The sequence below is a fragment of the Wolbachia endosymbiont of Wiebesia pumilae genome (genome assembly GCF_017869285.1).
Lineage (GTDB): Bacteria > Pseudomonadota > Alphaproteobacteria > Rickettsiales > Anaplasmataceae > Wolbachia > Wolbachia pipientis.
The window spans coordinates 57,672-115,342 of record NZ_CP054557.1 but is presented as its reverse complement, the minus strand read 5'-3'; the positions used below and the strand labels follow the sequence as shown (position 1 = coordinate 115,342).

Here is a 57,671-nt window from a genome sequence, read left to right as displayed (position 1 = left end):
CCGTATAACCTTCTCTAGCAGCCCAATGCAAAAGAGTATGTCCATATGAATCTACTGCATCAGCATTTGCTCCCTTGTTTAATAAAGCTTTAACTATATCTTTATGGCTACTATTGTAATTATATTCCATCATACTCTGAAGAAGTGATTCCATTACTGTATCAACCTTTGCTCCATTATTTAATAAAACTTCAGTTGCATCTTTATGACCATAGAAAGCAGCTTCAAATAAAGGAACCCTTCCATCTTTATCTGCTATATTAACATCTGCCCCTGTTTGTATTAGAGCTCTTACTATTTCTACATTGCCCTTTCTAGCAGCAAAATGTAAAAGAGTTTTTCCATCGTTGTCTATTGAATTAACGTTTACTTTTTTACTTAATAGACTTTGAACTTCCTCATAATTATCACTTTTAACGGCTGAATACAAAACTTCGATGTCCTTTTGCGTTTCTTCTAGAATTTTTACTATATGTTGCCTGCCTTGTTGAGAGGCAAGATTTAAAGGAGTGCTGCGAGTATTATCTAGTGGAGTAACATAAATTCCTTTTGCTTCTAATAGAACTGTTACTATTTGCTGATTGTAACTTTTAGCAGCTTCATGTAAAGGAGTCTTTCCATCTTTATCTACTGCATTAACGTTGATTCCTTCTACTTTTAATAGAGCTTCTATTATGCTTGTATCGAGTGGTTGCGTTTTGTTGGCTTCGTCAACAGCAACATGTAAAAGAGCGCGTCCAGTTTCAGACTGTGCATTAACATCTGCTTTGCTATCAATTAAAAGCGAGACCATATCTTTGTTTCCTTTGGCAATAGCATGCCGTAAAGGAGTAAATCTGTTTCCATCTAAAGCATTAACATCTGCTCCTTCACTTATTAGACGCTTTAATCCATCAATATCACCTCTTTCAACAGCCTCAAATAAAGCAGCATTTTGTGGAACTTGGCTTTCTTCTTCATCATCTTGCAATACTGGACTAGCATCATCAGATTCTTCTGCGGATTGCAATAGAGTTTTTATTTCTTCATCAGCGGCTAAACCTAAAGGAGTATTTCCATTATCATCCTCTGCATTAACATTTGCCCCTTTATCCAATAGAGCTTGCACCACCTGCTGATAACCACTTTCAGCAGCAAAGTGTAAAGGAGTCTTTCCATCTTTATCTTGTGCATCAACATCGATCCCTTTTACTTGCAGTAGGGCTTCTGCTACTTCTTTATGGCCATTTTCAGCAACCCAATGTAAAGAAGTCTTTCCACCTTTATCTACTGCATTAACATTTGCCCCATTACTTAGTAAAATTTCTACTTCCTCTTTATGGCCATTTTCAACAGCCCAATGTAAAGAAGTCTTTCCACCTTTATCTACTGCATTAACATTTGCCCCATTACTTAGTAAAATTTCTACTTCCTCTTTATGGCCATTTTCAACAGCCCAATGTAAAGGAGTCTTTCCATCTTTATCTTGTGCATCAACATCGATCCCTTTTACTTGCAGTAGGGCTTCTGCTACTTCTTTATGGCCATTTTCAGCAACCCAATGTAAAGAAGTCTTTCCACCTTTATCTACTGCATTAACATTTGCCCCATTACTTAGTAAAATTTCTACTTCCTCTTTATGGCCATTTTCAACAGCCCAATGTAAAGGAGTCTTTCCATCTTTATCTTGTGCATTAACATCGATCCCTTTTACTTTCAGTAGGGCATCTACTGCATCTTTACGGCCATGTGCAATAGCCCAATGTAAAGGAGTCTTTTTATCTTGACCTACTGCATTAACATCTGCCCCATTATCCAATAGATCTTTTACTATCTCTGCATCGCCATTCGTAGCAGCATAATGTAAAGGAGTCCTGTTATATTCATCTACTGCATTAACCTCAGCTCCTTCACTTATTAGACGCTTTACTTTATTAGTATTACCTTTTATAACAGCAGAAAACCAATCATTATTTATACTTTGTAAATTACTCATCCCATACCTCCTGTAAAACTATATTGTTATGATAAAGTCGTTAATAATCTATGAGCTCTCACCCCCTGTAAAATTATATTATCATGATAAAGTCATTAATAACCCATGAGCTCTGGATCACGCAAATAATGGTTATTCCCTGTGTTTTTCAGTACATTTGAGCTGGCTGTACATAAGAATTGCAATTGTAGAGCATGCTATTGTTAATAGTAAATTTGGTAAAATACCATAGCGAAAAAATTTTCCTACTATATATATTCCAATAGCCCCAAACATCATATTGCAGAATGAGAGAACTGCACTACCAAGCCCTATACCTTTGATCGTTTCTAAAGCAGAAGTTACGTTATTGCTTATTATTAATGCAAGTCCGATATTAGCTGGAATCCAAGCAGTTTGAAGAATGAATATATTCAACTTGTCCGCGAAATAAAAATATACCAATAAACTATCGGATATTATCGGTAACACCAAACCTATTATTAGCATTTTGCTAACCCCTACTTTTGGTACATACCTTCTATTAATTAAAGTTCCAATTATGTAAAATATGACTATGATCGATATGAGGTAGCCAAAATACTGTACTTCAATGCCCATCGATTCAAATATGAACGGGTAGTTAGCAATGTATGCCCAAAGCCACATGAAAGTTAATCCATGAATGGCTGAAAACCCAAGGAAACGATAATTTCTAAATATTGATATATATTGCTTGAAGATATTAGTAGTTATGTTAGTTATACTGGTTTCATTTTTATTTACAGTGAGTGTTTCTTGTAACTTAAAGTAGATAAAAATAAGTATAGCAATTGCCGCGAGTGACATAATAAAAAACAAAAATTTCCAATGATACCCATGTGAAATTATATAACTGCCCACCACTGGAGCTATTCCAGGTGAGAGTGCCACAACCATATTTAATTTTGAAATTACTCTCGAGTATTCACTACCCGAGTACATATCCCTTATTGCTGCATACCCAACAACACCTGCAACACCAGCTCCTGCCCCTTGTATGAAGCGAATTAGTATCAAGAGCATAATACTGTCGGCTATATAACACATGACACTTGCCAAAGTAAAAATTGTCATACCAATCAGCATCATTGGACGCCTACCATAATGGTCCGATAATGGACCATAAATTAAGCCAGATACCGCAAATCCAACTAGATTTAAGCTAATTGTAAGCTGCACTACACTGCCTTCTACTTTAAAATAATTGGCAATGCTTGGTAGTGCAACTGAGTATAGGTCAGTTGCCATATCGACAATTGCTACAGACAATATCATAATAAGAGAGATGATATTTTGCGAAAGAGCTGTTTTCACTTAATGATTTACTGGATTAAATATACTTAATTATAATGTATTTTTTTCATTAGTATATTAAATTAACTACTGAAATTAAGAGTAGCTATTCAAGAAAAAGCCTGTGAAGGCTCTATCCAGTAGGGCAGTGCCATGACTACTTGGATCTAGTTTCCATTATACAATTTCATCAAAGCAGTTTACTTACTTGCAATTAAGTTTCTGGATCCAAGTAGTCATGGCACTGGGATGACAGGAGAAGGAGGCTACTTAGATGACACCCTCCTAGTGGATTCAAATCACAATGTTCGTACAGTTATGTGCTTTGACACTGAAATCTTAAGCTAAAATCATGAAAAGCACGAATTTCAATATCTTACCTTTGATTATTCACTTTAAGCTTTAAGTCTTCAACAGAAGATGCATTTGCCTCACTTACTACCTTTAGTGGTTCACCAAGGCTATGTTCCACTTTTGTCTCAAATTTAAAGCCCAATTTTTCGCAAAGCTTCTGAAAATATTCAACAATAACATCAAACAAATTCTTACCACTTACTTTGTAGTTTTTTAGCTCTTTAGGAATGGTAAGAAGTACTTTACCATCTTCATATGTTACATTTTTATCTTCACATTTCAGTTTAAACTCCGCTGAACTGCAAAAACCTGGTGTTTCGATATATGTACAATCATCATAGTTAAGCATTTTTGTATATTTCATGCTAAAACTAAGCTTTATACAATTGGGTTCACGACAATCCATAATATACTCTCTTGTCATACAGTTGCTTTGCGTTGACAAATGAAAAGATCCAAGAGCTTGACTCATATCATTAGGAAGAAAATGAGTATATCCGCCCTGATAATAGTTATTTATTAACTCCTCAATAATAGAGTTATTGGGAATTGTTGCACCAACGTGTTTAAACATTTCTGTAAAAATTTGTCTGAGAAATGGACGATAATTCCCTTTTCCGTTTTCATCCCGTAGAATTAGATTTTTATGTTTTGAATACAGATTGTTAATAAATTCGTTAGTTATTTTTTGTCCGTTAATAGCAAGGCCGTGTGTTCTATTAAGATCCTTATATGTTCCCTCACCAGAAATTACTTCGTCCCAAGTGTTAGCTTTGAAATCAGCATATTTGAGCTTCTTCACTTCAGCTTTCAACGCATTGACCATTTCCTTTGACATGTTATATCTCTACCATTAATACCTGTATATTAATTCTAGCACTTACTTTATTAAATTTCAATTACTAAATGAATTTATCACTTTCACTTCCGTATTTTCCAGCGAGTCACCGTAAGTCACTGCTTTTAGGTAAAACTTTTTTCCCCTTTGCACTTCGAAAGATATTACTGAATCATCAAGCAGAGTAAATTTTTCACCTGCGGTGTGCTGATACTCTTTGGTGCCCTCTTGCCCTCTAATTAGGTTGCTAAGCTTATATTTATTTTTATCTATAAGTTCGGCACTCTGAAATTTTACTATCTCTTTTCCAACCAGTGCTAAATTGCTTACATTTATAGTACTAACATTAGTGCTTGTAAAACCCTCTTCTGTCATCCCAGTGCCCAGACACTGGGATCCAGGAGAAATATGGTCAAGCGCTGGAATGACACCATCACTTAAATAATGGTTATATGAAGAACTCAATACACCAAAACGTAACACTACTATAAGCCCCTCGTCGGTAGATTCCATTACATATCCGTAAGTAGACTGCTTGTTTGTGCTTGCGATAGGCTTATAATCCTTATCGTTGTACGAAATAAAGAGTGTTGCTCCTTTCCAATTCTTTTCCTCGCTAATTAAAGTAAAGCTTGTGGTATTATCTTTAACATGCGGTAAATCTATCATTTCTATGATGGTTTTGCTAACGTGAGAGGGAGGGTATTCCTTCAGCATAAGTGACCTTGTTGAAGGAAAAGAGAGCTTATATATAGAGCGATCATAACCAACGCCAATTACTTGAATGGACATGCTTTCAAATTTCGTTTTTATAATTCTCACCGTATGCTTTTTCTCACCGTCTAAAATCGTTATTACATCACTTGGCACAAGCCACGCATATTTTATCGACAGCTTGAAATTGTATATATTTCTCTCTTGCCACGAAGAATAAAGTAAAACCTCAGCTATATTTTGCGCCTCTCCCTCCTCCATAATGAGTGGTATTTCAACTGTTATAGCAGTGCCTTGCTTTGGCAACTCAGCATATTTAACATCAATTGGATAGCCAAAATTGCGGTTAAAGTAAACGATGTTAACTTTATTGTTTAAATCCAGTTGACTAATATTAACAAGTTGCATCGACTTTGAACTGTTATTGAAAACCATTTCACCAATTGGCATTACAGTTGTAACTCCCCTGCCCTTTTGGACAAATTTCAGTTTAGAGTCCTGTTCAACCACATCAAAAAAATAGCAACTTTGCAGCATTTTAATAATTGAACGTACCGATTGCTGGTCATTTATTACATATCCAGACAATAATCCTTTAACATCACTCGTATCGAACTGATCGCTTTTTAAACCTGCTTTTTGTAATAGATCCGATAAAACATCGGAAATATTAAGCTGTGAAAGCTTTCCCTGAATCCAATGTCCTGTCTGCCAATTATGGCAGTCAGTCCACATATCACACAAATTGGGGAAATAAGGAAATGGCCTTGCATCCCATGCCCAGAGAAACATTTTTTCTACCATTTCCGAGCTTTGCCACTTCTTTAGCGTTCCTTCAATTGCAATTTTTTGCGAAAGAAAGCTCACCTCTCCGTTTGAATATCGTGGATATTTGCTCTCTATGCTGCCTTTATCAACAAACACATTTGGCTCATTAGTGCAGCCGTTCATACTGGGAAATCCATACTCAGTAAACCATATTTTTTTCATTTTTGGTTGCCATTTCGTTTTACTACCACCTGGATTTATGTGAGTTTCACTCCACCATTTCTCTATATTTTTCCACGCATACCTGCTGTCGTTATACTTTACTTTTTCAGGTTCACTCTTTGAGTAATCATAGAAATAATCATACCCCACTCCACTGCTCCAACCACCCATTACATCTTCCGCGGAATAACCAAAAGGAGGCTCTGGACCATCAGTCAGTGGAAAATAAGCATCTATGCCAACAACGTCGATATACTCTGAAGACCACAGTTCATCCATATTATACCAACCATCATATGAATGGTATTCGCTCCAATCTGCAGCGTAGGTAACTGTTACTTCTTTTCCAAGATTAAGTTTTATCTGTTTTGCAAGTTTGACCAGCTCTATCACCACAGGATAATTACCTTGAGCATCTTTTACTCTGGTAAGCTGGACAAACTCAGACCCGATGATAAACCCTTCCACTTTAGTTTGTTTGGCAATGCTTGCATAATGCTCTATAAATTTGTTATATTGATTCTCAAAAAAATCACTTATATCCCCAGGGGTCCCGCTCAATTTTCCTCGCCACTCTTTGTTCTTTGTGTCAAGTAAGGGCATTGGATAGAGCATCACCTTGTAGCCTCTGCTGTGTAGCTCTTCTATATATCTTATCAACGCTGCATCACTAACTGTGCCACCATACCTTGGGTTTCCACTCGCATCTTTTGAAATTAGCTGAGCATTATCTCTGGTTACACCCCCTACTTGCCAATCATCAGGTAATATTGCGGAATCATCTTGAAATTCAACTGCAGGATATATTTTACAATCTTTAATGTTCAGATCATTCACAAACCAATTGACTACCACCGACACCAACTCAACATTTGGCAAATCTTCTTTTAATTGATCCAAAGAAAGCATTGCATCGCTCTTTTTAGTGTGGTTGTTGTGATTTACCCTTTGCGCCAGCCCATATGTGATATATTGGTTGCTGCTTATTTTCTCTTGCGCGATTTTCTTCTGTATTTTTGTATCATATACAAACTCACCTGAACCTGGTATGATATTGATATTCCGAATATTTTCCGCTATTGAAAACCCAACGGGCTTTAATGCAGTTCGCACTTCAAATGTAAATATCGGGACGCGATTGTTATAGTCTGCTAAAGGAAAATTCTTGATGACTATGTAAGATATTCCCCTATAAGCCGGCACATTCCCCTCTCCTTCAATTGATGACATAAATGGATCAGGATTTTGGTCTTCTCTGCCGCTGTAAAAAGTATAATCTATTTCATCAAAGCTAAGAGCCTGTCTTGAAAAGAAATGAGAAAGAGAATATGATGAGATAAGTAAAAAATAGTAGGTAAAAATGTATCCAAGTGATATAAGTGACAAAGAATGGGAAATTTTGGAGCCAAGTGTTGCACAAGGTGCAGTAGGACGGCCAAGAAAGTACAATATTAGAACAATTATTAATGCAATAAGATACATAATGAAAGGTGTGCCAGTGGAGAATGCTGCCAAAAGATTTTCCGCCTGAAAACGGTGTATATTATTTTCTCAGGTGGGTAATAGTGGCAAATGGAAGAAATACACGATATGTTGTAAAAAAGGTAAGAAAAATGGTTGGCAAAAATGAAATACCTTCGGTAGGAATAATTGACAGTCAATCAGTGAAAACCACTCAAAAAGGGGATCCAGAGGATATGATGCTGGCAAGAAAATAAAGGGTAGAAAACGTCACATCATTGTGGATACAATAGGCCTAATTATTACAGCTGATGTTCATAGTGCAGGCATTCAAGATCGTGATGGTGCTCTAAATCTTTTTACTCAAGCTAAACGAAAAGCTTCAACGCTACAAAGGTTTCTCGCTGATCAGGGATATATTGGTAAATTGCAAAATTACTGTTTATTGAAAACAGGATGTTTATTGACGATTACTAAAAAAGCAGCTGATGCTGTAGGATTTCAAGTTATTCCTAAACGGTGGATTGTTGAAAGAACTTTTGCTTGGCTTTCCAATTTTAGACGTATGAGCAAGGATTATGAGCATTCTCCTCTTACTTCAAAAACTAATATCTCCTTTAATATGATTACTATTATGCTTGCTAAATTAGCTGCTTAGTTCCTTTCAAGACAGGTTCTAAGTGATGTTGTATCTGCCCAGATTCTGTTTAATTTTTCTACTTTCCCCTTGCAGATCGCAATTGCAAGCGTTGCGTAGTAATTATATGTAACGTTCATACCTCTTCCAATTTTGCTTTTGGTGGTTATCGCCTCTTCTTTTATTGGCTGTGACCAAATAATGTTCCCTGCAACACGAGCAGTGCCATAGATAATTGGAATCGTTCTGCCGTAGGTTGAGGTTTGAACTTGCAGATTTTTTAGTCTCGCACCATGCGTTACTTTTTGCTCGGCATCAAGGCCGAACATTGCCCCATCTAGCTGTGCACCAAGAAGAGCACCGAGTTCTGAGCCGATAATCCGGCCAATTGGACCAAAAATGCTGCCTGCTTGACCAAAAATTGATGATAAAATTATTGTAGACATGGTAATCCTCCTTTTGATAGATTTTTTTGAAATTGTTGAGAGAAGATCCAAGTGTCACGCTACTTGGATGACAAGAAAGTGGTACTGGGATGACAGATACTATGATAAGAAATTCAGCAGCTTACAATGGATAGTTGAAGTTTTTAATTAAGAAAAGCACACAAGTAAATCGTGTAGCTATAGTTATTGTAAGCAACAATGAAAAAGTGCGGAAGTGAAAAATTTATGTTGATTTTATATTAATTTTTAGTACAATTTAGCATTATAATCTGGGGGTACCAATGAAATTTGAAATGTCGGAAGAAAATAGTAAAAGAGTCTTGTCTGGTACAAAATGGATTACTAATGTTGGTCAAAACTATCTTACATCACTGAATAATAGCACTAAACCAACTAGTTCTGGAAAAAAATTAATCAATGCTTTTTTACTTGTTCCAATCATCGTGCCTACTGCTATAACAGCATTATCTCTTAGCTTAACTATGCTTTTTTTGAATGCTGTTAATGTTCAAAAAGATGATTCTAAATTATCTAAAGTAATAAAGTTTATAGTTAGCTCTCTAATCTATATAGCTGCTACCGTGGTTTTAATTCCGTGCATTGTATTAAATCTAATAATTTCACTGATACCTGGTCTTATTTTTTATTACATTAATAAAGACATGTTTAGTCAAAAAGACATAGAAAACAGTCAAGGTCAACCAGTAAATAAAGTTGAGATAAGTAATGATAAAGAATACAATGAGCGTGTTGAAAAAGAAGCTAGCATATTAGGAACTGACCAACATCAAAATAATGAAGAGCACGAGCAAAATGAACTAAGGAGTAATAGTCAAAGTAATTCAGAACAACACCATTCAGCATATAATCAAGCATTAGTAAGTAATGGTCAACTACATAATCAACCGACTGTAGAAGTAATATCTCGAGAAGTGGGTAATACGCGATTTGTAGACCAGACTGTTATAGCAAAGGATATAAATAATGATGGTATACGAGATGGTGGAATGATGATGCGAACAGTTGGAAATGATCGTAACTTCACTGCTTGTGGTATTGTTACCGGAAATGCTACTAATAAACAAGAAGGTTTCGCTACTGCTATGGGGTTTTCATGTAACATTGTTGAAAATGGAATAGATTTCCAACTTGGCTGCAGTATGCGCACTGGAACTGACAAAAAGCAAGCAATTAAACATCTTAAGCAAAGTGAATCAGCGCGAACTTTGCTATCTGGTGATAGTGGAATATTGTCTATAGAGCAGTTTGGTAGCTCACAACGAAAGCAGTAATTATTTCACCAGCGGCAAAGTAATACCATGCTGATTCATATATTTTCCTTTCATATCATCATATGATTTCTCGCATTCACTTTCGCCGCTTAAAAATACGAATTGGCATGCGCCTTCATTAGCGTAAATTTTCGCAGGAAGTGGAGTGGTGTTTGAGAATTCGAGTGTGACATGACCTTCCCATCCAGGTTCTAAGGGAGTAACGTTTACTATAATTCCACATCTTGCGTAAGTTGATTTACCAACACAAATGACCAGTACATTCCTTGGTATACGAAAATATTCCACTGTACTTGCAAGCACAAAGCTATTTGGTGGAATTATACATACGTCTGTTTCCTTATCTATGAAACTATTCTCAGAAAAATTTTTAGGGTCCACGATAGCTGAATTAACATTAGTAAAAATTTTAAATTTATTATCCACTCTTGCATCGTAACCATAAGATGATAGTCCGAAAGATATAACACCTTTGCTGCTTTTGTGGTTCACAAAAGGTTCTATCATTCCAAAATTTTCAGCTTTTTCTCTTATCCATTTATCTGGCATAACTGCCATAATTGCCCCTTAAAGTTGTGTAATACTTACAATAATATAAAATAAAATTTAAATGTAAACTGTAGCTTTTGTCATGCAATTAAAGCTTTTCAGTTTGATTTTTTATTACAATAATTAGATTTATGTTCTTAACTAAAAATAATGCTTAGAAACTTTCTCCTGATTTTTGTATTCGTATTATTCACGCCGCTATCAAATGCTGATGCCAGGAAATACATCAGAATTGTTGGATCTTCAACTGTTTTTCCTTTTATCTCGTTTATAGCCGAAGAGTTCAACCGTGTATTCTCCTTTAAGACTCCAGTTGTGGAATCGATAGGAAGTGGATCAGGATTCAAAATGTTTTGCTCAGGAATAGGGGAAGACACGCCAGACATCACCACTTCATCTCGCCCTATGAAGGAAGTAGAAAGAGAACTATGTAAAAGGAATAAAATTAATGAAGTGATAGAAATCATCATTGGCTATGATGGAGTTGTCATTGCAAATTCAAATCAAAGCCATAGATTTGATTTCACAAAGAAGGACTTATTTGAAACTTTATCTGCATATTCTCAAGAAAATGATAAATTAGTAAAAAATAATAAGAAGTTTTGGTCTAATGTCAATCAAGCCTTACCAAAAACAGAAATTGAAATTTATGGTCCACATCAAAATACAGGTACATACGAAACTTTGGTTAATTCTATTATGCTTGATCAATATTCATGCATGAACTCGAGAATTTTCAAAGAGAATTATAAAGATCAGGAAGAAAGAAAGAAAGCATGTGGTAATATAAGGGATGACGGAAGGTATATAGAAGTTGGAATTAATGAAAATATAATAATACAAAAATTGAAAAGTAACAAGAACACCTTAGGGATATTTAGTTTCAGCTTTTTAATGAGGAATCAAGATAAAATACAAGGGAGCACAATTGCAGGAATTGAGCCAACTTACGAAAATATATCATCGGGAAAATATATATTAGCAAGACCTCTATACCTTTACATAAAGAGGGAACACTTGGATACTGTTGATGGATTAAGAGAATTCGTAAAAGAAATTATAGATTCAATCGGTATTGAAGGTGGGTACCTATCTGGGCTTGGTCTAATCCCACTTTCAAGTGAAGACATGAAAAAAGCTTCAGCAAAAGTTTATGATATAACGTGACGGTCTTTTATATTCTTTGTCCCAGCGCGGCGCGCTGGGATGACATTATTAACGTTGTACTTCTGTAAACGTTCTTTCTACACTTGGATCTTCTAAAACCTTAGCAATACCAGCACCCATTAATATAACTGCTGCCAAAACTGTTAAAGCCAGTGCAACTACAGGATACGCTAGCACATAGGCTGCAACAGTACCAACTGCGCACAGTCCAACAACGCCCAGAGCAATTTTCCCTTTGTGTTCACTCCAGAAGGTTGTTTCGTTCTTTTCTGGGGTTTTGTTGTCTGCAGTTGGTGCAGAGTTTACGGTGTTTTGATCTAGATCAGTGTCATCTATAAAGTTAAGATCATCATTCTCAGACGGATCCTGATTGATTTCTTGTGAAAATCGAGTCGCATACTCTTTATCCCATGCTATCTGATCATTAATCTTGGCATTATCTAGTTCATTTTTACTAAGTTTTTCCTCAAATTCTTGAATCAAATCTTGAAAGCATTGCTCACCTACTCCAGGTATTTTAGCAAAACGTTTTTGTGCACATGTAAGTTTATCCATTACATAGTTATTTCCATTGGGCTCGAACCCAAGGAGCCCTGGAGAAGCAGCATCAAACATTAATTTAAAGCTTTCTTTTATCTTTTCCACATCTTCTTGGTTCAATTCTTCACTATATTCAACTTTCAGAGGATAAACTAAAAGGGCATCTACTCTTCCACTACTCCAATATACCTCTCGCTCTAAAACCCTTTCTACATCTTCACCACAATTCTCTAATGCTGCTTTAACTTGATCAATATCAAGGTTTTCTATTGCTTCTTGTAAGTTGGAATCAAGATCCTTTACCCTCTCGTGCTTTTCTATTTCTTGAATAACTCGTGCAAGAGCAAAATATTCTGTGCTATTATAGTCAATTTTTCCTTGAAAGCGTTTAAGATCATCTATTGTATCCGCAAAATATGGTTGACCTTCAAAAAATTCTATTACCTTGTAATCACACAAAAAATCATGAGTTTTTTGATCAGCTTTCTGCCAAATTAGTTCAATGATCTTTACTTGAGCTTTAATTGTAATGCTACAACACATAACAAAATCTAAAATGGTACCTTTGTCACTAGTCAAAGTCCCCTCGTGGCTCAAAACTGCTTGTATATCATTATGTTCATTATCGTCGAGTACGTTCTGGACTTCTTGAACACTGCCATTCCAGACTGCCTGTCTTAATGAACCTAGAATTTCTTCTTGTGCATCAGTTAATTCAACCATATCTTACCTCTAATAAAAATTTAATTATCACACATATTTACAAGTAAATCAAGTATATTGTTAATAACTGTTAATAAAGGCCAACAAAGTGCTTGACGTTAGAGTAGCTTTTATGGCTTTGTATAGCGAGGAAGTAACTCTATGAAAAATCATCAACGTTTACAAAATTTGCGTTCAATTGTATTTATTGTGGGAATATTCCTATTGCTGTTTAGCTTAGCAATGCTTATTCCTGCTATTACCAATAAGTATCTCAGCTACGAATGGAAAAATTTTCTCGCTGGATTCATAATTACCTGCACATCTGGCGCAATTTTTATTTTACTCGGTAAATTAAGTAGATTGCATGGAATGCCAGCAATTTTTGCGATTACTAGTTGCACCTGGATTGCCTTGTCTCTGTTTGCAGCTATTCCTTTCTATTTTGATAATCTGAGCTATGTTGATGCATTGTTTGAAACGATATCTGGCATCACAACCACAGGAGCAACTATATTTAATGATATTGAAAAGCAATCTCCGGGAATACTGCTGTGGAGAGCAATGCTACATGGCATGGGGGGTTTTGGTGTAATCACTTTAGGAATTGCAGTTTTTCCTATGTTTAAGGTTCTCAGCCTAAATAATTTACTTTATTCTGAATATTCAGATGCTACCAAAAGGAAGTTGCCGAACACGCGAAGCGTAGTAATTCATGTTACGGCAATATATTATGGCTTAATTTTGTTATGTATATTTTCCTATTATCTAGCTGGTATGCCACTATTTGATGCAATATGTCACGGAATGTCTGCTGTATCAACTGGTGGATTTGCTAACTATAATGATTCTATAGGGCACTATAATAATCCCATACTAGAAGCCATAACGATCGTTTTTATGATTTTGGGTTCTCTGCCTTTTCTTAGCTATTTAAAAATCATAAGACGGTTAGACATTTGCTATGATGAGCAGGTCTCTTACTTTTTTAAGATAGCTATTGTTTCATCTTTATTTGCTTGTTTTTGGTTGTATAAAAATGTTGATTTAGGAGTGTCATTATCATTTAGATGCAGCACATTTACCATCACTTCCTTGATTACGTCAACTGGTTATGCAATCTGTAATCATATAGATTGGAGTTTCATTTCAGTCTTAGCTTTTTTTCTCACCTTTGTTGGTGGATGTAGTGGTTCTTCAAGTGGTGGTGTCAAAATCTTCCGCTTGATTGTTCTTTTAAGGTCTATAAGAAATTACTTTTACCTTTTATTAAACCCTGATGCAGACAATGGAGTAAAATTCAATGGAAAAACCCTGGAGAATGATGAAGTTCACTCTGTCTTTATATTTTTTGCAATTTTCATGTTAACGTTTACCATTTCATCAATAGTGATGTCTTACTTAAGCAATGCAGACTTTATAACTAGCATCAGTTCAGTCTCTGCAACGCTTACAAACTCTGGCCCGGGATTTAGTAATTTAATAGGTCCTTCGGGTAATTATTCCTCTTTCAGTAATGAAGTAAAATTATTTCTATCGTTTTTAATGCTGCTTGGCAGACTTGAAATATTGCCAATCTATTTTTGTATAGGCAATTTATTCTTATTTAATAGAAAGAAATAGTTGGTGAAGTTGTGAAATTTGATATTATAGCTAAACTGACTTACGACAATTTGAAAAACCGTCATTCCGCTACTCGTTAGCGGAATCTATACCGCGAATAAATCCACAGATGTACGAACATTGTGATTTGGGCACACCAGGAAGAATGTCATCCAAGTAGCCCCTTTCTCGTCATCCCGCTACTTGTTAGCGGGATCTATGCTAAGAGATACCGCGAATGAATCGCGGCATGACGGTTCGCGGCGGTATAGCTATAGATAGTATTAGCTATTTAATAAAAAGATCGTAGCTAAACCAAGAAATATAAAAGCTGAGAGAATATCAGTTGTTGCCGATGTTAGGATTGAAGAAGAAACGGCAGGGTCAGACTTTAAGCGATGAAGCATTATAGGAATGAAAGTTCCGATGAACGTTGCAATAATTGACATCATAATCATGGAGACCATAAAAATCATCTCCACTTTGAAGTTGTGAAACCTTATTGCTAACACTACTAATGAAATAGTAGATAAGATCACCCCGTTTATAAGACCTATTAAAAATTCTTTCATCAGTATTCTTTTTGCATTTTGCTCAGTTAGATATTTTGTTGCGATTGCCCGGATGGTTAGCGTTACTGTTTGGGATCCTGCATTTCCGCTCATTGATGCAATTATCGGCATGATTATTGGCAGCACTATAAAACTTTTTATTACATCATCGAAAAAGCCAACTACTATGGAACACATTGTTGCAGCTAAGAGGTTAAACAGTAACCAAGGTAGCCTTTTAATTATAGTTTTATGTATAGGGGCATTTATATCGGCTTTAGAAGATACACCGCTTATTTTGAGTACATCCTCTTCTGTTTCTTGTTGAACAACTTTTATCACATCTTCAATTAAGATCACACCAATAATTTTACCATTCTTATTTACTACCGGAGCCGATAATAGAGAGTAATCTTTAAATATTCTTGCTACTTCCTCTTGGTCTATTCCAGTTTTAATGATTTTTATGTCATGATCCATTATCTCTTTTATTATTGTGTCTCCTGAGTGAGATATTACCTTATTTAAATTAACACTGCCTATAGGCTCTAATTTTGAGTTGATAATGAATATCTGGTGAAATTTTTCTGGTATTTTTTTATAGTTGCACACAAATTCTGTCAGTTGATTTATTGTCCAATAATATGGAGCTATAACCATATCTTTATGTATTAACCTTCCTGCACTTTCTTCTGGATATGATAGCAACTCCTCTACCGATTTCTGAGTTTTGCTGGGCAAATAGTAAAGTATATTTTCTACAGACTTTCTATCTAAATCTTTCACTATGGTTACTATATCTTCTACATCAAGGAGCATTAGTAACTTTGCTGTATTTTCTATTCCCAATGTTTCTATGATCTCTATTTGTAAATCTGGCACTACATGCACTAGGGCATCACTTAACAAATGTTGATCGAGGATATTAACTAATTTCTCCCTGTGATCACTGATCGAAGTAGATAAAAAATAAGCTAACTGAACACTGTCTATCGTTTTTACAATATTACGAACATTCTCTAGCTCCTCGTTATCAAGTGACTCTATTAAGTCATCAATAGCCTTTTTGTCTAAACCATAATGGGAACTTATTTCAATATTCATTACTTTACCTTGTTTTTTAATAAATATACGCGCTTGATTTCCTTAAACATTAAAGTATAATGAAATTATTTAAATTAACTATCATATGGTTAAATTTCTATTTTGTTTACTGTTATTGTTATTGATAGTAAATATATTAAAATCTAAAGTATAATGAAAACTTATCCAGAAATTCTTGAACACTTTCAAAGCTTAAATAAAAGTATTTCTCTTATCAGGAGGTGTCTTTGACATAGAAAAATTAAAGTTGCGTCTTGAAGAGCTTGACTCCCAAGCGTCGAATGATGACCTATGGCAAGATAACCAAAAAGCACAAGAAGTTTTAAAAGAACGTTCTAAAATTAAAAATGACGTAGAGTCGTTTTTAAAGCTGGAAAGCGATTACAACGATGCCATCAGCTTAATGAAGTCTGCTATTGATGAAAATGATGAAGAATTTTTCTCTGAAGTTGAAAATGAATTAGCTAAGCTAGAGAAATTAATCAAGTATAAAGAAACAGAGTCCTTATTTACTGGTGAAGCAGATAATAATAACTGCTTTTTAGAAATCCACTCAGGAGCTGGTGGAACAGAGAGCAATGATTGGGCTGAAATGCTGATGCGCATGTATGTAAGGTGGGCAGAAATTTATCATAACTTTAAAGTTGAAGTTGTAGAAAAATTAGAAGGAGAGTCAGTTGGTATAAAGTCTGCAATGATAAAAATCGTTGGAGAAAAAGCTTATGGGTGGGCAAAAAGTGAAAGTGGAATTCACAGGCTGGTTAGAATATCGCCATTTGATGCAAATGGTAAACGTCATACCAGTTTTGCAAGTGTAGGAGTAACTCCAGTGATAGAAGATTCAATTGATATTGCTGTGGATGAAAAGGATCTAAAGATCGACACCTATCGTGCTTCCGGAGCAGGCGGTCAGCATGTGAACAAGACTGAAAGTGCGGTACGCATTACGCATATTCCAACTGGTGTTGTAGTTCAATGCCAAAATGGTCGTTCTCAACACAGAAATAAAGATGAGGCGTTAAAATTACTTAAAGGACGTTTATACCAAATTGAACTGGAAAAAAAAGAACAGAAAATGGCTGAAGAATATGGTAAAAAATGCGATATAGGCTGGGGCAATCAGATCAGATCGTACGTTATGCATCCATATAAAATGGTGAAGGATTTAAGAACCGGACATGAAGTGGGCAATATAAATTCTGTTTTTGATGGTAATATAGATTGTTTCATAGTTAGTGTGCTTACTAAGCAAAATTAGGTAGGGTTGACTTTCTTGCCATAATATATGATAATTAAAATATTGTTAAAGTAGGAGTAAAGTTATGGCGATTAAATATGATCAGTGGAAAAGTGACCTTACCCAGAAAAAGTGGAGAGAAAGTGTGGAATGTTTTTTACAAAAAGAATGATGCATCAAATTGTTCTGGAATGCAATAGTTAATAGTGACGTTGTTTGTTATAAAAAATTTCTATGTATTCAAATATTGCAGTTCTAGTGTGTTGAGCAGAGTGTTGTGAAGTATCAATAAGTATTTCTCTTTTCAATGAGCTAAAGAAGCTTTCTGCAACAGAATTGTCGTAACAACAGCCTTTATTACTCATCTATATTCTTTACAGCTAAGAGATATTGATACCCTTGCGCAGTATATTGTGAACCTTGGTCACTGTGCAGCAGTAGATTTTTAACAGGTTTACGCCTATTAATGGCCATTAATAAAGAGTTCATAACCAATTGTTTATTTATTGCACTACTCATTAACTACCATACGTGAGAATTATTGCTGCCAAATATAGCCATCCCTCCTTGGTTTTGATGTAAGTAATCCCATACTTTATTTGGTTGATCAACAATAAAGTTTTGGTCTAATATATTGGGAGCTACAGCTCTATTATCTGTTTGTTGTTTTTTAATTTTAAACTTTCTTTTCAGTATAGCCCTGATGTCATTTTTCTGCATAATACTTTGCACCGTTTTCAAATTGCAACTTTTACCCAAAGCCTTCAATTCAGCATGAATTTTAGGAGTTCCATATCTACATTTAGAAACTTGATATATTTTTTGAATAGCTTCGAGTAGCTCTTTATTTGCTGATTCTCTACTGCTTATTTTTCTTGTGGTCCACTTATAGTAGCCACTAGCAGAAAATCCTACATAATTCCTGTACTTTATAACAGTTACTATATAAAAAAATATTTTACTCTTTTTGACTGGCCAGGGCTTTTTTTTAAATGTCTCTTTCCCTTGTTACTCTTGCTTTGTAAATCAAACCTCTCTTTGTCATAAGGTGCTACATCTGGAAATGCATTTGCCGCTGACTTTTTTTCGTTATATTTCTTCATCCATTTTCCTAATACACTATCCCTTATTCCTAGATCTCTTGCTACTTTTGCAACTGGTTGACCTACCTTTCTTTGTTCATTTGCCAGCTTAACAGCTTCCAATTTGAATTCTGCCGTATATTCTCTTACCATTTCTAATCCTCCAAAATTTTATTTTACCCGAAAAAACTCTTTTCTTTCTCTCCACTTTTTCTGGGTAAGGTCAGAAATTTAATGATCCAGGATATACTCCTTTGTTAAGGGAGATTGAGCATTTTCGAATATTTCTTGAGTGCTTCCAGACTCAACAATTCTGCCATTATGAAAGAAAATTACACTATCAGATAACTTTTTAGCTTGCTTCATTGAATGAGTCACCATAATTATAGTAAATCTTAATTTCAGCTCTTGTATAAGATTTTCGATTGCATTGGTTGCCATTGGATCAAGAGCAGAGCACGGTTCATCCATTAATAAAATAGTTGGCTTCACTGCAATTGCGCGAGCGATGCATAGCCTCTGTTGTTGGCCACCGGATAAATTGAGTGCGCTATCTTGCAATCTGTCCTTCAATTCTTCCCATAAACCAACCTTGGTTAAACTATTTTCCACCATCTCATTCAATTTTTGCTTATCCTTCGCCATACCATGCAATTTTGGCCCACAAGCAACATTATCATATATTGATTTTGGAAAAGGATTTGGCTTTTGAAATACCATACCAACTTTTGCTCTAAGTAGTACAACATCCATATCGCGTGAATATATATCACCCAGCCCATCGATATCTAATTCACCAACAGTTTTGCAACCTGGTACATAGTCATTCATACGATTAAAACAACGCAAAAATGTTGATTTACCGCACCCGGATGGTCCGATAAAAGTAGTAACTTTTCTTTTATAAATATTCAAATTTATATCGAATAAAACTTGCTTAGAGCCGTACCAGAGATTTAAATCTTTAACAGAGGCACGTGTATTGCTCATATCACATCCTGCATTGAATAGAGCCCCGGAATTTCTCTTTTATTTTCGTATAGCCATACTGCTGCTTGAACAGCTCCTCTAGCAAATGTTGTGCGATCAATTGCTTTGTGGTTTAGTTCTATCCGTTCATCAGAATTAACAAACATCACGCTGTGATCTCCTATTACTCCACCTCCACGAGATACTGCAAAACCTATTCCCCCCTTTTTCCTTATGTTTGAACCACTATGTAAATATTGATTGGACTGAAAATCCACTTTTGAAGCGTTAGCAATTGTTTTGCCAAGTTCTATAGCTGTTCCAGATGGTGAATCCTTTTTTAAGTTATGATGCATTTCCCAAATCTCAACGTCATATTCATTACCTAAAAGCTCAGCAGCTTTTTTTACCAATTTCAGCAACACATTACCCCCAACACTCATATTTGCTGACCATAATATTGGAACTTCAGCAGCATATTCTTTCAAATCGACACCTTCTATTCCAGTTGTGCCACTAACCAGCGGTGTTTTAAATTTTACAGCTGCTTTAAGGCAGTCTAACATACATTCTTTAGTTGTAAAATCTATTACAACGTCAGATGACTCAAATATGCCACTAATAGAACTTGTAACTTTAATTCCTAGATTGGCTATAATTGGTCCAATATCTGAATCTATGTACTTACTACCTGAACGGGCAACAGCACCTGCTATTTCCACTTTGGTATTTGTAATTAATTCATTGAGTATTTTTTTGCCCATTCTGCCTAAGCAGCCTATTACTCCAACTCTGATTTTCATAAAGCTTTTTACGTTTATTAAGAATGTTAGGCCTTTTTTTAAGCTCTGTCACTTCTGATCTATATTCTATAGCTGTACGAACACTGCAATTTCAGATCCCAGTGCCTTGACCACAACTATTGCAATATGGTACATAGTGAACGATGTCATTCCAGTCTGGAATCTAGCCCTTCTGCAATCTCATCAAAAACGTTTTTCTATGCTAGTTTGCTTGCTTACAAGCAAACTTTTCTGGATCCCAGTGGGCTTTGTTGCATCGCTACTTATGAAAGGCTAACTATAGTTAGGATTATAAGCAACCTATTGAAAATCTTGTTTTTTTGCAATCAATCTGATCAAATTTAAGAATAGTAATTTGTTATTTATATTAATAAATTTAATTCTATTGAAAATAGCTAAAGCATTGAAATTCTTGAATTTTAGCCGGATTGGTAAATGGTAGTGAAATTTCTTTTACTCAAATTTAGGTATTCATTGACCGTTCTTGTTATAAATACCAGAATAATAAGCTACTGATATTCGCTATCTTTTTTATCTTTAATCCATCATAGCTAGCGATGCAACAAAGCCATCCCAGTGTCTGGGCACTGGGATGACAAGAATAGGGCACTGGGATCTAGTGGGCTCAAACTACAATGTTTGTACAGCTGTGATCTATATTCTATAGCTGAATAATTTAACAATTCAAAATGAATACATATCCTATTGAGCTCTATATTACATACCAGGTTGCTTTGCCTTTTCCATGCTGAGTGATGTGATTACTCTTTACGAGATTAGATACGTGCTTCTTTAAGGTATTGCAGTTTGCTTTAGTAATATTTTCCAAATCCTTAATTGTAAGACGTCCATGTTTGCTGAGTAGTGCTAATACTTTAGCAGAAAGTGGTGGTAAATAGAGATTTAACACTTTTTCATGTGACACCTTTTGTTCAAGATGAAATTTTTGCTTTTGTAGTGACCTTAAAAAGAATATAAGCCATGGATTAAAATCATAGCTGCTCGTCTTCAAGGATTGTTGAGTACGACGCAAAGCTAAGTAGTAACTCTCCTTATTACTTTCAAGGGAACTGTAAGGTACATAGATATACCCTAACTTTAGTAACAAGAAAGTTGTGAGAATGCGTGATAATCTGCCATTTCCATCCTGGAAGGGATGAATAGCTAAAAAAGTAACTATAAAAATGCCAATAATTAATAGAGGGTGTAACGATTTCACCTCTAATTGCTGGCTAGTCCAATAAATAAGTTCTTGCATTTGTGTTGCTGTCTCAAATGGAGAGGCTGTTTCAAAAACTATGCCCAAGCTTTTTCCAGATTCATCAAACGCTTCAACATGATTGGGGAATTTTTTATATTCTCCCATGTGCCTTTGATCTTTATATGAAAATTGTAAAAGCCAGATGTGAAACTGTTTTATAGTGTTTTCTGTAAATGGCATCTTGTTAAAGTTTTGAAATACTTCTTCACACACATACGCATATCCGGCTATTTCTCGTTCATCTAGAGAACGAAATGAACGTGTATCAAGTTTGGATAGTAATTGCTCAACTTCACGGTCTGATAATCTTGCCCCTTCAATACGAGTAGAAGAACCAATACTTTCAATTGTTGCAATTTTCTTGAGCATTTGTAAACGTTCTGGAGCTAAATTACCAAACAATTGCCATGCTCCTTTAAATTCATCAATTTCAGCAACTAATTTTAACATTTCAGGTGTTATTACAATTTTTGAAATGTCAAACATATCTGTATTTTTATCTAGTTATATTCAATTATATTCGAAAATATCCTATTAGCAAAGAATACTTGTGAGACACACACTAAAGAATGAATTTTGGTAGGCATAAAAGCAGCTATTTTATGTTAAAATACAACATTTTGATGAAATTATAAGAAAGGCTGGATCCGAGTAGTCAGCTACCCGTCAGTGCATGTTGAAAAATCATTTTATGATCTAAATCAGTTTTTTTACAGGTAACTTCTAAGCTTATCAATTTTTCCAAGATCTTCTTAAGTTCTGAAAGTTGCAAACTTTTCAAATGAGATTTAAAACTCTGCAATTGTTTAAAAAACAATGGAGGGCTTAGCTGATCAATCGCAGCCTGCTCACTCATTCCACCTTGCACTGACAGCAAAACGTTTTCAAGGCGTAGGAAATAATTTGATATAATGCGAATTAGTGCTATCGGTGAAAAATTTTCTTGCGATATTGATGCATCAGAAATTCTAATGAAACGCGACATATCTTTACTTGCTATGGCAGAGCATAGATCATCAAGTGTAGCATAGTCGTTGCCGGAAGTTGAAAAGCATAATTCTATATCAGTAAGTTTTAGGTCTTTTCTCTCCCCTAAGTATAAAACTAACTTCTCAAGTTCTGAACATATAGGCAGCTTGCTATGATTAAAGTAAGATTGCAAATGGTAGATTATCTCATTTGTGCATTTTATATCATTTTGTTTTAAGTAACTTGATATAATGTCATAAAGATTGCTGTTGCTGTCCTTATAGCAAGCAATCACACCAAAAATTTTTGAACTCTCCATATAACTTTTAGTCGCAGAATTATATGGAAGATCATTTGCTACCATCATTACATAATGACCACTTGCGTTATAATCCAATACATTTTTTAACTCCTTGGATATACCTCCACTCACATTTATCAGCTTAATTAATTTTTTGCTGGTAAACATCGAAACGTTTGCCAATTCAGAAAACAGTAAACTGGGTGACTTATGCACTATTGCAAAATCCATCACCTGAACTGAATACTCACCCAAATTAGCAATTATTTCTTGTACATAAAAATCAACCCTACTGTTATCACTTCCATGAATTAACACACCACGTAAAGCATCAGGTTTCTCTAGGAATTTTTTAACTTTGGATGGTGTGACCCTCATGCTATCTATATGATATCATTCTCATTTGACTGTACATGAGTATCCAAAGACTCTGAGTCTCCTTGTGCAATATTATGCACATCACCTGCTACATCATCTGACTCTTCTGTTTTTCCTGTAATATAATTATAAAATTTTTTCACAGGTTGAGATATATATTTGGAAAAAAATCCTTCTTCGCTCATATTGCTTACTCCATAAAATTAACAACTTATCATTAGCATATAAATAATAGTATAGCAAAAACTATTTTGTGCTAAGATAGTGATGTTTTATAATGAGTATATTACAAAATTATTAACATTCGAGATCAAAATTAAGCCAACCTGCTTAATACTAGCCTTATAAAATAAGCGATAATTAAATATACCGCTGCAACAAGTATAATTGCAGGTCCAGTTAACAAATCAAAACTTGCAGATAACATGAGACCTGATATCCCAGAGATCACAGAAAAAACTGTTGCAACAATAATCATCTGCATTGGAGTTTTCGAAATGAGCCTTGCAGATGCTGCTGGTATTAGCAAAAATGCAGCAATGAGTAATATTCCTATTAGTTGGGCAGCAATTGCTATAAATATAGCAAGAGTGATTAAAAATTCTAGTCTAACAAAGGTAACATTAATTTTTTCAACTACTGCTAAATCTTGATTAATTGAAATCATTAACCAATAACGCCATCTAAATATTAATATCAAAGTAACTACTGCAGAGGTTAAAAAAATCAATACTATATCACTTTGATCGAGCGTTAATATATCACCAAACAGTGAGCTAATAATACTATTATTGCCAGATGGAAGAAAAGACATAAGTATTAAACTCGATGATAAAACTACATTGGTAACAATGTTCAATATCGTATCAGCAGAATATAATCTGTTAAAATTAAGAGAAAGTAGTATAGCAAATGTAATTGCAATGAGCATTATGCTAAGCGATGGGCTAATCTTAAAGATTAAAGCAAGTGCAACACCAAGCAACGAAGAATGGGACAAACTATCACCAAGATAAGATAACCTTTGCCATATCATAAACGATCCTAAAGCGCCTGTTACTAGGCTAATTACAACTACTGCAACTAGACTATTGATGAAAAAGTCCTGGGTAAGCATGCTATATGGCTATTAGATAACTGACAACAAATCTATCTTCGGATATCAGAATATTATGGGTTCTGCATGCAGAACCTGTTGTCATAAATTCAAAATTTAAACCTTTTTGTTCCATAAGATAGGACTTCACTGAAGAACTTAGTATATTGCGTGTTTTACCAGTACCTATTAACAAAATTTCTATTTCCTCTGTTAAAAAAGATTCAAAATACTCCTTGCTGTTTATATCACTTTCTTTCAATTTTATCACCTTTTCAGGAAAAATTATAATTGAGCCGCAATATTCTCTATTATTCACCAAAAATTTTCCTTCCCTGTAACCATTTATAAGATTTTTATTCTCGGAAATTAAGGGCATAAGTCAAACTATTAATTGAGTGTCACATACCCACCATTCTGGTTGCTTTTTTCCGATATTAACTGCAGCAGCTTTTGCATTTTCCTCACTATCGAATATTCCAAAACATGATACACCACTGCCTGACATGCGAGAAAGTATAGAGCCTTCTTGTGACTCAAGTGTTGATATCACATCCTTAATTTCAGGTACAAAGCTTATTGCTATTTCTTGAAGATCGTTTCTCGTCTCTTTAAGAAACTTCAACAAATCCTTTTCAGCGTCATCGCTCCATTTAATTGGCTCAGAAAATTTTCCTTCATGTTTGGAAAATACCTCTGGTGTACTCAAAAACCTTTTTTTCGGTTTCACAAGCACCACATTTGTAGGTAAAGAGAATTTTTTAATGTGGCATAATTCTTCGCCAATACCTCTAACAAAAACTGGCTTGCTATCTACGCTTGCGGGAACATCAGCACCAACGTTTAAGGCTATTTCATTTAAAATCGTCCTATCAATCTCCCACAGCTTCCCTAGCGTACGTACCACAGCTCCAGCATCTGAGGATCCGCTACCAAGTCCTGCAGCAATTGGTATGTTTTTTACAACCTTTACAGTGACTTTAGTGCGTACAGGAGCATGCCTAAGCAGCAGATTAACCGCTTTCATTACAGTGTTATACTGGTTATTTATTCTAGACTCGGAGTTTATAAATTCAACTGTAGAGTTATCGTATCTAGAATCCTTCTCACCTACTTTTATTTCCAAAAAATTAGAGAGATTAGCAAAGACAAATAAACCTTCAATCAAGTGATACCCTGTTTCTTTTTTGTCTACAACATGCAAAAAAAGATTGATTTTTGCAGGCGCCTTTACACAAAAACTTTTCATTATATATCTTCACTAACACTATTTTTACATTATATGTATAATGCTATTCTAGTCAACTTTTATAAGGTTCTCGCACTTCTGATGAGATCAAATGCCATAAATCCTAATTTCTCTGTGTGGGTAAATGCGTCCGCTGGTACAGGCAAAACAAAAATCTTAATAGACAGAGTATTGAGACTTTTATTAGAAAACAAAAGAAATATTCTTTGCTTAACATTCACCAATGCTGCAGCAAACGAAATGGAGAATCGCATTCACAGCATACTCAGTAAGTGGGCAATATGTTCAGATAGTGTGTTGGCAGCAGATCTAGAACAACTAGATTTCTTTCCAATGTCATCCCAGTGCGTGACACTGGGATCCAGAAAAAATAAAGATTATTTAACAAGAGCAAGAAGGCTTTTCTCTGAACTGGAAAATCTTGGTCTAACTATACAAACCATACACGCTTTCTGTTACAAATTAATCTCCAGCTTTCCTATAGAAGCTGGCATTGCTCCAAATTGCACGCTGAGTGAATGTAAAGAATTACATTCCATCATATTCAATAAAGTGCTTCATAACGAAACTGTGCAGGATGATATCAACCTTATTGCAACTGAAATTGATGAAAATAAACTACGCGATTTGCTTTATACTTTATGTGTAAAAAGATCAGCGTCAGCAAATGATTCGAAATATATCAAAGATAAATTGAGCGCCCCAGATGAAATTCATGACTTACAGAGTGAAACAATTGAGCACGTGGAAAGACTAGCCGAGATATTAAGTGAAGGCAGTAAAAGAGATCAGAGTTATAGTGAAATACTTTATTCTACTGTCATCCCAGCTGGGATCCAGAAGAAAAGAACCAGCGTCACGCGCTGGAATGACACTAAAGTAGAAAACCTAGCCAAGGTCTTTTTAAAATCAGAATCGCACGAAAAAAAGAGCATATCATCCATTGCAACAAAAAGTATTTTGGAGAAATTCAAAGATGCAGAGCAAATAATAGAGAGCGTTCAGAATGTAGTATTTACCCATATAAGAGACATGAACTCTTATCAAATATTCAAGAGAACCAGTAGCTTACTTGGTGTATTTAAAGTATATGTTGATTTGTATAATAGTGAAAAATCAAAAAATGCACTGCTTGACTACAATGATATAATCAACTTAGCAACAAATCTTCTTAGCAATCCAAACTATAAAGATTGGATATTGTTTAACTTGGATCAAAAAATAGATCACATCCTTATTGACGAGGCACAAGACAATAGCATCAGCCAGTGGAAAATTATAACAAATCTCTGCGATGAATTTTTTGCCGGTAATGATGAAAAGCGAACCTTATTTGTTGTTGGTGACGTAAAACAATCCATATACAGATTTCAAGGAGCAAATCCCCATCTATTCAACTATATGCAACAATACTTTCATACGAAAACTGGTGGTAGAGATTGGATATCATGCCAACTTGAAGAGTCATTTCGCTCAACTCCAGAAGTTTTGATGCTTGTAGATAGAATATTTAATAACTTCCGCGCAGAAATATCTTTTAATGATAATGAAATAAAACATGTTCCACATAGAGAAAATGACCAAGGATATATTGAAATTTGGCCAGCGTTACCAAGGCGCAAAGAGAAAGAACAGCGAGCTTTACAAATTCCTCTGACATGCAAGGAAGGTTATACAATAGCAGATCGATTACTTGCTCAAACAATAGCTAACAGAATTCACAATTGGTTAAATGAAGGGCGAATTTTAGTCGCTAAAGATCGCCATATAGAGCCAAGAGACATTATGATTTTGGTGCGACAACGAAACGTGTTAGTTGATTACATAATAAGCGAACTTAAAAAAGCAAATGTGCCAGTTGTAGGCCGGGATTATTTTAGAATTATGGACTATATAGCCGTGCAGGACTTAATAGCTTTGGCCGAATTTTTACTCCTCCAGGCAAATGATTTAGCTCTTGCAAATGCTTTAAAATCACCGCTATTTAATTTTACCGAGGATGATTTATTTAACATTGCATACGACCGTAAAGAGCATTCACTATGGGAAAGAATTCAGGATTATTCTGTGGTTATCTATAGTGAATTAAACTATCTCATTAACTTATCTTGCATAGAGTCTCCTCTTGCACTATTTACACATATATTGCGTACAGGTAAGAAGAAATTTGCTGCAAGGCTAGGTCTTGAGTGCTTTGAGGTCCTAGACGAATTTATGAACCTCGTGTTGCAATTTGAAAACCCATCTCTTCAAGCGTTTGTTCAATGGATCAAGGAGAATAATCCGGAGATTAAGAATGATATGCAATCAGAACGCAATGCTGTGCGAATAATGACAATTCACAAATCAAAAGGTCTGCAAGCTCCCATAGTATTTTTGGTTGATACAAACACAGTGCCAAGAAACAGTGAAAGCATTATCTTTGATGGAACAGAAGTGCCATTTTGGTGTGGAAAAAACAACAACGCTTATTGCGATCAAGTAAAAAGAGAGAAAAAACTAGAGGATTATAATGAATATTTGCGTTTATTATACGTAGCACTCACGCGTGCTGAAGATGAGTTATACATCTTAAGTAAAGAGCCAGTGCAAAAGGGCTCTTGGTATGATCTAATCACTAAGTATGGAGAACCATATGAAAAGAAACAAAGGGGTTTACGGCCAATATTTAAAGAAAAAGTTGAAGTATTATGCGTGAATGCAAACTACCCTTACATTTATAAAAAACGTGATTACTTTGACGTTCCGGTCATTTCCCTTCCACCAGCTTTAGCCCACTCTTCGGTGTCATCCCAGCGCGTGACGCTGGAATCCAGTGAAAAAGAAGGAGCAGAATGGATCCCAGTGTCAGCTACTTGGATGACAGATGGTTATGCAAGAGGCCTGATTATTCACAGCATATTGCAGTATATGCCCAAGATAGAAAAAGAAAGGAGAAAAAATTGGGTCAGAAAATACCTTGATAACATCAGCGAAGATAAGGATGAAATTTACAGTAAAATATTAGCCTTTAATGAAAAATATGGCTATTTGTTTGACTTGGAAGGCAAATCAGAGATTACACTGAGTGGAACAATTGATGGCAAGTCAGTATTAGTACGACTAGATAGGCTATGCATAACGCAAGATAAAGCAATCATAATTGACTACAAATCACACCGTAACGTTTCTGTTTCCTTATTAAATGAAATAAAAAAACAGATGTTAATCTATAAAACCTTAGTACAAGAAATATATCCAAACAAGCAAGTAGAGTGCGTGGTTATTTGGGTGGAAGATTTAACCATTCAATCTGACTTTTAACGAAACTTGATTGCAAGAAATAGCTGCTACGTCATACCACCGCGAACCGTCATCCCGCCGCAGACCGTCATACCGCGATTCATTCGCGGTATCTCAGCCGCTAACACGTAGCGGGATGACGAATTACTTAACTGTCATACCACCGCAAACCGTCATACCGCCGCGGTATCTCAGCCACTAACAAGTAGCGGGATCTCAGCATAGCTATCTTAAAGCTAAGTAATATAAGTCAATCCAGCTAGGATTCTTTTGATTGATCAAATTAATTTTCCACTGCCTTGGCCATTCTTTCAGGCGCCTTTCTCTTGCAATAGCTAAACTTATATCTTCAAACTCTTCGAAATATACAAGTTTATTTACATTATATCTTGATGTAAAACCTGAAACAATTTTGTTTTTGTGTTCCCAAATCCTCTTGATCAAATTTGCAGTTACACCAATATATAATGTGCTATTAGCTTTATTTGTAAGTATATAGATATATGATAACTTCATCTTAATCGTTTATAGCTAAAGTAACTGAGGTTTACCAACATTATACTACACCATCATACCACAATAAAACTTACCGTCATACCACCGCGGATAGATCCCGCTAACACGTAGCGGGATGACGAGTTACTATACCGCGGCGGTATCTCAGCCGCTAACAAGCAGCGGGATGACAGCAATCTACGTCATACCGCGATTCATTCGCGGTATCTCTTAGCCGCTAACACGTAGCGGAATGACGATTGTCGGTAAATCTAAGTTACTGTAGCTATAAAGGCTTTCACAACAACCTATTTTCCTTGAAACTAAAATAGCTACTGAATGTAATAATAATGTGGTCTATTAATTCCCTATACTTTGGCAAGCTTCTGCTAGTTGTCTAGTGAGAGATATATCGCTATTTGAAGGTTGTGTATCTCCGCTTGGATGATTGTGAGATATTACAATGGATGTTGAACCAATCAAAAGTGCGCGCTTGATGATCTCTCTGACATAAAGAGGAGTTTGATCTACTGTACCAATATTTTGCAAGTCTTCCGCTATTAGACGATACTTTTTATTCATATAGATGACACGAAAATTTTCCTTATTGAGGCTTCCTATACTTATTCTTAAATAATCAAGCAATTTTTCCCAGTTATCGATTACAGGCAGGTTTTTTATTTCTTCTCTTGCAGAACGAACAAAGGCTTGTTTTACACAAAAGATGGCAGATATCGCTGCATTGCTGACATCATCAACGTTTTGCAGCGCTTCCAGGTCAGCATTAAAAACTTTATTTAAGCTGCCAAAACTTTCTATCAAACTCTTTGCCACCGGTTTTACATCAATTCTACTATATGCTGAATATAAAATGTGCTCTAAAACTTCATAATCAAGTAATGATTGTCCATTATCTAAAATAATTTTCTCTCTTAGGCGCTTTCTATGCCCCTTTTTGTAATTTTTCATCATCAATGAATTGCTTATCTCTTGTATAATAAGAAATTAGATTTTTAAGTAAAATATTTAATAAAGCGCATGACGCACAATTGTAAGAGCCTGTCTTGAAAAGAAATGAGAAAGAGAATATGATGAGATAAGTAAAAAATAGTAGGTAAAAATGTATCCAAGTGATATAAGTGACAAAGAATGGGAAATTTTGGAGCCAAGTGTTGCACAAGGTGCAGTAGGACGGCCAAGAAAGCACAATATTAGAACAATTATTAATGCAATAAGATACATAATGAAAGGTGGTTGCCAGTGGAGAATGCTGCCAAAAGATTTTCCGCCATGGAAAACGGTGTATGATTATTTTCTCAGGTGGCGTAATAGTGGCAAATTGGAAGAAATACACGATATGTTAGTAAAAAAGGTAAGAAAAATGGTTGGCAAAAATGAAATACCTTCGGTAGGAATAATTGACAGTCAATCAGTGAAAACCACTCAAAAAGGGGATCCAGAGGATATGATGCTGGCAAGAAAATAAAGGGTAGAAAACGTCACATCATTGTGGATACAATAGGCCTAATTATTACAGCTGATGTTCATAGTGCAGGCATTCAAGATCGTGATGGTGCTCTAAATCTTTTTACTCAAGCTAAACGAAAAGCTTCAACGCTACAAAGGTTTCTCGCTGATCAGGGATATATTGGTAAATTGCAAAATTACTGTTTATTGAAAACAGGATGTTTATTGACGATTACTAAAAAAGCAGCTGATGCTGTAGGATTTCAAGTTATTCCTAAACGGTGGATTGTTGAAAGAACTTTTGCTTGGCTTTCCAATTTTAGACGTATGAGCAAGGATTATGAGCATTCTCCTCTTACTTCAAAAACTAATATCTCCTTTAATATGATTACTATTATGCTTGCTAAATTAGCTGCTTAGTTCCTTTCAAGACAGGTTCTTAGGAACGTTATCAATATTTAAATAATCCAAACTATTAGCTCGTTGCTTTTGCTCACTGGAAAGAACCTCAAGATTTAAATAATCCAAACGAGTTAGTTCTTGCATGCTAGGTTTAGATCCATCTTCACGCTTAAACTGCTCTTCCGGACTAGAAACCTTAGTACCATAAATCCTACTGTACAAGCTGCTTCCAACGCTGTTAAGTGTTCCTCTTACAGATGCAATTGACGCATCATAAGTATTTTTCAAGCCACCTCCAATACCACTAAGTGTTCCTTTTGTAGACTCAGTTGATGGCACATAATTATCGTAAGCATATTTGCCAGAATACAAGACACCATTAACTGCTTCTTTTGCAAACCAAACAGCGCTATTAACTGTTCCTTTTGCAAGCTGAACAGTGCCATCAGCAATTGCCACTTTTAATTTGTCTTCTTCTATCTTTTTATTTTTTTTCAGCTAGTTGAGTTTTTTGCTCAGAACTTTTCTGCTTTTGAGTGCGTACTTGATCTTTTAACTTAGAATTTTCTTCCTCTTGAGCTTCTACTTTATTTTTTAACTTAGAATTTTCTTCCTCTTTAGCTTTTACTTCCGCTTCTTTTTTAGCTAGTTGAGTTTTCTGCCCAGAAATTGTTTGCTCTTGAGCTTTCATTTTATTTTTTAACTCAGAATTTGTTTTGTTCTCACTAATTGCTTTATACGAAAGTGCAATAGTTACAACAGAAAACACAGCATAACCAATAATAAATGGCAGGCCAACACTTAATGCTGCAACTGGAGCTAAGAAACCAATATAAGGAGCTGCAGCAAACACTCCCGATGCTAACAAAGTTGCAGTAGCCAGAGCACCAGCTATAAGATAGGGTACATTGTTTTTATTCATCATCTCACGTATTATAAAATATAATACCATTATAAAAGGATTTTTAAGAAGTTGTCAAGCTATCTTTACATAAAAAAAATAATTGATAAACTTGGGAACAAGAAGATTGCTGCCAAGCTATGAACTATGCCTTTCCGTGTAATCTTTAAATGCACCTCTGTTAGAGTCAAAATATAGCTTCACACTGCCAATTGGTCCATTTCTCTGCTTTGCAATAATGAGCTCTGCAATGTTTCTAATTTTTTCCATTTTCTCTTGCCATTCCCGATGTTTATTGTTTCCTTCATTTGGCTGTTTTCTTAGTTCATAATACTCTTCTCTATAGAGAAACATTACTATATCTGCGTCTTGCTCTATGCTCCCTGAATCACGTAAATCAGAAAGTTGTGGTTTTTTATCATCCCTCTGCTCAACAGAACGAGAGAGCTGAGATAGTGCAACAATGGGAATATTTAGCTCCTTTGCAATTGCTTTCAAACCCTGCGTCACTTCCGAGATTTCTTGCACTCTATTTTCATTACTCCTTTTTGTTGTTCCTCTGATTAGCTGCAAATAATCAATGAATACCACTTCTACATTATATAATTGATACAGCAAGCGTATTCTGGTGCGAAGGGCACTAATTGATAGCGCAGGGGTGTCATCTATGATGAAAGGCAGTTCAGATAATTCTGTACTAGTATTGATAAATTCATGCAATTCAAAATCACTAATTCTCCCGGTTAATGCCTTATAATAACTAATTCCTGAATCTATAGTGATCAGCCTTGCAGTTAATTGCTCTGCTGACATTTCAAGCGAGAAAAACGCTACATAGTGTTGCTTATCTGCTCTTTTTTGCAACATCTTACAAGCATTAAGTGCGATGTTTAGCGCCAATGCTGTTTTACCCATAGAAGGCCTTGCAGCTAAAATTAATAAATCAGATTTTTGTAGACCACCAAGAAGCTGATTTAGATCTTGAAGTCCGGTTGTAACGCCTAGCGCTTCTGGATTATTTTTCAGTGTGCTGATCTTCTCAACTACATCTTTAATTGAACTTGCAAGTTTTATATATGTTTTCTCACCTTGTTTTTTTACTGCCAAATTGAACAATTTTGTCATTGCTTGTTCAATTTGCGCCTGTGCAGGATTTTCAATATCGTAGTTGTAGCTATCACCAACTATTTCTTGCCCGAGCTTAATTAAACATCTCCTTAAGTAAGTATCACGGATTATTCTAGTCAAACTATAAATATCAAGTGCAATACTTGCCTTCGCTGCAAGCTTTGCTAAGTACTCTACTCCACCACACTCGGTAAATGCTTGGTCGTTTTCAAAAAACATTTTAAGGCTCAGTTCATTGGCAACTATGCCATGTTTTCTGGTTTTAGATATTTGCGTAAAAATACTTTGATGCAGTGGATCATAGAAATTTTCTGCTGTAATTGTGTCTTCAACTGCATCACAGATTCTATTATCACGAATCATTGCACCAATAAGCATCTGTTCAGCTTCTAAATTATGCGGTAATTTACATATTTCCTTGTCTACACTTCTTGAACTGAGGAGATTGGCTAATTCATTCATTTTAAGTTTTGAGAGTAACTGTTGATTATTGTAGAATATTTAGTCCTCATTTGAAAGATGTAAAGGCAAAAAAATTTGACTAATTCCGTGTTGCCTATAGCATTAAAACTTAATGCCCCTGTGGTGGAATGGTAGACACGGCAGACTCAAAATCTGTTGCTTGCAAAAGCATGCTGGTTCAAGTCCGGCCAGGGGCACGTTAAATATTGGAAAGTATATATATGTTACATAAATTTTTTAATCGTTTATTTTCTATTTTTTCTTCTATAAATGTTATTCAAAAGGTAAAGAAAGATGAAAATGGGATATGTTATGTAACGGGCCTCAGGCGCTATATATCAGTATTGCTTGATTTAATTATTATCGTTTTGTTCTTGCAGTTTTGCAGCCAAGCCTTTAATCAGCTCTTTGCAAACTCAGAGGATAGCAAAATATTCAGCCAAGTTGCTGCAAAATCCCCAATGCAAGTGCCACTTTCTATAGAAGAAAAGGCAATGCAGAGTAGACTTGTAAAATTAATGATTCTAAATCAAATAGTCCAGTTTATTATGCTCTTTTGCTATGTAATATATATGTGGGTAAAGTTTGCTACTACACCTGGAAAACTATTATTTGGGCTTAGAGTTGTGGATGCACAAACTTTCGAAAAGATGACCCTAAAACAAGCAACAAAGAGATTTTTTTCCTTTATATTGTCAGTTGCACCATTGTTCTTGGGCTTTTTATGGTCAAATTTCAACAAACGCTGTCAAACTTGGCACGATAAGATCGCAGGCACAGTGGTTGTCACGAGTAAAAGCCTTAGAAGGCAGAGCTAAAAACTACTTGACACCCTTCGCCAGCCCCTTTATCATGATAGTGAAGGTATTCAGTTATCTTCATCTGTGCAGATTAAACAGCAAGAAAACAATGTAGTTGGCGTCTTATTTTTAATTTTTTGCACTATGTGCACCTTATGTCTTCACAACATTTCTGGGTTTTTACCTATATAAGCTGAAACGCGCTTATAAGTCGTTTAAGACAGTATAGTACGCCAATTTGCAGGATTAGAGAGTGACAACTAGCTAACGCGGGGTTTCTTTTGCCTTTTTTTCTGCTTAGTAAATTTCTTAGAACCTGTCTTGAAAGGAACTAAGCAGCTAATTTAGCAAGCATAATAGTAATCATATTAAAGGAGATATTAGTTTTTGAAGTAAGAGGAGAATGCTCATAATCCTTGCTCATACGTCTAAAATTGGAAAGCCAAGCAAAAGTTCTTTCAACAATCCACCGTTTAGGAATAACTTGAAATCCTACAGCATCAGCTGCTTTTTTAGTAATCGTCAATAAACATCCTGTTTTCAATAAACAGTAATTTTGCAATTTACCAATATATCCCTGATCAGCGAGAAACCTTTGTAGCGTTGAAGCTTTTCGTTTAGCTTGAGTAAAAAGATTTAGAGCACCATCACGATCTTGAATGCCTGCACTATGAACATCAGCTGTAATAATTAGGCCTATTGTATCCACAATGATGTGACGTTTTCTACCCTTTATTTTCTTGCCAGCATCATATCCTCTGGATCCCCTTTTTGAGTGGTTTTCACTGATTGACTGTCAATTATTCCTACCGAAGGTATTTCATTTTTGCCAACCATTTTTCTTACCTTTTTTACTAACATATCGTGTATTTCTTCCAATTTGCCACTATTACGCCACCTGAGAAAATAATCATACACCGTTTTCCATGGCGGAAAATCTTTTGGCAGCATTCTCCACTGGCAACCACCTTTCATTATGTATCTTATTGCATTAATAATTGTTCTAATATTGTGCTTTCTTGGCCGTCCTACTGCACCTTGTGCAACACTTGGCTCCAAAATTTCCCATTCTTTGTCACTTATATCACTTGGATACATTTTTACCTACTATTTTTTACTTATCTCATCATATTCTCTTTCTCATTTCTTTTCAAGACAGGCTCTTAGGATCAGGATGTATTTTATGATGCAGAATCTGGTGATGAAAAAGGTACTGAGATTTCTAGCCCAGAAAGTCAGCCAACTAAAGAAGAAAATGGTCAAGGCTGGTTTGCATGGAGCCTAGGAAAGGTTAAGTCGGCAATGACTGAAGTAGTAGTGATAGATGCTGATGTTACTAAACCATATTTTGCTAAAGTAACTAAGGCACTTGCCACCTAACTTGAATATGTAGACAGCGGTGTGCACCGTTGTTAACTAAAGATAATCCCATCCAGGAGAAATAGTTTTTACACTATTTCTCCTCTTTAGCATCAACCCTCAAAAAAACCGGCGTAGGTTTAGGCAGCGTAATGCCTAAGCTTACGCATGCGTTGCACAGAGATTTTAAATCTTGTTGCTCTTTCGGGATTTGCAGTTGATCAAGTATCATTTCCGCTGATCTCGGGACAATTGGCTGCAATAAAATGCCTATTATCCTGATATATTCCAGTAACTTGTAAATTACTAAATTCATGCGCTCTCTGTCAGTTTTGCTTAGTGTCCAGGGTGCACTTTTGTCTATGTAGGCATTTGCTTCAGAAGAGATGTTGATGATTAGAAGTATGATATGGTTAAATTCATACTTTGATAAATGGTCTATCACTTGACCTAGTATAGCTTTGCAATTTGGCAAACTTTCTTCACCTTTAAGTAGGCTTTGATCGATTGTTGGTACAATTCCAGAACATTGCTTGTGTAAAAATGAAATTGTTCTTTGTACTAAATTGCCTATGTTGTTTGCCAGTTCTGAATTTATCCGGCTGATCATATTTTTCTTACTAAAGTTACCATCCTGGCCGAAGCTTGCTTCCCTGAGGAGAAAATAGCGTAGCTGATCAACACCAAACTCTTGAGCGAGGCCAATTGGATCTATGACATTACCAAGGGACTTGGATATTTTCTCTCCCTCGTTCAACCACCAACCATGAACTGCAATTTGTTTTGGCAGTGGCAGGTCTGCTGCAAGGAGAATCGCTGGCCAATATACAGCATGAAAGCGCAATATGTCTTTACCGATTACATGAACGTTGAAAGAGTTGTCAGCTAGGTTTGCAGCGCTTGACACTGGAATCTGCGTTTTCCCTTGGTTTGGTGTCATTCCAGTGCTTGACACTGGAATCTGTGTTTCTGGTTCTGCCCAAAACCTCTTATATTCCTCACCTTCAGTACTAGGGAAACCTATTGATGTAAGATAATTGGTTAATGCATCTATCCAGACATAGATTACGTGTTTGTCATTACCTGGTACTTTTATTCCCCAGTTAAAACTAGTGCGAGAGATTGAGAGGTCAATGAGCCCTGATCTTACAAACGATATCACTTCATTTCTTCTGCTCTCAGGAAAGATAAAACTTGGCTGATTTTTATAGAGTTCCAGTAATTTTTCTTGCCAGTTTGATAAGCGAAAAAAGTAACTCTCTTCTTTTATCCACTGGACCTCAGCACCTGTTGGTGCTTTGCCATCTATCAGCTCTGACTCCTGATAAAATGCTTCATCACGAACTGAATACCAACCCGAATAGGAATCCAAATATATTTGCCCTCTCTCTTCAAGTCTATTCCATAAAGCTATAACTGCTTTTTTGTGACGTTCCTCCGTAGTGCGAATAAAATCGTCATACTCAAAATTCATGAACTTAGCCAATTCTTTAAATGAAACGCTCACTTCATCTGTAAATTCTTTTGGCTGCATTTCCTTTGCTTTAGCTGCTTTTTCTATTTTTTGTCCATGTTCATCTGTACCGGTGGTAAATTTGACATTTTTCCCAGCTAGTTTCATGAACCTTGCCACCACGTCACACAAGAGAGAAGTGTATGCATGACCAATATGCGGCTTATCGTTTACGTAATATACTGGCGTGGTGATGTAAAAGTTCTCGAATTGTTCCATGGTTTAGCATTTTGATAAAAATCAACTGAGTTAATTATAGTATTAAAAAGGCAGTAATAAATAAATATTGATTGGGTTAAGCATAATTTTTGAAAAAAGCTATTTACTGAAATTTTATTAAAATAAGAAACAATCAGGCATGATTATTGAAAGAACAATGAGAAATTTTCTTGTAATTCTATTTATAGTTTTCTATGCATTTGATGCACACGCTGATGGAGCAACAGATGTAATGTGTAATGTAATAGGTTACGTTCATGGAATAGGTGGACCAATGATTACAGTGGTAATAATTGGTTCAAGCTTACTTGCAATATTTGGCAGAATGCCTTGGCCTGCACTTTTCGCACTAGGTATATTTGTTGCTGTGTTTTTTGGTGCTCCTCAAATTGTAACAAAGGTAACAGAAAAAGAAGTTTGTTGTCTTTTTAAAGGTCAAACCTTGGAGAATGGAAAGTGTGTTGCTGCTCCTGGATATGAACGTGTAGGTACAGGTTATGCTTGTCGTTCCGGTTGGGCGCTAACTAATAAAGGCTACTGTATAAAAGCTGGCCAAGATCCTTCAAAGTATTGGAAGTGAAAATGGTGCTTTTATAGAGTTAAATCTAACAAACCGCAGAGTATATAATTAACATCCACGCCTTTAGTTAGATTCCACTCACGCTTTATTACGTTGTACTCCATGCCAGCCATGTTTTGCAGCGTTACATTATTTTCTCTTAAGTGATTTGCAATTTCTGACGGCTTGAGAAATTTATTCCAGTTATGTGTACCTTTTGGCAGCCAATTTAATATGTACTCTGCACCAATTATTGCAAGACAAAAGGATTTAATAGTTCTATTTATTGTGGATATAAAGATTAACCCCTCCGGTTTTAGCAGTTCTATCGCTTTTTTCATGAAAAGCTCTAAATTATCCACATGTTCAACTACTTCCATCAGCAGAACCACGTCGTACTTCTTGTCATTGCTTAGCTCTTCAATGCTGGTGTGTATATATTCTATATTTAACCCTACTTTTTTTGCATGTGAATGCGCTACTTTTATGTTTTCTTCACATACATCTATTCCCACAACGTTAATGCCAACGCGTGCCATTGACTCTGACAAAATGCCACCACCGCATCCAACATCAAGCAATGATAATTCTTTCAAATTGCATTTTTTTAACTCTTTTATTTTCTCAATAATGTAAGATACTCTAACAGGATTCATCATGTGCAATGGTTTGAATTTGCCGTTCTCATCCCACCACTGGCCTGCCATTTTAGCGAATTTTGATATTTCATCTTCGTTATAAGTTTTTGTTTTTTTTTTCTTAGAGGTTATATTGCTGAGTTTATCAAGGCGTTTTTTATGTCTGCTTTCTTTTGAAAATTCTGTTTCGAGGAATTGTTTGACTATGTCTTTTGCTAATCCACTCGCAGTAAACCCTGCACCAAGACACAGTACATTTGCGTTGCCATGCTCGCGAGCTAATTTTGCGATCTCAACACTGTTACATAAAGCAGCGTAGATTCCTTCAAAACGATTTGCCACAGTACTCATGCCCAAACCTGTACCACAAATTAATATCCCATAATTTGCTTTTTTGCTTGTTATATCTTCTACAACTTTAACAGCATAGTTTGGGTAATCTACACACTTTTGCTTAGCAGTGCAGCCTTGATCTACTACTCTGTAACCTAGGGCTTCCAGGTAAGGTTTTATTTCTGATTTTAATTCATAACCAGCATGATCTGAGGCAATTGATACTATACCTAACATATAAGAAATAAGGACATTTTATATGGGTTTGAACTTTCTGTCAAGTCATTCAATGCTTCTGACCTTTTGGGAGTTCTAAAGCTATAGCTAAGGTTTTCCTACGTCATACCGCAATTCATTCCACAACTGTACGAACATTGTGATTTGAGAATAATCTCCGCCAGGAAGGGTGTCATCCCAGTGCTTTGGCACTGAGATCCAGAAAACTTAATTTTAAATAAGTACACCAGATAGCTGTATAATAAGAACTGGATTCCAGTGTCAAGCACTGGAATGACACCTTCTGTATAAATATTAAGAAATTTACCAAACGAAAAAAAAGGCAAAAGAAGCCCCGTGGTTGGCTAATTACTTACATTATACTTTCAAGTATGGCGTTTTTTTATTCTAAACACTTAATAACCGCGATTTAGCTGCTTTTAAGCCGCAACTAATCTAAATTATAAACGTTAAGAAATTTACTAAACAGAAAAAAAGGCAAAAGAAACCCTAGGGTAGCTAGTTATTCACTATCCATTTTTTAAGTTGGCGTTTTTTAATGTTTTAAATGCTTTATAAGCGTATTTCAGCTTGTGTAGGTCAAAACCCGGAAATTTGATAAAGACATAAGGTGCACATAGTGCAAAAAATTAAACATGAGACGCCAGATACGTTGAGTTTTTTTGTCATTTAATCTGTACAGAGAAGATAAATAAATAGCTTCAGTTTCATGATAAGGGCGCTGGCGAGGTTTGTCAAGGAAGTTTTTTGTTTCTGTGGGCTACCTGGATGACAGGATTGCTCTTGAATTTGTATAGCTACATTGTCGGTAAATCTAAATTGCTTTAGTTATAGAAATAAATTTCGAGTCAGATGTGTATAAATTCTATATAATTTTTATCCTACTACTAATTTAACAAGATGGATCATATAGATATTATAAAATCAAAATTATTATTATCCGACATAGTAGGTAAAAAAGTCAGATTAATAAAAAGAGGAGATAGTTTTGTTGGGCTCTGTCCATTTCATAACGAAAAAACCCCATCTTTTTCGGTGAGCAATACTAAGGGGTTATATTACTGTTTTGGTTGCTTGGCTAGTGGTGATGCATTTGAATTTATTTCACAAACTGAAGGATTAAGCTTTAAAGAAGCATTGGAAAAATTAGCATCGGTTACAGGTGTTGAACTGCCCAAAAATCTTAGTATTACAAAAGAGGACAATAAACTATTTTTAGCGCTTGATTTAGCTGCAAATTGGTTTGCACAAAAAAATCAAGGTGTTGTAGATTATTTAAAGCAGCGTAAGATTTTACCTAAAATCATAGATAAATTTAAGATAGGTTATGCACCAAGCTCTGGTTTGAAAGAGTATTTAAACTCTTCAGGTATTGAAGACAGAATTTTGATTGATATTGGATTAGTAAACAAAAATTTTCATGATTATTTTTATGACCGGCTGATATTTCCTATACAGAGCATTGCAGGGAGAGTTATTGGTTTTGGCGGACGTGCGCTAAGTTCTGAGCAACAGCCGAAATATTTAAACAGTCCAGAGAGTCAGCTCTTCAAGAAGAGGGAGAATTTATACGGATTAAACTTTGCTTTAAGCGAAATACGTAAAAAACAGCACATACTCGTTGTTGAAGGATATATGGACGCTATAGCGCTACATCAAGCAGGAATTAGTAATGCAGTTGCTCCGCTTGGTACCGCAATTTCTGCAGAACAGATAAAAAATCTATGGAGATTTGCTAAAGAAATCTCCATCTGTATGGATGGCGATAGTGCTGGACGTCATGCTGCTACTCGAGTTGCAGAACTTGCTCTGCCAATATTAGAGCCTGGATACACGTTAAAGTTTGTGACTTTGCCAAGTAATAAAGATCCATACGATATATGTAACGAACTGGCATACAAGAAAGAAGACGTGTTGACTGCTCTTGACCATTCAACAAAACTGCATTCTGAATATTTATGGCATCACATAATCGATAGCAATTTGCAAAATTATGAAAAATTTGCTCCGGAAAAATATTCAATTCTTGAGCACAAGTTCATGGAATATGTAAATACTATTAGCAACAGCAGTATTAGAAGGTATTACAGAGATTATTTTTACAATAAGGCTAGTGAACTAAGAAGTAGCTTCAAAAAACAGATTTTTAATAGTAAAACTAGAGCAACAAAAGGTGAGTATCTTCATAACAAGTCTCCAGAGCTAATTGAAGCAGAGCAAAATCAGGCCGTAATTTTGCGTATAGCCGTAGAATTTCCTGAAATCTTGAACCGTCCTATATTTTTTGAGCAATTTTCTCATTTTGAATTTACTAATGAGATGAAAAGATTACAACAGCGTATAATTGATGTAATAAGTAACAAAAGCAAACTCGATAAAGAGGCTTTGTTACAAGAATTGAAACAGTTTAACGTTATAAAGTATGTATTTGAAAAAACTAGTGTACTAAATAGCCAACTGAACGAGAGAAAATCTGCAGAAATTGTGTGGAATAATATAGTGTTACTAAAAGAGTTAAATGCATTACGAAAAGAAAGAACCGAAGCGAGGCTGAGCGGTAATCTTGACTTAGAGGAAAGGTTGATAGAACAAATAAAGCAAATAGAAAGCAGTATACAAGAAATGCAAATGGAGTTTATTGAAAAGTAGATATCGTCTCGTTAGTCAACAAGAAAATTACAAAATAAGACAATATTTTACATAAGATTGAAATTTTTAACTAATTAAGCCTTCCTCTAACAGCTTTGCCCTGTAGTTTTTGATATGGTTAGGATCACTTGAAAATGTATAATTTTTGTAGTTAGCTCTGCTGTGCATATAAAGTTTACTATTGACTTTTATCACATTATCTCACATTATCTCACATAATATGCATGTGAGAAGAATATGAACTGGAAGAATTTTCGTCTTAGTACGCGTCTCAACCTAGAAGGGCCTGTAATTGAGCAAGTGTACGAGTTAATTACTGCAGTTGATAGTGTTAAAAATAGCTGGCAGATAACGAAAAAACTACTACCACAAACAATTGAAAGATTAACTCATTCAGTTATTGTTACATCTTCTGGCGCTTCTAACCGTATTGAAGGAAATCGTCTAACCGATAAAGAAGTTGAGGATCTATATAAAAACCTACGTGTCAAAAAATTTAAAAATAGAGATGAGCAAGAAATTGCTGGCTACTTAGAAATGCTTAAACTAATATTTCATGATTATACGGATATTCCAATTAGTGAGTCATCAATATTGCACATTAACAACCAGATGCTACTTTATAGTGAAAAAGATTTGTATCATAGAGGAAAATACAAAGCAAGTTCTAATAGAGTTGAGGCAAAAGATCAGAATGGAAAAGTTGTTGGTATAATTTTTGATCCCACACCACCTTACCTTGTTAGAAAGGAAGTACAAGAGCTTATTGATTGGTATCACTGGTCCTTAAATAATAAATTGAAGCATCCTCTTATTATTATTGCTAACTTTGTTTTTGAGTATCTGGCAATACACCCTTTTCAAGATGGGAATGGCAGAACTAGTAGATTGATGACTAATTTAATGCTGTTGCAGCAGGGTTATGATTTTGTATCTATTGTATCACATGAAAAGATAATTGAAACTAACAAACTTGATTACTATTTAGCGCTTAATAAAACACAAAGTAGCTGGAAAAGTAGCAAAGAAGATATTTCCCCATGGTTAATATTTTTTCTTAATGTGCTCAAAACGCAAGCAAATGAGGCGCATTATATTCTTGAGAGGGAGAATACTGAATATTTATTATCAAGAAAACAATTATTCTTCTGGGAATGGGCACTTAGCCTTGCAGATAAAGAATTTAGTAGAAAAGATGCTATAGAAGCTCTAGGATTTCCTCCAAGAACAGTAGAGGCAATTACAAAGAAACTGCTAGGGATGAAATACTTACAGCGTCTTGGAGAAGGCAAAGCCACTAGATATAAAGTTATTATTTAAAAGTTTTAGTATGTTTTTCGAGATTTTTTTAAATCCAGTCTTATGCACAACTTTGTTTGCAATTTTATTCGATTAAAAATTGCATTTTAGCAATAAAAAACTTACTTATTATAGGAAAATCTTGTGTTTGTTCTCATATAAAACTATTTATGGAGTGACAATGGTACATGTATTATACTTACATTTCTGATTCGAAAATTTATGCAGTTGTTTCTAACAAGATTGGTCAACAAATTCTATTGTTTAAAGATGAGAAATAAAGTAATCATCATTTCCAGTATTGCTTTTATTCTACTGTTTTTTATCAGTAGTGCATTTTTAAAAAAAGATCAGGCGGTTCATAGCGATAATGCAACTAGTAGCTTTTCAGTAAAAACTCAAGAATGTGCGCCGCAAAACCGCACTATATATTTAAATTTTTCTGGTACAGTAAATCCCTTACATAGAGCTAGCCTTGTCTCAAAAATAAGTGGTAAGATTATTGCTATTTATTTACCTGATGGTGAAAAGGTAAAAAGAGATGATGTAGTGTTAAAGATAGAAGATTATGACAGGATTGAGCAAGCTCAGAAAGCCAAAGCTTTATTAAAGCAGCGTGAAATTGAGTATGATTCCTCTCACAAACTGAATAAAAAAGGCTATGGGGCACAAATACAAGTAGAAGCAGCTTTTACTGCGTTACAAAGTGCAAAAGCTGACCTAAAAAGGCTAGAATTGGATTTAGAAAATACTGCAGTCACATCTCCTATAGATGGTTATATTGATAAAATCAATGCAAACGAAGGGGATTTTGTTAATGCTGGGCAAAAAATAGCTGACGTGGTTAATTTCGATCAAATTCTTGTAGTGTTATACGTTTCGGAAAATGAAGTAAATAAAATAGAGCTAGGCAGCACAGCTCAAATTAATTTGCTGGACGGAAAAGAATTGGCAGGTGAAGTAAGTTTTATTAGTAAAATTGCTGAGCCTAAAACTGGGTCTTATAGGGTAGAAGTAAAGGTAACTAATAATAAAATGATATCCTTGCAGGGACTAACTGCCAACGTAAGGCTACCTTCAGGCGAAAGATTTGCATATAAAGTTCCTTCTTCAGCCCTGAGCTTAAGTGACGAGGGTGCTCTTGGAATAAAGATTGTTGATGACAATAATTATGTAGTATTTGCACCAATAGAAATTGTTGATCATGAGAGCGATGGGGTTTGGATAGTAGCAAATAACGAAGATAAACCCATAAAGTTAATAGTATTGGGCCACCTATTTGTTAAGCCTGGTGATAAGGTTTAAGGCATAAGATCCTTTGACCTTACCCAGAAAAAGTGGAGAGAAAGTGTGGAATGTTTTTTACAAAAAGAATGATGCATCAAATTGTTCTGGAATGCAATAGTTAATAGTGACGTTGTTTGTTATAAAAAATTTCTATGTATTCAAATATTGCAGTTCTAGTGTGTTGAGCAGAGTGTTGTGAAGTATCAATAAGTATTTCTCTTTTCAATGAGCTAAAGAAGCTTTCTGCAACAGAATTGTCGTAACAACAGCCTTTATTACTCATCTATATTCTTTACAGCTAAGAGATATTAGACCTCTTTCGAAACTCATATAGACAGCTCAAAATTGTGAATTCCTGCTATAAAATTGAATCTTAAGCCAAAACGTTTTCTCCGATTGCGGTATCTGTCTGCAATAATTTTGAATCTTTTTAACAGACCAATTACATTCTCAACTACTACTCTTTTGCTTGCTAGCTCCCGATTTTCTACCTTTTTTTCCTTAATTAAGGGACTCTTTTTCATCCTTCTGTGTGGCAACTCGACATTTTTGTGAATTTTCTGAAAACCTCTATAGCCAGCATCGGCTAAAACTTTTATACCTTCTGATACATGCACTTTTGACTCCTTGAAAAGCCGAAAGTCATGCTTTCTCCCGTTTGAAAATGACGTACAAATAATTTTCTTGCTCTTCTTTTCTGCAATTATTTGGGTTTTTAGCGTATGTTTTTTCTTCTTTCCTGAATAAAATCTTTTCTGCTTTTTTTTGGTCTCTCTACAGGTGTTTCCGTTGCATCAATCACCAGAATCTTATATTCCACGTCGCTTTTTAGGAGTTCTTTCCGTCCTGGCAATGCGAAATCTGGGTGTTGTATTAGAGTATCCTCTACCCATTTTACAGTTTTATATGCCGTACTTTCACTTACTCCATAACTTTGACTTATGTGAAAATATGTACGGTATTCTCGTAAGTATTCTAATACCATGAGCAGCATATTCTCCTCGTTTAGCTTATTTTTCCTTCCTCCTTTGGCTTTCTTTTTTTTATTCTCTTCACATAAAATCCCTACCATTTTGTTAAATGTTGATCTCTTTACTCCTGTTAGTCGACGAAACTCCCCTTTATCGAGCTCTTTCACTATTTCATACTTCATTTCTCCTTACCTCAAAATTACTATTTTTACTACTTTATCCTAGTTTCGAAAGAAGTCTATTGATACCCTTGCGCAGTATATTGTGAACCTTGGTCACTGTGCAGCAGTAGATTTTTAACAGGTTTACGCCTATTAATGGCCATTAATAAAGAGTTCATAACCAATTGTTTATTTATTGCACTACTCATTAACTACCATACGTGAGAATTATTGCTGCCAAATATAGCCATCCCTCCTTGGTTTTGATGTAAGTAATCCCATACTTTATTTGGTTGATCAACAATAAAGTTTTGATCTAGTATATTGGGAGCTACAGCTCTATTATCTGTTTGTTGTTTTTTAATTTTAAACTTTCTTCTCAGTATAGCCCTGATGTCATTTTTCTGCATAATACTTTGCACCGTTTTCAAATTGCAACTTTTACCCAAAGCCTTCAATTCAGCATGAATTTTAGGAGCTCCATATCTACATTTAGAAACTTGATATATTTTTTGAATAGCTTCGAGTAGCTCTTTATTTGCTGATTCTCTACTGCTTATTTTTCTTGTGGTCCACTTATAGTAGCCACTAGCAGAAAATCCTACATAATTCCTGTACTTTATAGCAGTTACTATATAAAAAAATATTTTACTCTTTTTGACTGGCCAGGGCTTTTTTTTAAATGTCTCTTTCCCTTGTTACTCTTGCTTTGTAAATCAAACCTCTCTTTGTCGTAAGGAGCCATGTTACCTCTACCTGGAAATGCATTTGCCGCTGACTTTTTTTCGTTATATTTCTTCATCCATTTTCCTAATAAACCACCCTTTATTCCTAAATCTCTTGCTATTTTTGTAATTGTTTGACCTGCCTTTCTTTGTTCATTTGCCAGTTTAACAGCTTCCAATTTGAATTCTGCCGTATATTCTCTTACCATTTCTAATCCTCCAAAATTTTATTTTACCCAAAAAAACTCTTTTCTTTCTCTCCACTTTTTCTGGGTAAGGTCACTACTGCTATTCCACGTCAAGAACAACCATAAGTTCATTAGGGTTCACATAACCTAAAGCATTTTTTGCTTGCTCATCAAGCAGATCTAAATCTAAGCTTTTTTCATATAAGCCAAATACTTTGTTGTCCAACTTTTCCTTTTCAGAAGAGACATCCTTTAGCAAAAGTTTATTGTACTCGATTTCTTTTTTTAAATCGATTAACGTCAATAAGCCACGTTTACCTGTAATTGTGCTAATGCTGAAATATAATGTAAGGGAAGAAATGAGTAAGGCTGCGCTTAAACACAGTAACTTTTGCTTCTTTTTAGATATAAGCACCGTACTTTCACATATAAAAAATATATAACATGAAAAGGTGAACAAAAAGCTAAGAACCTTGACGCGCTTTACACCTTGGCTTTACCTTATTTATAATGTAAATCTTACCACCCCTTTTCACAACTTTACAATTTTTATCTCTGTTACGATGAGATTTTAGCGACCCTTTGACTTTCATATCTATAGTAAGAATTAAATTACTTTACATTATAATCACTTATCAAGAGTTAGTCAATTGATAACATTTTATTAAAATATTGTATAATTGTTGCTGATACTTCTTCGATCGACTTTTGCGTGACATCGATAATTGGCCAGTTATTCTGTTTAAAGAGCTCCTCTGCTTCTTTAATTTCCTTTTCTACTTTCTCAGGGTTAGCATATATATTATTATCTTCGTTGTTAATTGAAGTAAGTCTATTTTTGCGTATTTCTATTAGCCTACTTACGTCTATTGTTACCCCTATCGTTAGTTTATTTTTTAATTTTGCCAAGTCAACATAAAAGGGTACTCCACTAACAAAAGGAATATTTGCAACTTTATAGCCTCGGTAAGCTAAATACGTACTGGTGGGAGATTTTGATGTACGTGAAACTCCAACCAAAATTATATCTGCTTTATCAATATCTTGAATATTTTGTCCATCATCATGATTAATAGTGTAGTTTATTGCCTCAATGCGCTGAAAATATTCGTTATTTATCTCAGTATGCAAGTCAAGCTTTTCGTCTTTTTCAATTTCAAGATAAGACGAAATTTCTCTAATAATATGTGATAATATTGCTCTATAGGGAATTTTCAACTTTATACAGTTATCTTTTAGATATTTTCTTAGCTCATCATCAGTAATAGTGCATATAACAAAATTATGCTCATCACTTTTCCTATTAATTTCCTCCAGAATTTTGTCAATCTGCTCTTCTCCTTTTACAAAAGACCAAACATATTCGATCGTTTCTACAGAACGAAAGTGTTTCAGAGCTGATTTTGCAACTGATATAACAGTTTCACCACTTGAATCTGATACTAAGTGTAGATTAAGCTTTTTAAGGGTCATATACTAAAAATAATAGCTAGCAATCTGCTACTGAAATTATGCTAATTTGTTGACCTACGTAAATATAGAAAAACTATCCTGTTGATAAAACTCAAACTAATTGGTAAATTCTTAACACAATTATTCTCAAAACGAATGTTTTTATTAAAGCCTACAAATTTCTCTTATTTTTCTAAGAAAGCTCTACCTTGGCTTGGGGTTATTTGTTTCGCATGTTTTTTAATTGGAATGTCTTTGGCGTTATTCTTCTCTCCAGAAGATTATAAACAAGGAGAAATTGTACGAATCATGTACATTCATGTGCCTTCTGCATGGCTTGTTCTTGGAATATATGGATTAATTGCATCACTTGGTTTCATTTCATTGGTATGGAACAATAGCATTGCTAGTGTCTTGGCACATGCTGCTGCTCCTGCAGGGACAGTCTTTTCGGCAATATGCTTAATCACAGGCAGCATCTGGGGAAAAGGAACCTGGGGCACTTGGTGGGTATGGGATGCAAGGCTTACTTCAATGCTGATTTTATTTTTCCTATATGTTGGCTACCTTTCATTGTGGAGCGCTTTTGATAATGAAGCGAGGGCAGAAAAATCAGCAGCAGTATTTGCCATCTTTAGTGCTATAAATATTCCTATAGTAAAATTTTCCGTGAATTTATGGTCCACTCTCCATCAGCCAGCAAGCATTTTGAGAAAAGGTGGAATAGCAATAGAAAGTTCCCTGCTGTTGCCACTGGTTGCAATGTTTATGTTTTGTGCCACATTTTTTTTAGTAGTGTGGATACTGTATTCACTTTACTTAATTAATTTATATAAGATAAAGAGAGAAATCAGTATGCGGTATTAGGCCGAGAGATGAAAATAGAACACACCACATCACCAAGTAGCAAAGACATTGAATTCCTACTCAAAAAGATTAATGAAGAAACCGTTGATAAAGGTACGTGTAACCCATTTGCTTTTTTTATTCGCGATGATACTGAACAAATTATTGTAGGTTGTAGCGGTTTTGTTATCTATGGTTCAATTTACACTGACTTGCTTTGGGTGCACTCTGATTATAGAAGAAAAGGTATGGGAAAGCAGCTAATGGAAGAAGTTCATGATTATGGTCGTGAGATGCACTGTAAAATAGCAACCGTTGCAACCATGAATTTTCAAAAAGCGAAAGTATTTTATGAAAAGCTTGGGTATAAGTGTGATCTTGTACGTCCAGGGTATGTTAACATGTATATTTTTGAAGAAAGTGTTGTGAGATGCACTGTAAAATAGCAACCGTTGTAACCATGAACTCTAAAATATTTAAAGAGCCTACTAATATCTTTAAGGTAAATGTTCATGTGATTCCGCAGAATAATTCTGTTTTTTGATTCTATCTGTCCATTTATCATTTTCTATATCTTGTTTGTTGGTTGCTTTTTTTTCTTGCTCAACAATTGCCTTATCTATCTCCTTATGAATTGCATCAATTGCATTAATCGCACCTCCTTTTTTGTATACTTCGCTTTTCCCTTCAATAATTAACTTAATAAAAGTATTTACAACAGACTGCACTTGATTATGATTAACCTGACCTTTTGTCAAAGAAGGTAAAGAGCCTAATTCCATCAATACTTCTGGTGCTGTTTTATCTTGAGTGGAAAGTCCTAAATTATCTGCTACTTTACTTATTAATAACTCTCTGTGTTCTTTATTATCTTCCAATTTAGCATAATCACTCAATAAATCTATAACGGTAGATACTCTGACTTCAACAACATCATCAACATCTTCATCTTCTAGAGCAACTCCTGACCCCAATAACCTCTCTCTGAGATTTTCGCTTAAAAGATTGATAAATTCTTCATTTGCATCTGATCCTGTGGTTGATATTGTACCATCTGAATAGTTACTTTGAGCACCGAAGCCATGCTCTATTTGTATTTTTGTCTCAGGTTTAAATCCTAATTTTGCACAGAATTTCTGAAAATATTCTTTAATAATGTCAAACAAGCTCTTGCCATTATCTTTATAATTTTTTAACTCTTTAGGAATAGTAAGTGACAATTTACCATCTCTGTATGTTACAAAGTCTTCACCATTGTGAGATTCAATTGTAAATTCCAATGAACTAGACAGATTACATATCTTATCGCCATGCATAACTTGATTTTTAACAGAGAGTATTGGTAGCCTCATATCAGATCTAATTCTCACATTATTTTGGTTAGCACAATCAATATTTATTACTTTTTTAGGATTTTCTACTATGAACGACTGTCCAAGTGCAAGTTGGGTTTGTATAAATGGAGCAGCCTCATACCCTGCTTGATTACAATTGGTAACTAGCTCTTCTAAAATAGCATCACTTGGAACTTCTGCCCCAGCGTATCTGAACATTTTTTTGAAAACTTCTTTTGCAAAGGAACGGTAATCCTTGTTTTCATCTTTCTCTGTTGGTAATAGATGGATATACCTTTGGCCAGCATTGTAAAATTCTTCAAATTCTTTCTTATATGAATCGGTTTTTTGATGATTGGCAGTTTTGGAATTTTCACAGTGATTTTTCCATAGCTCACCCAATGCATTACTTACAAGCTCTTTCTCAATATCTTCGAGTACTGAAGCAACAAAAGCTTTGCCATGATCCGTATCTATTTCTCTTGTTCCTTTTTTGTTAAATATTTCGTCATTATATATATCATCACTATTAAAAAGTTCGCTTTTGCGGTGCTTAGCTCCTTCCTTAAATGCAATAATAAGATTTTTATCTATTTCTTTTCCGTTAATAATAAAATTCATCCTTTGAAAATCTAAGAACATTGTTTCACCGGAATTCGCTAATTTATTACCTTGATCTGCTCTTAATTTACTAAAATTGAACTCTTTAGCTGTGGCCTTTAATCTAACTACTGGACTCTTATTATTTTTTCCTTTTGTCTCTTTCATAAATAACACCTTACTGTAAATATGCTGTAAGTTATATCATATAATGATGAATAATTTGGTAATATATTAAGAAAATCGACAGTATATTTCTTTATTTAAGGGGTGTAGGAAAGGCGTAGATTTCTCTTTCCATTTGTAGCGTACTGCATTAATATTTATGTATTAATCTAGAAAATAATGATGAATAACATTGTAATTGTTGGTCTGCAATGGGGTGACGAAGGCAAGGGTAAAATAGTAGATTATCTTTCTGAGAATGCAGATGTAGTTGTGAGATTTCAGGGAGGAAATAATGCAGGGCACACTATAGTAGTAGATGATGAGGTTTATAAATTAAATTTACTGCCCTCTGCTGTTTTGAGGCCAGGCAAAATATCTATCATAGGAAATGGCGTTGCTCTTGATCCACACGCTCTAATCTCAGAAATAGAGTCATTGAAAGTTAAAGGAGTAGACGTAAACTATAACAACTTGATGGTATCCGAGAGCTGTCCATTAATACTTAGCATACATAAGGACAAGGAAAAGCTATTTGAAGATTTAAATGGAAATCACAAAATTGGTACAACAAACAAAGGGATAGGGCCATGTTATGAAGATAAAGTTGGAAGGAGAGCTATACGCCTTTGTGACTTAGAAAACGCAGATGAGCTCAATAAAAGAGTGGATACTCTTTTGAATTACCACAATGCTATCAGGAAAGGCCTTAACTACCAGGTGGTTAAAAAAGAAGAAATATTAAAGGAAATTCAAGAGATTTCAGAAAAAATTCTTTCATATAAAAAACCTGTGTGGAAGATATTAAATGACTTGATGAAAGAAGGTAAGAAAATAATATTTGAAGGTGCCCAAGGCGCATTTTTAGATATCGACCACGGAACTTACCCTTTTGTTACTTCAAGTAATACTGTAGCATCGCAAGCAATAACAGGCTCAGGGTTATCCTCCAATGCTTACATTATTGGTGTGGTAAAAGCTTATACAACAAGAGTGGGCAATGGCCCATTTCCTACTGAGCAGAAAAATGAAGTAGGAGATAGCTTGTTTACTATAGGTAAGGAACTTGGAACAGTGAGCAATAGAAGAAGGCGTTGCGGATGGTTCGATGCAGTTTTAGTGCGCCAGGCCGTACAACTCTCTGGAGTTTCAAGCATTGTATTAACCAAATTAGATGTGCTTAATTCTTTTGATACAATTAAAATATGCACTGGTTACAAGTATAGCGGAAAAATGTATGATTATTTACCCGCATCGCATTCAATACAAGGGGAATTAGAGCCAATATATGAAGAGTTTCCTGGCTGGAAAGAAAACACTCAAGGTAAAAGGTCGATTGAAACATTGCCTATCAATTTAATAAAATATATAGAAGGGTTAGAAAAATTAATAGGTGTACCAATTCATCTAATCTCAACTAGTCCAAAGAGAGAGGATGTTACTAAGCTTAAAGATTTCTGAAAACGTCTTTGTATCTTAGAGCCTGTACGTAATCTCAAAAAAGAGATAAAGTGAGAGGATAAAGTATATAAAGTAGGATATGCGAAGTTTATAACCAAGTGACATAAGTCGAGAAAAGTTTGAGATTATTGTAGCAGATCTGGAATCTTGCAGAAAGAAGACAAAACCAAGAACACTTGATTTACATGATATATTTTGTGGAGTGTTATACGTGTTAAAAAGTGGTTGCCAGTGGAGAATGGTATCAAAAGAGTTCCCAAAATGGCGCAATTGTTACGACTATTTTAAGAAGTGGAGTGAAAAACCAGATGTAAATAAAGAAAGTGTTCTGGAGCTGGTATTAAAAAAAAATAATTGCGACAAAACAATGGTCGGAAAAGCTTCTGCATAATTGATGCACAGAGTATAAAAAATGCAGATACTGCTGAAGCTATGATGCAGGCAAGAAGATTTCAGGGCCGTATTGCAGTAGATACGCAAGCATGCAATTTATACAACAACAGCAGAGATAACTGACCGTAGCAGTGCTGTGAGAATGGTCGAAAATGCAAAAGAAAACCTCTCGGGAGTTAAAAATGTACTGGTTGATGCAGGCTATACTGGAGAGAATTTTGTAACTCAAATAAAAACGATTATTGGTGCAACCGTTGAAGTAATCAAAAGAAATGAATTACGTTCCTTTGTTGTATTGCCCAAAAGATGGGTTGTGGAGCGATCTTTTGCTTGGTTAGAAAAATGTAGAAGATTGTGGAAAAATTGTGAGCGAAAACTCAATACTAGCCTACAAATGGTAGTTCTGGCTTTCACTGCCTTACTTCTGAAAAAATTATGAACAGGCTCTTACTAACTCTTATCTAATAAAAAAAATACTTGTGTAACTTCGAATAGTCTATTATGCAAGACAGCAGTATAAACATGTAGTAAGAAATGTATAATGAAAAATAAAAGCTCAAGTTTAACACTTGCAGTTATTTTTACACAATTAAGTAATCATAAAAGTTAGTGTAGGGCGAGGTTATACAGTTTGATTTCTTTTAATATATGTTAATTGGTATAATATAAATATAGTTAAGGAGGTGTATTATGATTGGAAGTTTGGCTAAAGAAGAAAAAACAGCAGAGGCAGGAAAAACAGGTGATCAACTTGAAAAGTGTATTGGACCAACTTCACTGAATAGGGAGGTTTATTACTCTACGCTTATCTACTATACATTAAAAGAGTTATATTCACAATTAGGTGATATCTCTTATGCTAATAAAACAAGATCAGAAAAAGAAATAATCAATTTTTATGTTCTACCTCAATTTGCACGTTTTAAAGAAATTATTGATGAAGATATAAAAAAAGATCCTTCGTTTGCAAATTCTGCTATTGTAAAGTTTTGCTCCTCAATTATAAAAAATAACAAATTACTTAAAGAATTAGAAGAAGTTAGTATTCCTGCCAAAAACTCTAGTGTAAAGGCAAGGGTAAGCTTTCAACTGAAAAATCTGAAAGAAAAGGTGTGGTTCTTAGGAAAACTAAAGGAAAAAAAGAATTTCACTTACGTGCAGAGGGCTTTTGGGGATAAGTGGAGTTTTTATGACCTAATAAATGATGGAGATTTTAAAAAAACGTACATAGATAAAGCAGTAACAGAGTCTGCTAATAAGAGCTTTAAGGAAGATATAGATAAATGCATAAAGTTGGCAGAGCAGGGAAAAGAAGCTGCAAGTAAATATCTTGGAGAGAAAGGCGTAGAGCTTCAAGCTTATTACACAGAAACTGATAACGCTTATAGAGTTTTGAATATCAACTCTATTAATTACAATAGAAGTGAGCCAACCAGGATTAGTGACATTTTACAGCAAGAGAAAGATATTAAAGAGCTGAATATCTATTGCAATAAAAAACATGAAATACACGCTCATCGGAAAGGTAAGGAAAGATATTATGAATTTAAAGAGGGCGCATATTATGAAATGAAAAGCACTTGGCCTGTAAAGGATGGATCCGAAATGTGTACCATGATTATGAATGTGAGTAGCGATGGCATAACTGAAGTACTAAAATTTAATGATGAAGATTTTGTGCTATCGGATGAGATCTTAGAATTAATAAAGCAAAACGATGAATTATATATTCAAGGTCTCTCCTTATATGATGCTGTACTAGAAAAAGGTAAGGCTGCTGATGTTGTACCTACTGCTAATAATAATTTTCAAAATGAGTCTATAGCGGCCTATCGCGAGGAACCAGAGGGGGAATTAGACCCTAAAGTTGATGCTGACAATAGCCTTCCTCCTTCTATTAATAGCAATGCATCAACTCAAACGGAAGTCAATTTACAACACACTGAAACTCAAACAGAAGTTGCTTCACAACAAATTGAAACTAAAACGGAAGTCAATTTACAGCACACTGGAACTCAGACAGAATTTGCTTCACAACAAATGGATGAATTGATTTTAAATAATCAGATGCTGTCCGAAAAAAACGTTGAATTGAAGCAAGAAATGTCAAATTTGAAAAAAGAAGCTGTTGAATTGAAGCAAGAAATAGAAGCAGGGTTGCAAGTGATAAATAAAAAGCACCATGAATTAATACAAGAAAATCAGCGACTACAGGAGAAACTAGAAACAACCCAAGCAGAAGCTAATCAAACAATTGTAAAGTTAGAGAAGCAGAATAGCAATTTACAAGACAGGTTTGAAAAAGAGGAGCAAAAAAACACGGAATTGCAAACTGAACTGGCACAAAAAAATGAAGAATTAGCAGGTGTGTTAAAAGAGCTACAAGGGAAAGCACAAGAACTTAAAGGTGTATATGAAGAAAAAAGAAAGCTAAAGGAAGAGCTGAAAATTGTTAATGCAGGAAAGAAGAATTTGGAAAAAGAGCTAAATCAAGCACGAGAAGATGCGGAACAGATAATGGTTGAACGACGCCAGCAGAAAGAGCGCTTGAAAGATCAGCTAAGAGAATTAGATCAGGAATATAAGGTACAAGTAGAAATTGAGCAAAAGATTAAAGAATCAGATAGGCAGGATAGCGATTTACAAGATACACTTGGAGAAGAGAGACTAAAACTCAACATTGAAGAACTAGAAAACGAGTACGAGGAATTTCCAGGAGATAAGGTGCTTACACTTGAACTCACTAAAGATGAAGATAAAGTCGAAGAGTTAAGAAACGAGCTAGAGCGTGAGAAAGAAAAGTGTAAACAATTATTAGAAGAAGAAAATGAATGGGGTGATGAATTGGTAGGAATGCTTGATGGACTGGAAGAAAAAATTCGTGCTGATGAACAAAGGAGCTTCAACAATCAATTAACGGGAGAAATTTCTAATGAGTCTGGTAATGCTCCACGACAGAAGAAAAGGTTATCCAAATCTTCAAGCGTTGATAATGAGTCTTATGTTCCACTGAGAGAGAAGACAACATTACTCAGATCTTTAAGCGTTGATAGTGGACTTGATAGCGATGAAGAAAATTGTGATAATGATTTATCTTTCAACATAAGTCCTATAAGTTCTATTGAGAAGGTGGCAGAGAGTAGAAACGTAGGTAGGGTATCATTGTGAAGATGTTTGGGGTTAAGTTGCAACTTAAGTGGGGCGCAAAAGGTCTTTTGTGTTGATAATAATTTAAAATCTATAGTAGACTAAAAAAGATTATTAAATTATAATATAACATATGATAAAAGACGAGAAATCGAAAACAATTTTTGAAGTGGAAGGGGCAGTAACTGCTTTACTACCTGCAGCAGAATTTAGAGTGAAACTGGACAATGAACATGAGATTATCTGTCATGTATCAGGGAAAGTGAGAAGAAGTAAAATACGCATCATTATAGGGGATAGGGTGTTAGTTGAGATGAGCATTTACGATAGGAATGCGAGAAAGGGTAGGATCATTAGAAGGCTTAAAGGTACAAGTGACAGAACGATCTCTAAATAATCTTATTCTTGCTTCATCATCGAAAAGGCGTATAGCTTTACTAAAACAAATAAACATTGAGCCAGGTTTAATTTTGCCAGCAGATATAGATGAAGCCCCTTTAAAAAAGGAACTTCCGAAGGATTACTCAATCCGTATGGCAAAAAGTAAAGCTGAGAAAATACAAAGTTTAAATCCAAATTATTTTGTGCTTGGTGTTGATACAGTTGTTGCTTGTGGTAGAAGGATATTGCTCAAAGCTGAAAACGTTGAGCAAGCAGAAAAATGTATCCGCTTGTTATCAGGAAGAAGGCATAGAGTATACACCAGTGTATGTCTATTAACTCCCGATCAATCTAAACAACATATCAGGACTGTGGTTACAATAGTGAAATTTAAACGTCTCAGTGAACAAGAAATTAAGTATTATTTAGCATCAGAAGAGTGGAAAAATAGGGCGGGGGGATGCAATATACAAGGCCTAGCTGGAGTGTTCGTATTGTTCTTACGCGGCTCCTACTCTTCCGTTATAGGGTTACCATTACATGAAACCTATTGTTTGCTAAGCAATTATTTTAACTTCAATTTATATTGAAATACCTTTATTAGTATCTTTTTTTTGTTGTGACTCAGCAACCTGTTTAGCCCAATCTAGTGGTCTTTTATTTCTGTTAGCTAATGCAATTCTATTGCGATCATAACCATCAGTGTGTTCTGTTAAAGTATCTCCTCTTTCTTCTTCTATTACTCCAGCTTTCAGTTGTGCTTCATCTTTCTCTAGTAATTTATATAGTTCGCTATTTTTATCTACAGTTGGATTAGTGTCATTATTTTCTCGTTCTGCCACTGTTTTTTCTAACCACTTACGTATAGGGTCATATTGTTTACCTTCTCCTATCTTTTCTAAAATGTTTTCTGAGAATGAATCTTTAGGAATATTTTCTTTAGTAGCCTGTTGTGCCGGTTCTCTTAACCCTTTATCCGGGTTTCCCAATGCTCCTTTTAACTCACTCGTATCTCCGATTTCTTTTGGTTCAATGTTTTCTAAGCTCTTCTTTAACTGTTCAGGATTTACTTGAGATTGTTCATTATTGTCATGAGTTGGAGATGAATAGCCCGAATCGTTTGCTTTTATGTCTGTTGAGCTGTCTTTTAGCAACCCAACTTCTCTCAAGCGTTTTTTAGTTTCTTCGCTAATCTGACTCTGATCAGCTGGTTTTAACCCGAGATTTTCTTGACCT

50 protein-coding genes, 1 tRNA gene and 6 pseudogenes (2 of these 57 cut by a window edge) are annotated in these 57,671 nt (G+C 35.1%); 24 read left to right on the top strand and 33 right to left on the bottom strand.

The window, feature by feature from the left end:
* The 4 genes from HUB92_RS00580 to HUB92_RS00565 form a co-directional block, all read right to left on the bottom strand.
* Positions 1-1,975, bottom strand: the 5' portion of a protein-coding gene (locus tag HUB92_RS00580) for an ankyrin repeat domain-containing protein (RefSeq protein ID WP_209472872.1). 677 nt of this gene lie to the left of the window's left edge; 1,975 of the gene's 2,652 nt are visible here — the first part of the coding sequence; the start codon lies at positions 1,973-1,975; its stop codon lies beyond the left edge, outside the window.
* A gap of 132 nt (positions 1,976-2,107) precedes the next feature.
* Positions 2,108-3,310, bottom strand: coding sequence for a multidrug effflux MFS transporter (locus HUB92_RS00575; RefSeq protein WP_448128795.1), 1,203 nt, complete (start codon positions 3,308-3,310; stop codon positions 2,108-2,110).
* Between the two features lie 355 nt (positions 3,311-3,665).
* Entirely contained in the window at positions 3,666-4,481 is an 816-nt protein-coding gene (locus tag HUB92_RS00570; RefSeq protein WP_022626257.1) for a hypothetical protein, read from the bottom strand.
* A gap of 57 nt (positions 4,482-4,538) precedes the next feature.
* Positions 4,539-7,523 carry a glycoside hydrolase/phage tail family protein gene (locus tag HUB92_RS00565; RefSeq protein WP_244663119.1) on the bottom strand — a complete coding sequence of 995 codons (2,985 nt, stop codon included), beginning with the start codon at positions 7,521-7,523 and terminating at the stop codon, positions 4,539-4,541.
* 22 nt (positions 7,524-7,545) lie between these two features.
* Between HUB92_RS00565 and HUB92_RS00560 the strand changes: the two genes are divergently transcribed.
* The 3 genes from HUB92_RS00560 to HUB92_RS00550 are packed head-to-tail and all read left to right on the top strand — an operon-like array spanning position 7,546 to position 8,304.
* Positions 7,546-7,716 carry a transposase gene (locus HUB92_RS00560; RefSeq protein ID WP_209472870.1) on the top strand — a complete coding sequence of 57 codons (171 nt, stop codon included), beginning with the start codon at positions 7,546-7,548 and terminating at the stop codon, positions 7,714-7,716.
* A complete protein-coding gene (locus HUB92_RS00555) occupies positions 7,691-7,903 on the top strand; it encodes a hypothetical protein (RefSeq protein ID WP_209472868.1) in 213 nt (70 codons plus the stop codon). The genes HUB92_RS00560 and HUB92_RS00555 overlap by 26 nt, the downstream gene beginning before the upstream one ends.
* A complete protein-coding gene (locus HUB92_RS00550; RefSeq protein ID WP_209473328.1) occupies positions 7,846-8,304 on the top strand; it encodes a transposase in 459 nt (152 codons plus the stop codon). The genes HUB92_RS00555 and HUB92_RS00550 overlap by 58 nt, the downstream gene beginning before the upstream one ends.
* Here the strand turns inward: HUB92_RS00550 and HUB92_RS00545 are convergent.
* Positions 8,301-8,729, bottom strand: coding sequence for a hypothetical protein (locus HUB92_RS00545; protein WP_244663074.1), 429 nt, complete (start codon positions 8,727-8,729; stop codon positions 8,301-8,303). The genes HUB92_RS00550 and HUB92_RS00545 overlap by 4 nt on opposite strands.
* A gap of 281 nt (positions 8,730-9,010) precedes the next feature.
* On the opposite strand from HUB92_RS00545, the gene HUB92_RS06685 reads away from it, so the two are divergent.
* Complete coding sequence (locus HUB92_RS06685) at positions 9,011-10,021, top strand: hypothetical protein (protein WP_244663073.1); 1,011 nt, start codon at positions 9,011-9,013, stop codon at positions 10,019-10,021.
* Here the strand turns inward: HUB92_RS06685 and dcd are convergent, their stop codons facing one another.
* Complete coding sequence (dcd, locus tag HUB92_RS00535; RefSeq protein WP_006280485.1) at positions 10,022-10,579, bottom strand: dCTP deaminase; 558 nt, start codon at positions 10,577-10,579, stop codon at positions 10,022-10,024.
* Positions 10,580-10,720: 141 nt separating this feature from the next.
* Here dcd and HUB92_RS00530 point away from each other — a divergent pair, with 141 nt between their 5' ends.
* The gene (locus HUB92_RS00530) at positions 10,721-11,737 is read left to right on the top strand and encodes a substrate-binding domain-containing protein (protein ID WP_209472866.1); all 1,017 of its coding nucleotides are present in this window, start codon (positions 10,721-10,723) and stop codon (positions 11,735-11,737) included.
* Between the two features lie 48 nt (positions 11,738-11,785).
* Here the strand turns inward: HUB92_RS00530 and HUB92_RS00525 are convergent, their stop codons facing one another.
* On the bottom strand, positions 11,786-13,000 hold the full coding sequence (locus HUB92_RS00525; RefSeq protein ID WP_209472864.1) for a hypothetical protein: 1,215 nt from the start codon (positions 12,998-13,000) through the stop codon (positions 11,786-11,788).
* Positions 13,001-13,141: 141 nt separating this feature from the next.
* Here HUB92_RS00525 and HUB92_RS00520 point away from each other — a divergent pair, with 141 nt between their 5' ends.
* Complete coding sequence (locus HUB92_RS00520) at positions 13,142-14,602, top strand: TrkH family potassium uptake protein (protein WP_209472862.1); 1,461 nt, start codon at positions 13,142-13,144, stop codon at positions 14,600-14,602.
* A gap of 263 nt (positions 14,603-14,865) precedes the next feature.
* On the opposite strand, the gene mgtE is transcribed toward HUB92_RS00520, so the two are convergent.
* The gene (mgtE, locus tag HUB92_RS00515; RefSeq protein WP_209472861.1) at positions 14,866-16,236 is read right to left on the bottom strand and encodes a magnesium transporter; all 1,371 of its coding nucleotides are present in this window, start codon (positions 16,234-16,236) and stop codon (positions 14,866-14,868) included.
* Between the two features lie 153 nt (positions 16,237-16,389).
* Between mgtE and prfB the strand changes: the two genes are divergently transcribed.
* Positions 16,390-17,494 (top strand): peptide chain release factor 2 gene (gene prfB, locus HUB92_RS00510; RefSeq protein WP_209472859.1). Its coding sequence is split into 2 segments (ribosomal slippage): positions 16,390-16,464 and positions 16,466-17,494, totalling 1,104 coding nucleotides; the frame shifts between segments, so codons are not numbered across the junction.
* Positions 17,495-17,630: 136 nt separating this feature from the next.
* On the opposite strand, the pseudogene HUB92_RS07210 reads toward prfB, so the two are convergent.
* The 9 genes and pseudogenes from HUB92_RS07210 to HUB92_RS00455 all read right to left on the bottom strand — a co-directional run bounded on the left by HUB92_RS07210 (position 17,631) and on the right by HUB92_RS00455 (position 25,581).
* A pseudogene (locus HUB92_RS07210) lies at positions 17,631-18,708 on the bottom strand (IS3 family transposase).
* Positions 18,709-18,786: 78 nt separating this feature from the next.
* Positions 18,787-19,545, bottom strand: coding sequence for a phosphate ABC transporter ATP-binding protein PstB (pstB, locus tag HUB92_RS00490; protein ID WP_006280935.1), 759 nt, complete (start codon positions 19,543-19,545; stop codon positions 18,787-18,789).
* The gene (gene dapB / locus HUB92_RS00485) at positions 19,542-20,327 is read right to left on the bottom strand and encodes a 4-hydroxy-tetrahydrodipicolinate reductase (protein ID WP_209472857.1); all 786 of its coding nucleotides are present in this window, start codon (positions 20,325-20,327) and stop codon (positions 19,542-19,544) included. Before dapB ends, pstB begins: the two co-directional genes overlap by 4 nt.
* A gap of 712 nt (positions 20,328-21,039) precedes the next feature.
* A complete protein-coding gene (locus tag HUB92_RS00480; RefSeq protein ID WP_209472855.1) occupies positions 21,040-22,074 on the bottom strand; it encodes a Fic family protein in 1,035 nt (344 codons plus the stop codon).
* A 169-nt stretch (positions 22,075-22,243) separates the two neighbouring features.
* Positions 22,244-23,236, bottom strand: a complete 993-nt coding sequence (holA, locus tag HUB92_RS00475; protein WP_209472853.1) for a DNA polymerase III subunit delta — start codon at positions 23,234-23,236, stop codon at positions 22,244-22,246.
* 5 nt (positions 23,237-23,241) lie between these two features.
* Positions 23,242-23,421: a hypothetical protein gene (locus tag HUB92_RS00470; protein ID WP_010082539.1), complete on the bottom strand. Its 180-nt coding sequence runs from the start codon at positions 23,419-23,421 to the stop codon at positions 23,242-23,244.
* 131 nt (positions 23,422-23,552) lie between these two features.
* On the bottom strand, positions 23,553-24,353 hold the full coding sequence (locus HUB92_RS00465; RefSeq protein WP_010962536.1) for a metal ABC transporter permease: 801 nt from the start codon (positions 24,351-24,353) through the stop codon (positions 23,553-23,555).
* A 1-nt stretch (position 24,354) separates the two neighbouring features.
* Positions 24,355-24,711 (bottom strand): Mth938-like domain-containing protein, encoded by a 357-nt coding sequence (locus tag HUB92_RS00460; protein WP_209472851.1) that lies wholly within the window; start codon positions 24,709-24,711, stop codon positions 24,355-24,357.
* 3 nt (positions 24,712-24,714) lie between these two features.
* Complete coding sequence (locus tag HUB92_RS00455) at positions 24,715-25,581, bottom strand: 4-(cytidine 5'-diphospho)-2-C-methyl-D-erythritol kinase (protein ID WP_209472850.1); 867 nt, start codon at positions 25,579-25,581, stop codon at positions 24,715-24,717.
* A gap of 81 nt (positions 25,582-25,662) precedes the next feature.
* On the opposite strand from HUB92_RS00455, the gene HUB92_RS00450 reads away from it, so the two are divergent.
* The gene (locus tag HUB92_RS00450) at positions 25,663-28,884 is read left to right on the top strand and encodes a UvrD-helicase domain-containing protein (RefSeq protein ID WP_209472848.1); all 3,222 of its coding nucleotides are present in this window, start codon (positions 25,663-25,665) and stop codon (positions 28,882-28,884) included.
* 204 nt (positions 28,885-29,088) lie between these two features.
* Here HUB92_RS00450 and HUB92_RS00445 read toward each other — a convergent pair whose 3' ends face one another.
* Together HUB92_RS00445 and HUB92_RS00440 are read right to left on the bottom strand one after the other, a co-directional pair.
* The gene (locus HUB92_RS00445) at positions 29,089-29,379 is read right to left on the bottom strand and encodes a GIY-YIG nuclease family protein (protein ID WP_010082530.1); all 291 of its coding nucleotides are present in this window, start codon (positions 29,377-29,379) and stop codon (positions 29,089-29,091) included.
* Positions 29,380-29,656: 277 nt separating this feature from the next.
* Positions 29,657-30,327 (bottom strand): annotated as a pseudogene (locus HUB92_RS00440) (JAB domain-containing protein).
* A gap of 151 nt (positions 30,328-30,478) precedes the next feature.
* Between HUB92_RS00440 and HUB92_RS00435 the strand changes: the two are divergent.
* Positions 30,479-31,245 (top strand): IS5 family transposase gene (locus HUB92_RS00435; protein ID WP_410543339.1). Its coding sequence is split into 2 segments (ribosomal slippage): positions 30,479-30,806 and positions 30,806-31,245, totalling 768 coding nucleotides; the frame shifts between segments, so codons are not numbered across the junction.
* Between the two features lie 6 nt (positions 31,246-31,251).
* Here the strand turns inward: HUB92_RS00435 and HUB92_RS00430 are convergent.
* From HUB92_RS00430 to HUB92_RS00420, 3 genes are all read right to left on the bottom strand, one after another.
* Complete coding sequence (locus HUB92_RS00430) at positions 31,252-31,686, bottom strand: hypothetical protein (protein WP_209472847.1); 435 nt, start codon at positions 31,684-31,686, stop codon at positions 31,252-31,254.
* 25 nt (positions 31,687-31,711) lie between these two features.
* Positions 31,712-32,152 (bottom strand): hypothetical protein, encoded by a 441-nt coding sequence (locus HUB92_RS00425; RefSeq protein ID WP_209472845.1) that lies wholly within the window; start codon positions 32,150-32,152, stop codon positions 31,712-31,714.
* Between the two features lie 114 nt (positions 32,153-32,266).
* Positions 32,267-33,718 (bottom strand): replicative DNA helicase, encoded by a 1,452-nt coding sequence (locus HUB92_RS00420; RefSeq protein WP_015589094.1) that lies wholly within the window; start codon positions 33,716-33,718, stop codon positions 32,267-32,269.
* Positions 33,719-33,832: 114 nt separating this feature from the next.
* Here HUB92_RS00420 and HUB92_RS00415 point away from each other — a divergent pair.
* Positions 33,833-33,915 (top strand) — tRNA-Leu (locus tag HUB92_RS00415).
* A gap of 24 nt (positions 33,916-33,939) precedes the next feature.
* A complete protein-coding gene (locus HUB92_RS00410) occupies positions 33,940-34,536 on the top strand; it encodes an RDD family protein (protein WP_209472843.1) in 597 nt (198 codons plus the stop codon).
* A gap of 313 nt (positions 34,537-34,849) precedes the next feature.
* Here HUB92_RS00410 and HUB92_RS00405 read toward each other — a convergent pair.
* Positions 34,850-35,616, bottom strand: a protein-coding gene (locus tag HUB92_RS00405) for an IS5 family transposase (protein ID WP_410543339.1) whose coding sequence is annotated in 2 segments (ribosomal slippage) — positions 34,850-35,289 and positions 35,289-35,616 — 768 coding nt in all. Because the reading frame shifts where the segments join, the coding sequence is not laid out codon by codon here.
* Between HUB92_RS00405 and HUB92_RS00400 the strand changes: the two genes are divergently transcribed.
* Entirely contained in the window at positions 35,591-35,803 is a 213-nt protein-coding gene (locus HUB92_RS00400; RefSeq protein WP_209472841.1) for a hypothetical protein, read from the top strand. The two genes, HUB92_RS00405 and HUB92_RS00400, sit on opposite strands and share 26 nt — an antisense overlap.
* A gap of 168 nt (positions 35,804-35,971) precedes the next feature.
* Here the strand turns inward: HUB92_RS00400 and metG are convergent, their stop codons facing one another.
* Entirely contained in the window at positions 35,972-37,609 is a 1,638-nt protein-coding gene (gene metG / locus HUB92_RS00395; RefSeq protein ID WP_209472839.1) for a methionine--tRNA ligase, read from the bottom strand.
* 157 nt (positions 37,610-37,766) lie between these two features.
* On the opposite strand from metG, the gene HUB92_RS00390 reads away from it, so the two are divergent.
* Complete coding sequence (locus HUB92_RS00390; RefSeq protein ID WP_244663072.1) at positions 37,767-38,189, top strand: TrbC/VirB2 family protein; 423 nt, start codon at positions 37,767-37,769, stop codon at positions 38,187-38,189.
* An 11-nt stretch (positions 38,190-38,200) separates the two neighbouring features.
* Here the strand turns inward: HUB92_RS00390 and ubiG are convergent, their stop codons facing one another.
* The gene (gene ubiG, locus HUB92_RS00385) at positions 38,201-39,376 is read right to left on the bottom strand and encodes a bifunctional 2-polyprenyl-6-hydroxyphenol methylase/3-demethylubiquinol 3-O-methyltransferase UbiG (protein ID WP_015589098.1); all 1,176 of its coding nucleotides are present in this window, start codon (positions 39,374-39,376) and stop codon (positions 38,201-38,203) included.
* A 195-nt stretch (positions 39,377-39,571) separates the two neighbouring features.
* Between ubiG and HUB92_RS07070 the strand changes: the two are divergent.
* From HUB92_RS07070 to HUB92_RS00365, 4 genes and pseudogenes are all read left to right on the top strand, one after another.
* Positions 39,572-39,661: pseudogene (locus tag HUB92_RS07070) on the top strand (WPE palindromic element domain-containing protein); the annotation flags it as partial.
* Between the two features lie 615 nt (positions 39,662-40,276).
* Positions 40,277-42,025 (top strand): DNA primase, encoded by a 1,749-nt coding sequence (dnaG, locus tag HUB92_RS00375; protein WP_209472835.1) that lies wholly within the window; start codon positions 40,277-40,279, stop codon positions 42,023-42,025.
* A 237-nt stretch (positions 42,026-42,262) separates the two neighbouring features.
* Positions 42,263-43,345, top strand: a complete 1,083-nt coding sequence (locus HUB92_RS00370; protein WP_209472833.1) for a Fic family protein — start codon at positions 42,263-42,265, stop codon at positions 43,343-43,345.
* A 201-nt stretch (positions 43,346-43,546) separates the two neighbouring features.
* Complete coding sequence (locus tag HUB92_RS00365) at positions 43,547-44,629, top strand: efflux RND transporter periplasmic adaptor subunit (RefSeq protein WP_174515936.1); 1,083 nt, start codon at positions 43,547-43,549, stop codon at positions 44,627-44,629.
* A 57-nt stretch (positions 44,630-44,686) separates the two neighbouring features.
* Here HUB92_RS00365 and HUB92_RS00360 read toward each other — a convergent pair.
* From HUB92_RS00360 to HUB92_RS00330, 6 genes and pseudogenes are all read right to left on the bottom strand, one after another.
* Positions 44,687-44,894: pseudogene (locus HUB92_RS00360) on the bottom strand (IS3 family transposase); the annotation flags it as partial.
* Positions 44,895-44,937: 43 nt separating this feature from the next.
* Positions 44,938-45,764 (bottom strand): IS5 family transposase gene (locus tag HUB92_RS00355; protein ID WP_209472530.1). Its coding sequence is split into 2 segments (ribosomal slippage): positions 44,938-45,377 and positions 45,377-45,764, totalling 828 coding nucleotides; the frame shifts between segments, so codons are not numbered across the junction.
* 59 nt (positions 45,765-45,823) lie between these two features.
* Positions 45,824-46,677: pseudogene (locus HUB92_RS07205) on the bottom strand (IS3 family transposase); the annotation flags it as partial.
* Positions 46,678-46,756: 79 nt separating this feature from the next.
* A complete protein-coding gene (locus tag HUB92_RS00340; RefSeq protein WP_010962526.1) occupies positions 46,757-47,071 on the bottom strand; it encodes an FtsB family cell division protein in 315 nt (104 codons plus the stop codon).
* Between the two features lie 49 nt (positions 47,072-47,120).
* The gene (ykgO, locus tag HUB92_RS00335) at positions 47,121-47,249 is read right to left on the bottom strand and encodes a type B 50S ribosomal protein L36 (RefSeq protein ID WP_006279631.1); all 129 of its coding nucleotides are present in this window, start codon (positions 47,247-47,249) and stop codon (positions 47,121-47,123) included.
* A gap of 49 nt (positions 47,250-47,298) precedes the next feature.
* Positions 47,299-48,129: a pyruvate, water dikinase regulatory protein gene (locus tag HUB92_RS00330; protein ID WP_006280267.1), complete on the bottom strand. Its 831-nt coding sequence runs from the start codon at positions 48,127-48,129 to the stop codon at positions 47,299-47,301.
* 135 nt (positions 48,130-48,264) lie between these two features.
* Between HUB92_RS00330 and ccmC the strand changes: the two genes are divergently transcribed.
* Together ccmC and HUB92_RS00320 are read left to right on the top strand one after the other, a co-directional pair.
* Positions 48,265-48,975, top strand: coding sequence for a heme ABC transporter permease CcmC (gene ccmC / locus HUB92_RS00325; RefSeq protein WP_209472829.1), 711 nt, complete (start codon positions 48,265-48,267; stop codon positions 48,973-48,975).
* A gap of 8 nt (positions 48,976-48,983) precedes the next feature.
* Positions 48,984-49,400, top strand: a complete 417-nt coding sequence (locus tag HUB92_RS00320; RefSeq protein WP_083250453.1) for a GNAT family N-acetyltransferase — start codon at positions 48,984-48,986, stop codon at positions 49,398-49,400.
* Between the two features lie 51 nt (positions 49,401-49,451).
* Here the strand turns inward: HUB92_RS00320 and HUB92_RS00315 are convergent, their stop codons facing one another.
* On the bottom strand, positions 49,452-51,056 hold the full coding sequence (locus tag HUB92_RS00315; RefSeq protein WP_209472827.1) for a hypothetical protein: 1,605 nt from the start codon (positions 51,054-51,056) through the stop codon (positions 49,452-49,454).
* 180 nt (positions 51,057-51,236) lie between these two features.
* Between HUB92_RS00315 and HUB92_RS00310 the strand changes: the two genes are divergently transcribed.
* The 5 genes and pseudogenes from HUB92_RS00310 (at position 51,237) to HUB92_RS00290 (ending at position 57,025) form a co-directional block, all read left to right on the top strand.
* Positions 51,237-52,514: an adenylosuccinate synthase gene (locus HUB92_RS00310; protein WP_209473326.1), complete on the top strand. Its 1,278-nt coding sequence runs from the start codon at positions 51,237-51,239 to the stop codon at positions 52,512-52,514.
* Positions 52,515-52,617: 103 nt separating this feature from the next.
* Positions 52,618-53,346: pseudogene (locus tag HUB92_RS00305) on the top strand (IS5 family transposase).
* 251 nt (positions 53,347-53,597) lie between these two features.
* Entirely contained in the window at positions 53,598-56,075 is a 2,478-nt protein-coding gene (locus HUB92_RS00300; protein WP_209472825.1) for a coiled-coil domain-containing protein, read from the top strand.
* Positions 56,076-56,187: 112 nt separating this feature from the next.
* Positions 56,188-56,451, top strand: coding sequence for a translation initiation factor IF-1 (gene infA, locus HUB92_RS00295; protein WP_007550159.1), 264 nt, complete (start codon positions 56,188-56,190; stop codon positions 56,449-56,451).
* On the top strand, positions 56,429-57,025 hold the full coding sequence (locus HUB92_RS00290) for a Maf family nucleotide pyrophosphatase (RefSeq protein WP_010082554.1): 597 nt from the start codon (positions 56,429-56,431) through the stop codon (positions 57,023-57,025). Before infA ends, HUB92_RS00290 begins: the two co-directional genes overlap by 23 nt.
* On the opposite strand, the gene HUB92_RS00285 is transcribed toward HUB92_RS00290, so the two are convergent.
* On the bottom strand, positions 57,017-57,671 hold the 3' portion of the coding sequence (locus tag HUB92_RS00285) for a hypothetical protein (RefSeq protein WP_209472823.1). Its footprint extends 2,024 nt past the window's final position; 655 of the gene's 2,679 nt are visible here — the last part of the coding sequence; its start codon lies beyond the right edge, outside the window; it ends in the stop codon at positions 57,017-57,019. The two genes, HUB92_RS00290 and HUB92_RS00285, sit on opposite strands and share 9 nt — an antisense overlap.

Excerpts from the sequence above, each read along its gene's own strand:
- HUB92_RS00570 (WP_022626257.1), bottom strand. The coding sequence starts at position 4,481 with ATGTCAAAGGAAATGGTCAATGCGTTGAAAGCTGAAGTGAAGAAGCTC.
- HUB92_RS00560 (WP_209472870.1), top strand. The coding sequence starts at position 7,546 with ATGTATCCAAGTGATATAAGTGACAAAGAATGGGAAATTTTGGAGCCA.
- HUB92_RS00555 (WP_209472868.1), top strand. The coding sequence starts at position 7,691 with ATGCTGCCAAAAGATTTTCCGCCTGAAAACGGTGTATATTATTTTCTC.
- HUB92_RS00545 (WP_244663074.1), bottom strand. The coding sequence starts at position 8,729 with ATGTCTACAATAATTTTATCATCAATTTTTGGTCAAGCAGGCAGCATT.
- HUB92_RS06685 (WP_244663073.1), top strand. The coding sequence starts at position 9,011 with ATGAAATTTGAAATGTCGGAAGAAAATAGTAAAAGAGTCTTGTCTGGT.
- dcd (WP_006280485.1), bottom strand. The coding sequence starts at position 10,579 with ATGGCAGTTATGCCAGATAAATGGATAAGAGAAAAAGCTGAAAATTTT.
- HUB92_RS00530 (WP_209472866.1), top strand. The coding sequence starts at position 10,721 with ATGCTTAGAAACTTTCTCCTGATTTTTGTATTCGTATTATTCACGCCG.
- HUB92_RS00525 (WP_209472864.1), bottom strand. The coding sequence starts at position 13,000 with ATGGTTGAATTAACTGATGCACAAGAAGAAATTCTAGGTTCATTAAGA.
- HUB92_RS00520 (WP_209472862.1), top strand. The coding sequence starts at position 13,142 with ATGAAAAATCATCAACGTTTACAAAATTTGCGTTCAATTGTATTTATT.
- mgtE (WP_209472861.1), bottom strand. The coding sequence starts at position 16,236 with ATGAATATTGAAATAAGTTCCCATTATGGTTTAGACAAAAAGGCTATT.
- pstB (WP_006280935.1), bottom strand. The coding sequence starts at position 19,545 with ATGAGCAATACACGTGCCTCTGTTAAAGATTTAAATCTCTGGTACGGC.
- dapB (WP_209472857.1), bottom strand. The coding sequence starts at position 20,327 with ATGAAAATCAGAGTTGGAGTAATAGGCTGCTTAGGCAGAATGGGCAAA.
- HUB92_RS00480 (WP_209472855.1), bottom strand. The coding sequence starts at position 22,074 with ATGTTTGACATTTCAAAAATTGTAATAACACCTGAAATGTTAAAATTA.
- holA (WP_209472853.1), bottom strand. The coding sequence starts at position 23,236 with ATGAGGGTCACACCATCCAAAGTTAAAAAATTCCTAGAGAAACCTGAT.
- HUB92_RS00470 (WP_010082539.1), bottom strand. The coding sequence starts at position 23,421 with ATGAGCGAAGAAGGATTTTTTTCCAAATATATATCTCAACCTGTGAAA.
- HUB92_RS00465 (WP_010962536.1), bottom strand. The coding sequence starts at position 24,353 with ATGCTTACCCAGGACTTTTTCATCAATAGTCTAGTTGCAGTAGTTGTA.
- HUB92_RS00460 (WP_209472851.1), bottom strand. The coding sequence starts at position 24,711 with ATGCCCTTAATTTCCGAGAATAAAAATCTTATAAATGGTTACAGGGAA.
- HUB92_RS00455 (WP_209472850.1), bottom strand. The coding sequence starts at position 25,581 with ATGAAAAGTTTTTGTGTAAAGGCGCCTGCAAAAATCAATCTTTTTTTG.
- HUB92_RS00450 (WP_209472848.1), top strand. The coding sequence starts at position 25,663 with ATGAGATCAAATGCCATAAATCCTAATTTCTCTGTGTGGGTAAATGCG.
- HUB92_RS00445 (WP_010082530.1), bottom strand. The coding sequence starts at position 29,379 with ATGAAGTTATCATATATCTATATACTTACAAATAAAGCTAATAGCACA.
- HUB92_RS00425 (WP_209472845.1), bottom strand. The coding sequence starts at position 32,152 with ATGATGAATAAAAACAATGTACCCTATCTTATAGCTGGTGCTCTGGCT.
- HUB92_RS00420 (WP_015589094.1), bottom strand. The coding sequence starts at position 33,718 with ATGAATGAATTAGCCAATCTCCTCAGTTCAAGAAGTGTAGACAAGGAA.
- HUB92_RS00410 (WP_209472843.1), top strand. The coding sequence starts at position 33,940 with ATGTTACATAAATTTTTTAATCGTTTATTTTCTATTTTTTCTTCTATA.
- metG (WP_209472839.1), bottom strand. The coding sequence starts at position 37,609 with ATGGAACAATTCGAGAACTTTTACATCACCACGCCAGTATATTACGTA.
- HUB92_RS00390 (WP_244663072.1), top strand. The coding sequence starts at position 37,767 with ATGAGAAATTTTCTTGTAATTCTATTTATAGTTTTCTATGCATTTGAT.
- ubiG (WP_015589098.1), bottom strand. The coding sequence starts at position 39,376 with ATGTTAGGTATAGTATCAATTGCCTCAGATCATGCTGGTTATGAATTA.
- dnaG (WP_209472835.1), top strand. The coding sequence starts at position 40,277 with ATGGATCATATAGATATTATAAAATCAAAATTATTATTATCCGACATA.
- HUB92_RS00370 (WP_209472833.1), top strand. The coding sequence starts at position 42,263 with ATGAACTGGAAGAATTTTCGTCTTAGTACGCGTCTCAACCTAGAAGGG.
- HUB92_RS00365 (WP_174515936.1), top strand. The coding sequence starts at position 43,547 with ATGCAGTTGTTTCTAACAAGATTGGTCAACAAATTCTATTGTTTAAAG.
- ykgO (WP_006279631.1), bottom strand. The coding sequence starts at position 47,249 with ATGAAAGTCAAAGGGTCGCTAAAATCTCATCGTAACAGAGATAAAAAT.
- HUB92_RS00330 (WP_006280267.1), bottom strand. The coding sequence starts at position 48,129 with ATGACCCTTAAAAAGCTTAATCTACACTTAGTATCAGATTCAAGTGGT.
- ccmC (WP_209472829.1), top strand. The coding sequence starts at position 48,265 with ATGTTTTTATTAAAGCCTACAAATTTCTCTTATTTTTCTAAGAAAGCT.
- HUB92_RS00320 (WP_083250453.1), top strand. The coding sequence starts at position 48,984 with ATGAAAATAGAACACACCACATCACCAAGTAGCAAAGACATTGAATTC.
- HUB92_RS00315 (WP_209472827.1), bottom strand. The coding sequence starts at position 51,056 with ATGAAAGAGACAAAAGGAAAAAATAATAAGAGTCCAGTAGTTAGATTA.
- HUB92_RS00310 (WP_209473326.1), top strand. The coding sequence starts at position 51,237 with ATGAATAACATTGTAATTGTTGGTCTGCAATGGGGTGACGAAGGCAAG.
- HUB92_RS00300 (WP_209472825.1), top strand. The coding sequence starts at position 53,598 with ATGATTGGAAGTTTGGCTAAAGAAGAAAAAACAGCAGAGGCAGGAAAA.
- infA (WP_007550159.1), top strand. The coding sequence starts at position 56,188 with ATGATAAAAGACGAGAAATCGAAAACAATTTTTGAAGTGGAAGGGGCA.